The sequence below is a fragment of the Azohydromonas lata NBRC 102462 genome, assembly GCF_001571085.1.
Lineage (GTDB): Bacteria > Pseudomonadota > Gammaproteobacteria > Burkholderiales > Burkholderiaceae_C > Azohydromonas > Azohydromonas lata.
The window spans coordinates 1-45209 of record NZ_BCTC01000053.1 but is presented as its reverse complement, the minus strand read 5'-3'; the positions used below and the strand labels follow the sequence as shown (position 1 = coordinate 45209).

The window sequence follows — 45209 nt, the reverse complement described above, 5'->3', positions numbered from 1 at the left end:
CCAGGCGGCCCCACGCCAGAGCGAAGGGCAGAAAAACGCGGTTTTGGACCTTCTGACGCTGCCCCGTGGGCTGACGGCCAGCTTGGGGGCCGCCTGGATTCCCGCCTTCGCGGGAATGACGACTTCCGGGGGCGCTGCGCGTCTGTCTCCGGCTGGCGCTTGTCCACTTTTCCCGGACAGCACTGGCCTGCCCGGGGATGAAAAAGTAGTCAGCGCAACTCACTGGCTGCAGCTGACACCAAAAGGTTTTTTCGGGCGGCCTTGCAGCGTTCGTGGATCCTGACTCCATCCGCTGGCGCAGTTTGTCCCCGCTCGCACGGGAAATGCGCAGTGAGATTTTCCACTACGAACACTGGCGTCGGTTTATCCCCGCTCGCGCGGGAAATACTTCTACCAGCAGAAGTCGAACCGCTGGAACTGCGGTTTATCCCCGCTCGCGCGGGAAATACGTCCGGCGCGCCGGTGGAGACATGCTCGGAGACGGTTTATCCCCGCTCGCGCGGGAAATACCGCGAGTGGGGCGGCAACGGCCTGTGGCATCACGGTTTATCCCCGCTCGCGCGGGAAATACGAATCCCCACCGCCGTCATTGAAGTGGATTCCCGGTTTATCCCCGCTCGCGCGGGAAATACGATTCGCCGGCCGCGCCCCGCACGGACCAAGTCGGTTTATCCCCGCTCGCGCGGGAAATACGTTCGCCCGCGACAAAGCCGCACGGCGGCTGGCCGGTTTATCCCCGCTCGCGCGGGAAATACAGGTGGTCAGGAAACGAGGTGGGACTGACCGTTCGGTTTATCCCCGCTCGCGCGGGAAATACTTCCACCAGGTGGAGCGAATCGCCAAGGAGCCCGGTTTATCCCCGCTCGCGCGGGAAATACCGCTTCATACCGCGAGGCATCTGCTCCTGGATCGGTTTATCCCCGCTCGCGCGGGAAATACTGCGACAGATCCACGCCGATGGCCGCGGCCAACGGTTTATCCCCGCTCGCGCGGGAAATACGCCATAAGGTCGGCCACATTCACGAAGCCGTTCGGTTTATCCCCGCTCGCGCGGGAAATACGACTTAGCCATTTGCTTTCTCCTGGTTTGACGCGGTTTATCCCCGCTCGCGCGGGAAATACGAGACCGTGAGGAACAGCCCTTCCCACGTGTCCGTTTTATCCCCGCTCGCGCGGGAAATACAGGCACGGATCAGTGATCTACGTGTCCCGGTCCGGTTTATCCCCGCTCGCGCGGGAAATACGGCAATTCGCTGTTCCAGGGGGCGACGTTCGGCGGTTTATCCCCGCTCGCGCGGGAAATACTAAATCGGATATTTTGCCCAAACCGTATTTACCGGTTTATCCCCGCTCGCGCGGGAAATACGACACGGCCGACTCCCTTTTAGTCCTCGTCCACGGTTTATCCCCGCTCGCGCGGGAAATACATGTCGCCGTGGGCCTGTTCTCGCTGCGCGAACGGTTTATCCCCGCTCGCGCGGGAAATACCAGTACGCGCCGGGCCCGGTGCCGCCCATGGTCGGTTTATCCCCGCTCGCGCGGGAAATACCACCAGGTCAACGGCCAGGCCGTGGGCGCAGCCGGTTTATCCCCGCTCGCGCGGGAAATACTCCGTGGGGTGAACGTGGTCCTGCCGCGCAAACGGTTTATCCCCGCTCGCGCGGGAAATACGCGCCCGCAAAGCGCAGCTGGATGGCGTCGTGCGGTTTATCCCCGCTCGCGCGGGAAATACGTTGGTGAACGTGCCGCGGCTGGTCAAGGCGGCGGTTTATCCCCGCTCGCGCGGGAAATACGCCGGCCGAGTTGGCGGCTTCAAGGGCGGCGGCGGTTTATCCCCGCTCGCGCGGGAAATACGTGATCCGCGTGGCCGACGTCGTGGGCGTGGACGGTTTATCCCCGCTCGCGCGGGAAATACACTTCCAGTCAGTTCATTGAACCATTGGGCCGCGGTTTATCCCCGCTCGCGCGGGAAATACCTTGACGGCCTTGCCGACGCTGCCGGCCATGGCGGTTTATCCCCGCTCGCGCGGGAAATACATTCGCTGGTGACGGCCGAAACCCGCGAGCGCCGGTTTATCCCCGCTCGCGCGGGAAATACACGGGCTGGGGCGGCTGCTTGCACGCCTTCTGCGGTTTATCCCCGCTCGCGCGGGAAATACTCTACTTCTAACCCGTTGATTTCAAACGTGTTTTTCGGCCCCGTCCGATCTACCGAAAAACACGCCTGATGCTGATCAAGTTGTTAAGGAGCGTCGCTGCGGCGTGGAGGCGGTTCAGGGGAGGGGTTTACCGCGGCCGTGCGTGACGGCGGGCGATGGCGATCAAGGCTTTTAGTCGCCCCCCGCCACCACGTCCACCGTCTTCTCAATCACTTTCCCGGTAACGGAAACCCCGGTGCTCACCACGGCCCCGGTCACGGAGATCGCCGCACCCGCCGCGGCGCCGGCCACGGAAACGACGGCGCAGCCGGAACACAGCAGCGAGGCGGCCAGCAGGCCGGCAAAAAGGGAAAACTTTGATTTCATGGGGCGCAATTGTCGCGGCCGCCGTGTTGCAGCCTGTGGCTCCCATTTCACGAAATCGACACGGGCGCGACATGAGACCGTCATGCCGGGCGCCGACACTGCCGCCGTCGCTGCTGCACCTTGCGTGCAGCGCCCAACTCAGCAGTTCACCCCCGGAGCAGTTCCCATGGCTTACCTGAGCGAAAGCTTCCTGGCCGCGTCGCGGCTGGCGCTGGGCTTGCCGGCTGAGGCCGCGCCGCGCGGCCGTCGTGCATCCCAACAAAAAGACCGCCAGGCCCGCAAGGCCGAGGCGGTCAGTCCGCTGCGCTATCCGGCCCTGATGCCTGCAGCGCTGCTGCCGGCGTTCACGCCGCCCCGTTCGTCGGCGCCTGGTCGTTAGGCTGGTCCGTGCTGGCCGCAGTCGTCGTCCAGCCGAAGCTGTCGCTGAAGGTGAAGTACAGCGACACGTAGAAGGCGCAGCTGAACATCAGCCCCGCCGGCAGCGCCGCAATGCCCGCCATCTGCCGCGCCCCCAGCAGCGCGAACACGGTGCCCACCAGCAGCGTGAAGGCCACCACCAGCACCACCCAGGCCAGGCCGTAGACCAGCAGCGCGCCGCGGTTGCGCCAGCAGGCGATCCAGCTCGAAAAGAGCGACTGCGCCGTTCCCTGCTGCCCCCACCACACCAGCGCGGGCGCGTGCCAGAAGGGCAGCGCCAGCAGCGTGGTCAGCGCCACGCGCAGCAGCAATCCGAACTGCAGCCGTGCGTCCGTCAGCAGCACGCCGGGCTCGCCGCCCTCGACCATCATTTCCACGTGCAGTTGCTCGAAGCTGCCGCCGTCCACCCAGTCGCACAGGGCCGCGATGAAGGCCGTGGCCAGGCCGTACACCACGCACAGCTTGATCAGCTCGCGCCGCCGTGCCTTCTGCCGGCCGCCGACCAGCTCCACGTACTGGCCCGGATGCACCGGCTTGCCGCCCAACGCGCCGCGCGTGGCCACCATGAAGGCCAGCGACAGCAGCGGCAGCGCCATCATCACCACGATGGGTCCGACCACCGGCAGCGACATCACGAACAGCGCCACGAACAGGAAGGACAGGAACAGCAGCGTGAAGCCCATGGGCCTGCGCATGAACAGCGCAAAGCCGCGCCGCACCCACAACACGCCTTGCCTCGCCGGCAGGGTTTGCAGCAGCAGGGGCGGAGGGGGCAGCGGCAGGGAGCTCATTCGTCGCGTTGGCCTTGCGGGTGCCACGGAGTGGCGATGCGTGCACGCAGCACGCGCTCGAAATGCGTGGGGTCGTGCGGCTTGAGCATGCTGGCGTCGCGCGGCAGGTGCAGGTCCCACAGGCGGGAAACCCAGAAGCGCAGCGCGCCCGCGCGCAGCATGGCGGGCATCAGCCGCCGCTCGGTGCCGCTCAGGGGCCGCACGCGCTCGTAGGCGGCCACGAACGCCACCGCACGCTCGTCCACGCCGCGGCCGCTGTCCAGGTCCAGGCACCAGTCGTTCAGGCACACGGCGATGTCGAACAGGTAAGTGTCGACACCGGCGAAGTAGAAGTCGAAGAAGCCGGTGAGGCGCTCGCGGCCGGGCAGGCCCTCGAACATCACGTTGTCGCGGAAGAGGTCCGCATGTACCGGGCCGCGCGGCAAGCCGGCGTGGGCGGCGGAGGCGGCCAGCTCCGTCTGGAAAGCCAGCTCCTCGGTGATCAGCGCCTTCTGGTCGTCGGTGAGGAAGGGCAGCACCACCGGCACCGTCTCCTGCCACCAGGGCAGGCCGCGCAGGTTGGGCTGCGCCAGCGGGAAGTCGGCGCCGGCCAGGTGCATGCGGGCCAGCATCTCGCCGACCTGCTCGCAGTGGTGCAGGTCGGGGGCGAGCTGGTGGCCGCCGGGGAGCTTGTTGACCAGCGCGGCGGGCTTGCCGTTGAGCTGGTGCAGGATCTGGTCGTTGTCGTCCGAGCGCGGCTCAGGCACGGGGATGCCGCGCTGCGCCAGGTGGCGCATGAGGTGCAGGTAGAAGGGCAGTTGCTCGTAGGTCAGGCGCTCGAACAGCGTGAGCACCCATTCGCCCTGGGTCGTGGTGACGAAGTAGTTGGTGTTCTCAATGCCCGCGCCAATGCCGCGCAGCGCGGTGAGCTGGCCCACGTCCAGCGTGGAAACGAAGGCCGCGGCCTCCTCGAACGACACCTCGGTGAAGACGGCCATGGATCAGAAATTGAAAACGTTCCAAACGCGCTGCCCAACGGCGCCGCGGCTGCTGCTCGGCCCGGCGCTGGGGTCGCGCCCGCCGCTTTCGGGAATCACTTCGTAGGCCGCGCCCTTGCGCGGCTGCACGTGGATGCGCTGGGTCTGGCCGCGCACGCGCAGCTCCTCCACGCGCACGCCTTCGTCCTGGACGACCACGTGCTGCACGTTGGGCTCCGGCGGCAGTTGGCGCTCGGCGGGCGCCGCTTCGGGTTGGGCAGCCAGCGGCAGCGCCGCGCTCAGCGCGGCCAGCAGCACCGCGGCAGGGCGGAAGAAGGCGTTCATGCCGCCATTGTAGGAGCCGGCCTGCGCCCGCCCTGGCCGCATGGCACAGGCCGCGCGCTGATTGACAATCCAGCGGATGAGCGAGAACAAGACCCTGCTGCTGGTGGACGGCTCCAGCTACCTCTACCGCGCCTACCACGCGCTGCCGGACCTGCGCGGCCCCGCCGGCGTGCCCACCGGCGCGCTGCACGGCATGGTGGCCATGATGCAGCGCCTGCGCGAGCAGGTGCCCGCGGCGCACGCGGTGTGCGTGTTCGACGCCTCCGGCCCAACCTTCCGCGACGAGTGGTACCCCGACTACAAGGCGCAACGCGCACCCATGCCCGAGGCGCTGGCCGAGCAGATCGAGCCTATTCATGAAGTGGTGAAGCTGCTGGGCTGGCCGGTGCTGCAGGTCAGCGGCGTGGAGGCCGACGACGTCATCGGCACCCTGGCCCGCGTGGGCGAGGCCAGCGGCCATGAGGTGGTCGTCTCCACCGGCGACAAGGACTTGGCCCAACTGGTCACGCCCAAGGTCTCGCTCATCAACACCATGAGCAACGAGCGGCTGGACGAGGCCGGCGTGCTGGCCAAGTTCGGCGTGGCGCCGGACCGCATCGTGGACTACCTGACCCTCGTGGGCGACACGGTGGACAACATCCCCGGCGTCGAGAAAGTCGGCCCCAAGACCGCCGCCAAATGGCTGGCCGAGCACGGCTCGCTGGACGGCGTGATCGCCGCGGCCGACAAGATCAAGGGCGTGGCCGGCGAGAACCTGCGCAAGGCGCTGGAGTGGCTGCCGCAGGGCCGGCGCCTGGTGACGGTGCGCTGCGACTGCGACCTCGCCACCCACGTGCCCGGCTGGCCCTCGCTGGACGCGCTGGCGCTGCGCCCCGTGCAGCGCGACGACCTCCTGGCCTTCTACACGCGCTACGGCTTCAAGACCTGGAAGCGCGACCTGGAGGAGGCCATTGCCATGGAAGGCCGCGCCGACGCGCAGGGCGACCTGGTGACGCTCATGGAAACGGCCAGCGCCCCGGTTGAGAAGCGCTACGAGACCGTCCTCACCATGGAAGCGCTGCAGGCGTGGATTGAAAAGATCGACGCCGCGCCGCTGACCTCGCTGGATACCGAGACCGACTCCCTGGACGCGCTGCGCGCCAACATCGTGGGCCTGTCGCTGTCGGTGGAGCCGGGCGAGGCCTGCTACGTGCCGCTGCGCCACGACTACGCGGGCGCGCCCGACCAGCTTCCGCTGGACGTGGTGCTCGAAAAACTGCGCCCCTGGCTGGAGGACGGCAAGAAGCCCAAGCTGGGCCAGCACGCCAAGTACGACCTGCACGTGTTCGAGAACGTGGGCATCACGGTGCGCGGCTACGTGCACGACACGCTGCTGGAGAGCTACGTGCTGGAGGCGCACAAGCCGCACTCGCTGGAGAGCCTGGCCGAGCGCCACCTCAACCGCAGCGGCCTGAGCTACGAGGACTTGTGCGGCAAGGGCGCCAAGCAGATTCCGTTCGCGCAGGTGGACATCGAGCGCGCCTCCGAATACGCCTGCGAGGACGCCGACCTGTGCCTGCAGGTGCACCGCGCGCTGTGGCCGCGGGTGGAGGCCGACAGTGGGCTGCTGCACGTCTACCGCGAGATCGAGATGCCCATCTCCGCGCTGCTGGCGCGCATGGAGCGCACGGGGGTGCTGATCGACAGCGAGGTGCTTGCCAAGCAAAGCCACGCCCTGGGCCAGCGGCTGCTGGCGCTGGAGCAGGAGGTGCACGATCTCGCCGGCCAGCCCTTCAACCTGGGCAGCCCCAAGCAGCTCGGCGAAATCCTGTTCAACAAGCTGGGCCTGGCGCCGGTGAAGAAGACGGCCAGCGGCGCGCCGTCCACCGACGAGGAAGTGCTGGAAAAGCTGGCGCTGGACCACCCGCTGCCCGCGCGGCTGCTGGAGCACCGCGGCCTGGCCAAGCTCAAGAGCACCTACACCGACAAGCTGCCGGCGATGGTCAACCCGCAGACGGGCCGCGTGCACACGACCTACGCGCAGGCGGTGGCGGTAACGGGGCGCCTGTCCAGCAACGAGCCCAACCTGCAGAACATCCCCATCCGCACGCCGGAAGGGCGCCGGGTGCGCGAGGCCTTCATCGCGCCCAAGGGCTGCGTGATCGCCAGCGCCGACTACTCGCAGATCGAGTTGCGCATCATGGCCCACATCAGCGGCGACGAAGGTTTACTGCGCGCCTTCACCGAGGGCGACGACGTGCACCGCGCCACCGCCGCCGAGGTGTTCGGGGTGGCGGCGGCAGACGTCAACAGCGAGCAGCGCCGCTATGCCAAGACCATCAACTTCGGCCTGATCTACGGCATGAGCGAGTACGGCCTGGCGCGGCGCCTGGGCATAGAGAACAAGGCCGCGCGCACCTACATAGAGCGCTACTTCGCGCGCTACCCGGGCGTGAAGCGCTACATGGACGAGACGCGCGCCACGGCCTCCGAGCGCGGCTTCGTGGAGACGGTGTTCGGCCGCCGGCTGTACCTGCCGGAAATCCGCGGCGGCAACGGCCCGCGCCGGGCCGAGGCCGAGCGCCAGGCCGTCAACGCGCCCATGCAGGGCACGGCGGCGGACCTGATCAAGCTCGCCATGCTGGCCGTGCAGCGGGCGCTGGACGAGCAGGGCAAGCTCACGCGCATCGTCCTGCAGGTGCACGACGAGCTGGTGTTCGAGGTGCCGGAAGCGGAGCTGGACTGGGTCAAGGCCGAGGTGCCCAGGCTCATGGCGGGCGTGGCGCAGTTGAAAGTGCCGCTGCTGGCCGAGGTGGGGGTTGGGCGCAATTGGGACGAGGCGCATTGAGGGCGGCGGAGCGTCGCGCCCACTGACGCCAGGCTGACGCACCGGCCGTCGCCGCCGCGGGCGATTGTTAAGATGCGCGCCCCCCACCCGCCGCGCCTGCCGTGGCGCGGCCCGTCCTTACTGTTGACCGCGTGACGAACGCGGTCGCCCCCTGTTCCATGACGCTTGCGTACATCGTTGTCGCCACGCTGTTGGGCGGTCTGCTGTCGGTCCTGATCGCTGCGCAGCTCACGCTCAGCGTGCTTGGGCGGCTGGTCAAGAGCCTGGTGAGCCTGTCCGCGGGCGTGCTGCTGGGCACGGCGCTGATCAACGTGTTGCCCGAGGCTTTCGAGGGGGACGCGGACCCGCACAGCCTGTTCCTGGCGCTGCTGGCCGGCTTGCTGTTCTTCTTCCTGCTGGAAAAGGCCGAGCTCTACCGCCACGGCCACCACCACGAGGGCGACGACCCGCACCACCACCACCACCACGGCTTCGACGCCGAGCAGGCCGGCAAGGGCGGCTGGAGCGTGCTGCTGGGCGACAGCATCCACAACTTCTGCGACGGCATCATCATCGCCGCGGCCTTCCTGTCGGACACGCAGTTGGGCATCGCCACGGCGCTGGCGGTGATCCTGCACGAGATACCGCAGGAGGTCGGCGACTACATCGTGCTGCTCAACGCCGGCCTCTCCCGGCAGCGCGCCCTGGTCTACAACGCCATGTCGGGCCTGGCCTCCGTGGTCGGCGGCGTGGTGGGCTACCTGGTGGTGGAGCCCTGGAAGCCGCTGTTCCCCTACCTCCTGGTCGTGGCCTCCAGCAGCTTCATCTATGTCGCGGTGGCGGACCTGCTGCCGCAACTGCAGCGGCGCTTGAGCCTGCGCGACACCCTCGCGCAACTGGGCTGGCTCGCCACGGGCCTGGGCGTGGTGCTGGTGGCCACGCGCATGCTGCACCACTGACGTCCAGGCGCCCGGCGCGGCGGCGGTGCCCATGGCGGCCGTTGACGGCGCAAAGAAAAACGCCGGGGCGCGGTAATCCACGCTCCCGGCGCCAAGCCTCTGACGCCGCGCGCTGCAGCGGCTGCGCGCGGCTCTCCCTGTGAGTCCGTATCAGCGCACGACCAGCACGGGGATGGTGGCGTGCGTGAGCACCTTCTGCGTCTCGCTGCCCAGCAGCAGCGCCGCGACGCCGCGGCGGCCGTGCGAGGCCATGACGATGAGGTCGCACGCCTGCTCCTTGGCGTGCTCGCAAATGGCTTCCCAGGGGTGCAGCGCCTCGATGGTGTGGGCCTTGCACGCGACGCCGGCGGACTGCGCCGCCTCCAGCACGCTGTTGATGCGCTGGCTGGCGATGCGCTCCTGCGCGTCGAAGAACTCCTGCGGCGGCGTGGGCTGCATCTCCGAAATGGCGCCGTAGGGGAAGGGCTCCTTGGCGCTGAGCGCAAGCAGCTCCGCGCCGCACAGCTTGGCCAGCTCTATGGCCTGGCGCACGGCCTTGGCGGTGATTTCGGAACCGTCGGTGGGAACCAGGATGCGCTTGTACATAGATCGATCTCCTTTTTCTGTGCCCTCGTTCGAAAGGGCCGTGTAAGAAGTGTCGCGCCGCGGCGGGGCCTTGCCTTGACGGAGGTCAAGCCCTGGCCACGGGCCTTGCCGGGTCGGAGCACCACTCGCTCCAGGAACCGGGGTAGAGCGGGCTGCCGGCCCATCCGGCGTGCTCCAGCGCCAGCAGGTTGTGGCAGGCGGTCACGCCGGAGCCGCACTGCTGCACCAGGGCGGACGCCTCGCCGCCGGCCAGCAGCGGGGCGAATTCCTCGCGCAGCGCCTGTGCGCTCTTGAAGCGGCCGTCCGGGAGCAGGTTGAGCTTGAAGAAGCGGTTGAGCGCGCCGGGGATGTGGCCGGCCACGGCGTCCAGCGGCTCGGTGTCGCCGCGATAGCGCTCGGGGGCGCGGGCGTCCAGGATGCGCACGCGGTCCAGCTTCTCCAGCAGCTCGCCGGCCTGCAGCGTGGGCATGGTGGCCGGCCCCATCGCGTAGGGCGCCGCGGACGCGTCGCGCGCGGGCACGGCGCTGTCCAGCGGGGCGCCGGCCTCGGCCCAGGCCTGGCGGCCGCCGTCCAGCACCGCCACGGCCTCGTGGCCCAGCCAGCGCAGCAGCCACCAGGCGCGCGCGGCGAACATGCCGCCCTGCGCGTCGTAGGCCACGGCCTGCACGCCGGGCTTCAGCCCAAGCTGGCCCAGCAGCGCGGCCAGCGCCTCGCGCGAGGGCAGCGGGTGGCGGCCGGGGAAGCGGCCTTGGGCGTCGCGCACGGCCGGGGCGCTGAGGTCGCGCTCCAGGTGCGCGTAGTGGGCGCCGGGCAGGTGGCCCTGGGCGTAGGCGCGCTCGCCGGCGGCGGGGTCGGCCAGGTCGAAGCCGCAGTCCAGCAGCAGCAGGGGCTGGCCCTCGCGCTGCAGCGCCTGCAGCTCGGCCACGGTGATCAGGGTGCGGTAGGGCATGTTCGGGCGTCTTCGTCCACGGGAAGCCGGCATTGTGTGCGGCGCGGGCGGGGCTTTGCGCGCCGGCCGCGGCCGGGAGGGTTGTGCCGCTTGGGGTGTTGGAAGAGGCCGCGCCCCGCTTGTTCCAACGGGAATGGAATTTAGGCGGCCGGCGCCGCAAAGCGCGCTGCGCTTCAGCCGGCGACGGCGCCCCGGCTGCGCAGCCAGGTGGCGGCCAGCCCGGCGGCGACGATGAGGGCGATGCCCGCCAGCGCGGTGAGCGTGAGCGGATCGCCGAACACCAGCGTGCCCAGCACCACCGAGAACACGATGCCGCTGTATTGCAGGCTGGCGTTGCTCAGCGTGCGGCCGATGGCGTAGGCGCGGGTCATGAGCATCTGGCCCAGCGTGGCCAGCGTGCCCGTGGCCAGCAGCAGCACGAGGCCGCGTGCGTCATGGGCGTGCAGGCCCGTGAAGGCCATGCCCAGCGCGCCCGCGGCCATGCCGCCCAAGGAGAAATAGAAGACCACGCGGTACTCCGGCTCCCCGGCGCGGCCCAGCGCCTGCACCTGCAGGTAGGCCGAGGCGGCCAGCACGCCCGACACCAGCCCGGCCAGCCCGTAGCCGAGCTGCTCGCGCGTGATGGTGGGCTGCAGGACGAGCACCACGCCGGCAAAGCCGGCCAGCACGGCCGCCACCAGCCGGGCGTCCACGCGCCCCTTGGCGCCCGGCAGCAGCACGCCCAGCACCAGGAAGGCCGCCATCCACACCGAGGACATGTAGTTCAGCGTCATGGCCGTGGCCAGCGGCAGCCCGGCCAGGGCGTGGAACCACAGCGACAGCGCGCACACGCCGGTGAGGCTGCGCTTGCCGTGCTGGGCCAGCAGCCGCGTCCTCAGCGTGCCGCCGCGCAAAGGCGCCATCACGGCGATGGCCACCGCGCCGACGAGCCCCCGATAAAAGACGATTTCCGCCGTGGCGTACTGCGCCGAAGCCAGCTTGATGCACAGGCCCATGGTGGCGAAGCAAAGGGAGGCGCAGAGGATCAGCAGCGGAGCGGGCATCCCGCGATTGTCGGACGCCCGCCAAAAACAACGGCCGCCCGGGAGGCGGCCGCGAGTCAAGGAAACGGGAAAACGGAGAAAGCGGGCGTCGGGGGTGCGGCCGGCGCGTCAGGCGGCGGCGCGCAGGGGCAGCTCTTCGTGCTCGGGGCGGGCCTGCAGCCGGTCGAGCTGCGCGCGGGCGTGGGGCAGCAGCCGTTCGCGGCGGTCCACGTAGGCGTCCAGCAGCGCTTCCTCGTCGCGCGGCTGGTGCATGCGGCGCAGCAGCATCTCCTCCCAGCGCATGCCGGCCATCAGCCGCCTGCGCCCGTCGGCGAAGAACCCCCACCACGCCGTGCTGTCGGGCTCCATGCGCAGGCCCTGGAAGAGGGCGTGGCGGCAGGCCCGCCGGCGCGCCTGCAGCGCCTGCGCGGCATGTTCAGGGGCGCCGGCCAGAGGCAGCACTTCGGCCAGGGCCGCGTCGCGCGCGGCCACGAAGGCCAGCAGCTCGCGCAGCGCGGCGCAACGCAGTTGCGGGCGCTCGCGCCTGAGGCCATCGATCTTTTCAAGGTAGATGCGAATCGTCTGGTGATCGTCGCGCACCGTGTTCCACAACGCCTGCATGAGATAAGTACCTCCCTAATGGGGATTGTCAGCTCAAGGCAACCGGCGTGCCACACCTTCACATGCTGGGTGTGACCAGGGACAGCGCCAGCCCAAAACCCAGGAGCCACCCCGCCACCACGTCGGCCACGTGGTGCGCGCCCAACGCCACGCGCGAGCCGCCCACGGCCAGCGGCAGCAGCACGCCCAGGAGCCAGGCGCCGTTGCGCAGCGCGTCGGTGGGCATGAGCGGGGCGGTGAGGGCGGCGGCCGTGAGCCACCACGCGCTGGCCATGAGCGTGTGGTTGCTGGGGAAGGAGCTCCCAAAAGTGATGCTGCGCGAGCCGGCGGGCCGCACCAGTTGCGTGCGATGCTTGAGCCAGCGCCCAAGCGGACCGGGCAGCGCCGTGGCCAGCGCCAGGGCCAGCGCGGCGTCGGTGCCGCCGGCGGCCCACAGCGCGGGCACGGCCACCACGCCCAACAGGCCCACCAGCGTGGACGAGCCCAAGGCCGAGATGTCCATGGCCGCCGCCACCACGCGGGGATGCTTGCAGCGTCCGACCAGGGCTGCCACGCGCTGCTCCATGGCCTGCCAGTGCGCCCAGCCCTGCAGGCGCGGCGCCGCCCACAGCAGCAGCGCCACCACGGCCAGCGGCATCAGCAGGAGCAGCCAGCGCCCTGGCCACCACGGCATCAGGCGGCTCCGTCTGCGCTGGGGGCACCGTGCAGGCCGCGCGGCCCGCTGAAATGGGAACGGCGGCCGGACACGCCGCGTTCGCGTGTGCCCTGGGCCGCCGCAGGGGCTGCCGGCCCGCCGCGAGCGTGAGCCGGCCGCCTGCGCGTCACCGCGGCCCGGTGAGCGCGTCGCCCATGACGCGGCGGTACCACTCGTGGAAGTGCTGCATGCCGTCTTCCATGGGGCTCTGGTAGGGGCCGACCTCGTCCTCGCCGCGCTTGAGCAGGGCCAGGCGGCCGGCGTCCATGCGCTCGCCGATCTCGTCGTCCTCGATGCAGGTTTCCATGTAGGCGGCCTGCTGGGCCTCGACGAACTCGCGCTCGAAGGCGGCGATTTCCTCGGGGTAGTAGAACTCGACGAGGTTGGTCGTCTTGCCCAGGCTGGTCGGGAACAGCGTGGAGACCACCAGCACGTTGGGATACCACTCGACCATGATGTTCGGGTAGTAGGTCAGCCAGATGGCGCCCTGCATGGGCCGCTTGCCCTCGCCGTACTTGAGCACGGCCTCGTGCCAGAGCTTGTAGACGTCCGAGCCCGGCCTGAAGGCGTTGTTGACGCCCACGGTCTGCACCGAGTACTCCTTGGCGAACTCCCAGCGCAGGTCGTCACAGGTGACGAAGCCGCTCAGGCCCGGGTGGAAGGGGCCGACGTGGTAGTCCTCCAGGTAGACCTCGATGAAGGTCTTCCAGTTGTAGTTGCACTCGTGCACCTGGACCTTGTCGAGCACGTAGCCCTTGAAGTCCAGCGAGGCGCGCGGGCCCATGCCGGCGAGGTCCGCGGCGATGTCGCGGCCGTTGTCCTCGAACACCAGGCCGTTCCAGGTGCGGACCTTGTAGTTGTTGAGGTTCAGGCAGGGGTCGTGCGCGAAGTGCGGCGCGCCCAGCAGTTGGCCGTGCAGGTCGTAGGTCCAGCGGTGCAGCGGACACACCACGTTTTGCTTGGTGTTGCCGCGGCCGCGCAGCATCACGGCCTGGCGATGGCGGCAGACGTTGGAGATCAGCTCCAGCCCCTTGGGCGTGCGCACCAGGGCCCGGCCTTCGCCTTCATGCGGCAGCGCGTAGTAGTCGCCCACCTCAGGCACGGCCAACTCGTGCCCGAGGTAGCGCGGGCCAGGCTGGAAGATCAGTCGCTGTTCATTGCGGAACAACGCCTCATCAAAATAGGTGGAAACTGACAGTTGCGAGCGGCTGCGCTCAAGAGCTTCAAGGCTGATGCTCAGGTCGGACATGATCCCCAGGATCTCCAAAAACCAATGTCAACCCGCCCACCACAAGACTTGAGGGTGGGATGGAAATATGCCTTCCGGGCGGAAGGCAGGGGGCGGATTGTAGCCAGGGGGGGGAGGGGCGCCGGTGGGGGGTGCAAAGTCCTTCACGAAATCGGGCCGCACGTGTTGATTTGTAGGGTGTGGTGGGTTGCGCCGCGCACGCGTTCCATGGACAGCAGCCGCGCGCCAGGGTGCGGAAAGGCGGGCTGACTACAATCCCCCCTCGCTTTTTTCGCCTCACGAAATGCCGCGTTCGCCCGCCACCGACAAAAAATTGACCGAGCCCGCCAGCTACGAAGACGCGCTGGCCGAGCTGGAGCGCCTGGTGCAGGCGATGGAGGACGGCCAGTTGCCGCTGGACCGGCTGCTGGACAGCTACAAGCGCGGCGCGGAGCTGCTCACGCTGTGCCGTGGCCGCCTGCAGGCGGTGGAGGAGCAGGTGAAGCTGCTCGAAGACGGCCAGCTCAAGCCCTGGACGGGCGCATGAACGACATGACTCTGGAAGCCTGGATGCAGGCCGTGCTCGACGAGGTCGAGTGCGCGCTGCAGCAATGGGTGCCCGCCGACGCGCCCGCGGGCCTGGGCGAGGCCATGCGCTACGGCGTGCTCGACGGCGGCAAGCGGCTGCGCCCGCTGCTGGTGATGGCCGCCTGCGAGGCCGTGGGCGGCCAGCGCCCCGCGGCGCTGCGCGCGGCGGCCGCCGTGGAGCTCATCCACGCCTATTCCCTGGTGCACGACGACCTGCCCTGCATGGACAACGACGTGCTGCGCCGCGGCAAGCCCACCGTGCACGTGCGCTACGGCCAAGCGCAGGCCATGCTCGCCGGCGACGCCATGCAGGCCTTGGCCTTCGAGGTGCTCACGCCGCAGGACGACAGCATCGCCCCCGCGCTGCAGGCCCGGCTGTGCGCGCTGCTGGCGCGCGCCGCGGGCCACGCCGGCATGGCCGGCGGCCAGGCCATAGACCTGGCCAGTGTCGGCCGCCCGCTGGACGAGGCCGCGCTGCGTGACATGCACCGCCGCAAGACCGGCGCGCTGCTGCAGGGCAGCGTGCTCATGGGCGCGGCCTGCGGGCAGCTCGATGCCACCGCGCTGCAGGGGCTGTCCGACTACGGCGCCGCGCTGGGCCTGGCCTTCCAGGTCGTGGACGACATCCTGGACGTCACCCAGGAATCGCATACCCTGGGCAAGACCGCCGGCAAGGATCTCAACGACAACAAGCCGACCTACGTCTCGGTGCTGGGCCTGGAGGCCGCACGCCGTCACGCCGTCGAGCTGCGCGACCAGGCCCACGCGGCGCTGCACCGCTGCGGCCTTCCCGGCACCGCCCGCCTCGCGGCCCTGGCTGACAAGGTCGTGGACCGCGACAGCTGATTTACCGGCGCCGCGCGCCGCACCACCGCACCGATGAACGCTCATCCCTTGCTCGAAACGATCCACGGCCCGGCTGACCTGCGCCGGCTCTCGCGCGCCGAGCTCAAGCTGCTGGCGCACGAGCTGCGCGACTTCTTGCTGCACAGCGTCAGCCGCACCGGCGGCCACCTCTCCAGCAACCTGGGCACGGTGGAGCTGACCATCGCGCTGCACGCCGTGTTCGACACGCCGCACGATCGCCTGGTGTGGGACGTGGGCCACCAGACCTACCCGCACAAGATCCTCACCGGACGGCGCGAGCGCATGAACACGCTGCGCCAGTTGGGTGGCGTCAGCGGCTTCCCGCGCCGCGACGAGAGCGACTACGACACCTTCGGCACCGCGCACAGCTCCACGTCCATCTCCGCCGCGCTGGGCATGGCGCTGGCGGCGCAGCTCAAGGGCGAGAACCGCCACGCCGTGGCCATCATCGGCGACGGCGCCATGACCGCCGGCATGGCCTTCGAGGCCCTGAACAACGCCGGCGTGCCGCACGCGGGGCTGCCGGCCAACATGCTGGTGGTGCTCAACGACAACGACATGTCCATCAGCCCGCCCGTGGGCGCGCTCAACAAGTACCTGGCGCGGCTCATGAGCGGCAAGTTCTACGCCGCCGCGCGCGAGGGCGCCAAGAGCGTGCTCAAGAACGCGCCGCCGCTGCTGGAGCTGGCGCGCCGCTTCGAGGAGCACGCCAAGGGCATGGTCATCCCCGGCACCATCTTCGAGGAGTTCGGCTTCAACTACGTCGGCCCCATCGACGGCCACGACCTCGACGCCCTCATCCCCACGCTGGAGAACCTGCGCCACAAGAAGGGCCCGCAGTTCCTGCACGTGGTCACCAAGAAGGGCTACGGCTACAAGCTCGCCGAGGCCGACCCCATCGCCTACCACGGCCCCGGCAAGTTCGACCCGGCGCTGGGCCTGGTCAAGCCGGCCACGCCCCCGAAGCCCACCTTCACCCAGGTCTTCGGCCAGTGGCTGTGCGACATGGCCGAGGCCGACACCAAGCTCGTGGGCATCACCCCGGCCATGCGCGAGGGCTCCGGCATGGTGGAGTTCCACCAGCGCTTCCCGGGCCGCTACTTCGACGTGGGCATCGCCGAGCAGCACGCCGTCACCTTCGCCGCGGGCCTGGCCTGCGAAGGGCTCAAGCCGGTGGTGGCCATCTATTCCACCTTCCTGCAGCGCGCCTACGACCAGCTCATCCACGACGTGGCGCTGCAGAACCTGCCCGTGGTCTTCGCGCTGGACCGCGCCGGCCTGGTGGGCGCCGACGGCGCCACGCACGCCGGCGCCTACGACATCGCCTACCTGCGCTGCGTGCCCAACGTCAGCCTGCTCGCCCCGGCGGACGAGGACGAGTGCCGCACCGCGCTGTCCACCGCCTACGCGCAGCAGCACCCCGTGGCCGTGCGCTACCCGCGCGGCGCGGGCGTGGGCCGCGCCGTGCAGCCCGGCTTCGTGCAGTGGCCCTGGGGCAAGGGCGAGGTGCGCCGGCGCGGCCAGCGCATCGCCATCCTGGCCTTCGGCACGCTGCTGTACCCCGCCCTGGAAGCGGCGGACAAGCTCGACGCCACGGTGGCCAACATGCGCTTCGTCAAGCCGCTGGACACGGCCCTGGTGAAGGAGCTGGCGCGCACGCACGAGGCCATCGTGACGGTGGAGGAGGGCTGCGTGATGGGCGGCGCGGGTTCCGCGGTGCTGGAAGCGCTGCAGGCCGCCGGCCTGGACACGCCGGTGCTCACGCTGGGCCTGGCCGACGAGTTCATCGAGCACGGCGACCCGGCCAAACTGCTGGCCATGCAGGGGCTGGATGCCGCCGGCATCGAACAATCGGTGCTCAAGCGCTTCGGCCACAAGCCGGCGCTGGTCATCCCGCCGGCCGCCGCCAACGGCTGAACGCCGGCCGCGGGCGCCGCGGCCCGCGGCCCGGCCCAAACCGGTATTTGTTGCTGCAATGCAGCATGCCGGCGGGCCCGCCGCGGCGTCGCGCCCGCTTTTGATGACAAGCTTTCGCCGTGCGCCGCCGCCGGCCAGGGCGGCACAGCCGCCAAAAACAAACCCGCCATGACCCATCCTTCCCACGCGCTGCACATTCCCGATACCCAGAGCGAACGCGACGAGCGCCGCCTGGCGATACACCGGGTGGGCGTGAAGGACGTGCGCTACCCGCTGCTGCTGCGCGTGGCCGGCGCGCCGCTGCCCGTGGCGGCGCTGTGGGACCTGGACGTGAAGCTGCCCGCCGACCAGAAGGGCACGCACATGTCGCGCTTCGTGGCCTGGCTCAACGAGCTGGACGCCGCGCAGCAGCCGCTGGACGCGCCGCTGCTGCGCGCCCAACTGGCCGCCATGCTGGAGCGCCTTCACGCCACCGAGGGCCGCATCGAAGCCCGCTTCTCTTTTTTCCTCAAGAAGCGCGCGCCGGTATCGGGCGTTTGCAGCCTGCTGGATTACCAGGGCCGCTGGATCGCCGAAACCCGTGCCGGCGCCACCGCGGTGTGGGCCGAGGTCGGCGTGCCGGTGAAAAGCCTTTGCCCCTGCAGCAAGGAAATCTCGGATTACGGCGCGCACAACCAGCGCTCGCTGGTGACCATCCGCGCCGAGCTGCTGCAGCCCGTGCAATGGCATGAGCTGGTGCGATTCGCCGAGGAAAGCGCCTCCAGCGAAATCTGGCCGCTGCTCAAGCGCAGCGACGAAAAGTGGATCACGGAGCGTGCCTACGAAAACCCGCGCTTCGTCGAAGACCTGGTGCGCGAAGTCGCGCTGCGCCTGAATGCCGACCCGCGCCTGGGCCGCTATTCGGTGGACGTCGAGAATTTCGAAAGCATTCACAACCATTCGGCCTACGCACGCATAGAGCGCGACTGAACGCTCCGCGAAATGCTGCCGCAGCGCGGGGGCTCATGAAAAACAGTGCATGGTCGACCGCTGAATAAGCCGGCCGGCCAAATGCCTTGCCTTGTCAGGGTGAACTCCCCCAAGGTTCAGGAGCCTGGCGCTTCTCTTCGTTTGTTTTCTTCTTTTTTGCGAAATTGCGCTTTGATTTTGTTGCGCATAAAGAGATTCACTCGGTGAATTTAACTTTTTGGCACCACTCAAACGGTTATTGACGAGTTTGCTTGGAGGCGCGCACCGATGATTTCGCCAGTCCCTGGCGTCGATTCAAGAATTCCGGCTGTTTTGGAAATCTGCTGAAAATTGATTGTCGTACCCAGGTTTTTTTCGAGTGCGCATTGCAGCCGCTTGGGCTACTGCTTCCGCTCGCCAAAGGCGGGCTTTTCAGGAGAGGAAAATGGGTGCTGCCTGGTTCAGATTCATCAACGCGGACGGCAGTGACGCGGATTTGCATGAGCGTGGTTTCGTGTTCGAACTGAACGATCCGCTGAAGATAGACGACGCGCGCCGGATATTGGCGGGTCAGGAAAAAATCAGGATTCACGTGGCAGGGCGCGTCATTCCCCAGTCCATGCCCTACAACCCGGAGTGGAGTTTCCACCTCGACCCGGCCAGCATCAGGTTTTTCGCTGTCCAGGAGCATGCGGCCCTGGACGTGAATATGTACTACGTCGAAGACCACCTGGACCAGATCGGCAACTCCTTTTTGCCCGGCCGCTGCTGGAGCCCCGGCGATTCGCGGCTGGTCGCGGAAGTGTGGCCACCCATGGACTGATGCCTTTGGGGTGTATTCTCAGTGAATTTGACGGCTGAATTTGACTGTTGAATTTGATTTGCAGGTTTGATTTTGATTTTTATTTTGTGCTTGTTTTGAATTGATTGGGATGCAAAAAGGCGAATTGCCCAATATTTTGGCAATTCGCCTTTCCGTTTGCCGGGGCGGGGATATTTTGTTTACCGTGTGGTCGCCCTTTTGCGCACGCATTCCAAATAGGCCTGGCCGTCCGGGGGCAGGCCGGAGCGCTGCGAGGCCCAGATCATCTCGCCCAGGCATTCCATGACTTCGTGCTGTGCGTCGTGGGCCGAGCCCAGCTTGGCCGCCAGCAGCTCGAACGCCTGCTTGATGCCGCGGGGCTGGTCTATGGACACCTGCTCCGTGATGGACAGGTGCATGGACAGGTGCAGGAAGGGGTTTACCCGCCCGTTCTCCACCTTGTAGTCCGCCGCCAGCGCGGCCTGAAGGTCGGCGAGCTCGTCGTGGTACTCGGGGTGCTCGGCCACCCAGGGCGCGGCCACGGCCTCCATGGGCGTGAGCACGCCGCCCTCGCGGTGCTTGCGCCAGACCTCGCAGAAGAAGTGGCGTACGTCGTGTTGGGAAGGTTGGAACATCCCGCAATTGTCGCCGTCCGCCTTGCCCCGGCCCCGCGTGGGGCTCAGTGCCGCTGGTCGTCGTCGATGCGCCAGGCCGGCACGCGCCAGTCCAGCCCCAGGGTGATGAGGCGCAGGCTGCTGGCCACCAGCGCGCCCACGGCCAGGGCGGCCTCGTCCGACCCGCCCAGCGTCTGCACGCCCACCACCGTCCAGCCGCCGGCAAAGGCCAGTGCCGCGTAGGGGCGGTGGTCGCTGAAGGCCGACGGGATCTGGTTGCACACGATGTCGCGCAGCACGCCGCCGAAGGAGGCCGACACCACGCCCATGAGCACGGCGATGAGCGGCGGCATCTGCGCCTGCAGCGCGATCTGCGTGCCGCTGGCCGCGTACAGGCCCAGGCCCAGCGCGTCCGGCCAGAGCATGGCGCGCTCGGTGGGCTGCAGGTGGCGCGAGCGCATGAACAGCATGGCGACCATGGCCAGCCCAAGCAGTGCCCACACCCAGCCGGCGTGCTGCACCCAGAAGAAGGGCCGGCGGTCCAGCAGCACGTCGCGCAGCGTGCCGCCGCCAAACGCGGTGAGGCCGGCCACCACGCACACGCCCACGGCATCGAGCCGCTTGCGCGCGGCTTCCACCATGCCCGACAGCGCGAAGGACAGCGTGGCCACGACTTCGATGGCCAGTTGCGCCGTGGACAATGCGCCCCACAAATCCGGAAGTCTCCCCATGCCCTGCCTACCTCCCCGCAGCGGCGCGCATTGTCGCCGCGGCGTTGCCCCTGCTTTTGCCACGCCATGCTGCCTTCGGTGATCAGCGACCCCGGCTTCTACGCCGTGGCCATTCCCGCCGTGGTGCTCATGGGGCTGGCCAAGAGCGGCTTCGGCGCGGGCTTCGGCGCCCTGGCCGTGCCGCTGATGGCGCTGGCCGTGCCCGTGCCGCAGGCCGCGGCCATCATGCTGCCGCTGCTGGCGGTGATGGACGCGCTGGGCCTGGCCGTCTTCCTGCGCGAGTTCGACCGCAAGCTCATCCGGCTGCTGCTGCCCGCGGGCCTCCTGGGCACCGTGCTGGGCACGCTGCTGTTCAACCTGCTCTCGGCCAAGGTGGTGGCGGGCATGGTGGGCGGCATCACGCTGGCCTTCCTGGCCATACGCTGGTTCTTCCCGCCGCGCGCGGACGCACCGCCGCCGCCGCGCTGGCTGGGCTTCGCGCTCGGCGTGACCTCCGGCTTCACCAGCTTCGTGGCGCACGCCGGCGGGCCGCCGGCCGCGTTCTACCTGCTGCCGCTGCGCCTCACGCCCGTGCAGTTCACGGCCACGACGGCGGTGTTCTTCACGGCGGTGAACACGTCCAAGTGGATTCCGTATGCCTGGCTTGGGCTGATCGACCTGCGCAACCTCGCCACCTCGCTGGTGCTCATGCCGCTGGCGCCCGTGGGCGTGTGGGTGGGCGTGCACGTGGTGCGGCGCATCTCGCAGCGGGTGTTCTATGGGCTGTTCTCGCTGGGGATGCTGCTCACGGGGGTGAAGCTGGTTTGGGATGCGGTGAGGTGAGGGACCGCACCGCGCCCTGACTCATCCTGCCCCGGGTGGCTCCGTCCGCACCCGTGCCGCCACCGCGGGCGAGGGCAGCGCCGCCGCCTCCACCGTGGGCGCCTTGCGCGCCGCGGCCAGGGCGGCTTCGCGCTCGGCGCGCTCGCGGGCCCACAGGGCTTCCAACTGGTCGCGGCCCTGGCGCGCCATGGCGATCAGGCGCTGCTCGTCGCCGAAGTGCGGCGCCATCTGCTCCAGCAGCTCCACGCTGTGCTCGCGGAAGCGCTGCGCCTGCGTGTGCGCGTAGGCCTTGTCGTAGCCCATGAGCTCCAGCACGCTGCGCGCGCTGGCCAGCGCGGCGTCGAAGGTCTCGCGCTCTATCAGCGCCACGCCGCGCGAGCGCAGGCCGTAGTAGTGGGTCACGTTGCGCGCCCGCGCCACCACTTGCAGTTGCGGGAAGTGCTGCTTGACCACGTCCACCACCGCCAGGCTCTGCGCCACGTCGTCGATAGCCACCACCATCACCTTGGCCTGCTGGGCGCCGGCGGTGCGCAGCAGGTCCAGCCGCGTGGCGTCGCCGAAGAACACGCGCCAGCCGAAGCGCCGCACCGTCTCCACCTGGTCGGCGTCGTGCTCCAGCACCGTGGCCGACAGGCCCTGCGCCGCCAGCAGCCGGCCCACCACCTGGCCGTAGCGGCCGAAGCCCGCGATGATCACCGGCGCCTGCTGCGGCTCCTCCAGCACGGGCAGGTCGCCGTGGTCGCGCGCTCGCGCCAGGCGCGGGCACAGCCAGCGGTCGCTGGCCTTGAGCAGCAGCGGCGTCAGCGCCATGGACAGCGCCACCGCCCCCACCAGCAGCGAGGCCGTGCCCGCGTCCATCACCCCGCGCTGCGCCGCGGCCTGGAACACCACGAAGCCGAACTCGCCGCCCTGCGCCAGCAGCAGGACGAACACCGGCCGCTCGGCCGGCGGCAGCTTCATGGGAATGGTCATGGCCGTCAGCAGCAGCGCCTTGAGCGAGACGAAGACGATCACCACCACCGCCAGCGCCACGGGCCGCGCCATCACCACGGAGAAGTCCACGCCCATGCCCACGGCCATGAAGAACAGGCCCAGCAGCAGACCCTTGAACGGCTCCAGGTCCGTTTCGAGCTGGCGGCGGTACTCGCTGTCGGCCAGCAGCACGCCGGCCAGGAAGGCCCCCAGCGCCATGGACAGCCCCGCGGCCTGCATCAGCGCCGAGGTCGCCACCACCAGCAGCAGCGACGCGGCGGTGAACACCTCCGGCGTGCGGCTGCGCGCGCTCCAGCGCAGGGCCGGGCGCAGCAGCAGGCGTCCGCCCAACACCACCGCGCCGATGACCAGCGCCGCGCGCAGCGCCGCGGGCCAGGCGTCCCAGCCGTCACCGGCCACCGTCTCGTGCGGCACGCCGGCCAGGATGGGAATGAGCGCCAGGATGGGAATGGCCGCGATGTCCTGCAGCAGCGCCACGCCCAGCACGCCGCCGCCCGCGGCCGTGCCCTTGAGGTTGCGCTCGGCCAGCTCCGTCAGGCCGATGGCGGTGGAGGACAGCGCCAGCCCAAGCGCCGCGACCAGCGCCATGCGCCCGGGCGCGTGGTCCAGCCACATGGCCGCGCCGGCCACCAGCGCGGCCGAGCCCAGCAGTTGCACGCTGCCCCAGCCGAAGATGGGCCGGCGCAGCGCCCACAGCCGCCGCGGCTCCAGCTCCAGGCCGACCAGGAACAGCATCAGCACCACGCCGAACTCGGAGAAGTGCAGCATGGACTGCGCGTCGCCCGCGAGGTCCAGCCCCCAGGGGCCTATGGCGATGCCCGCGCCCAGGTAGCCCAGGATGGACCCCAGGCCCAGCCGCCGCGCCAGCGGCACGGCGATCACCGCGGCGCCCAGGTACACCAAGCTGGATACCAGCCAGCCGCTGGACGCCTCTTCCATCGCCGCGCCCGCCGCGGCCTGCAGCTCCGCCGCCATCACGCGCTCCCGGCGGTCAAGGGAAGCGCAAAAGGCAGTGTCGGCGCGAGCAAGTACATCGGTCTCAACCAGGGGTGCATGGGGAAAACGCCACGATAGCCCATGGAGTGGCGGTAACCGGTCGTGACTGTTACCCGCGCAACGTAGGGGTACGCTGCACACATATGAATGCACTGGAGAACCGGCAATGAAAGTGCTGCTCGTTGACGACCATCCGCTCATCCTTTCGGCCTTGCAGGGCGTGATTCGCGGCTTGGGCAGCGACGTGAGCGTGACCACCTCGGCCAGCGCGCGTGAGCTGCGCCAGAAGCTGGCCGAGGACGCGGACCACGACCTGTTGCTGCTGGACCTGCAACTCGGCGACGCCGACGGCTTCGACGTGCTGGCCGAGATGCGCCGCGATCATCCGGCGCTGCCCGTCGTCGTGGTGTCGGGCACCGACCGCGCCGCCGACGTGCTGCGCGCCATCGACCTGGGCGCCATGGGCTTCGTGCCCAAGCGCGCCTCCAACGAGCTGCTGTTCGAGGCGCTGCGGCTGGTGATGTCCGGCGGCATCTTCGTGCCGCCCATGCCCACGGGGCTGGCCAGCGCGCCGGAGGTGCGCGAGCCGTCGCCCGCGCCGCTGGTGCCGCCGCGCGCGCAGGCGCTGGCGGGGTTGCATGGCGGCGGGCATGGCGCCCAAGCGGGCGTGCCCCTGGTGCCCGGCGTGCCCAACGTCGCCGGGCTCACGCCGCGGCAAAACGAGGTGCTGGGCAAGCTGCTGCAGGGGCTGCCCAACAAGCTCATTGCGCGGGAGCTGAACCTGTCGGTGGAGACGGTCAAGGACCACGTGGCCGCCGTGCTGCGGGTGCTCAACGTCAGCACGCGCACGCAGGCCGTGCTGGCCGTGAGCCGCATGACGCAGCAGCAGGGTGGCGCGCCGGCCGTGGCCACCACCACGCCGCGCTGGTAAGTCCGCGATGCTGGGCAACGTGCTGCCGGCCGTCCACGCGTTCAAGCTCAAGCCCAGGGCCGAGGCGGACGCACCGCCCGCCGACGCCCGGCAGCTGGAGCATGCCCGCGCCCTCTACACCCAGACCCCGGCCACGCTGGCCGGCAACCTCGTGGGCGTGCTGCTGGTGGTGGCCTTCTACCGCAGCGTGGCCGAGCCCTGGCGGCTCTTCGGCTGGGTGGGCGTGGTGGCGGTGCTGTGGAGCGTGCGGCTGGCGCATTACCTGCGGTTCAGGCGCCAGCCCGACGCCGACCAGGCGACGCTGCTGGCCTGGCGCGGGAGCTGGCGGGTGCTGGCGCTGCTGCAGGGCACCTGCTGGGGCGTGGCAGCCTGGATGTTCTGGAGCCTGGGCACGCCCTCGCACCAGGTGGCGCTGCTGCTCATCATCTACAGCTACTGCGTGGGCTCGGTGCAGATGCTCGCCGGCCAGCCGCGGCTGTTCGTCGCCTTCCTGTGCCTGGTGCTGCTGCCCACGGTGGCGCGCGTGGCCAGCGACACCACGCACCCGTTTCACCTGCAGATCGCGCTCATCCTGTGCATCCTGTTCGGCGCCGTGTGGCTCATGGCGCGCACCTACCGCAGCTCGCTGGCGCTGGCCATAGACCTCAAGCTGCGCACCGACCAGCTCGCCGCGCAACTGCGCGTGGAAAAAGCCGCCGCCGAGGACGCGCGCCGCGCCGCCGAAGCCGCCAGCCGCGCCAAGACGCAATTCTTCGCCGCCGCCAGCCACGACTTGCGCCAGCCGCTGCACGCCATGGGCCTGTTCGCCGAGACGCTGCGCCAGCGCTGCCACGACCCGGACGTGGCCGCGCTGGTCAACAGCATCAACGAGAGCGTGGACGCGCTGGAGGGCCTGTTCGGCGAGCTGCTGGACATCACCCGCATCGACACGGGCGGCGTGGAATTGAAACCCCAGCCCGTGGTGCTGCGCGAGGTGTTCGCGCGGCTGCGGCTGCACTTCGAGCCCAGCGCGTTCGAGAAGGGGCTGGCGCTGAGCTTCCGGGGCGAGTCGCACGTGGTGCAGGCCGACCCGGTGGTGGTGGAGCGCATCCTGCGCAACCTGGTGAGCAACGCCATCCGCTACACCGAGGACGGCGGCGTGCTCGTCACCTGCCGCCGCCGCGGCGACGCGCTGCTGCTGCAGGTGTGGGACAGCGGCATAGGCATCAGCGACACGGCGCTGCCGCGCATCTTCGACGAGTTCTACCAGGTCAACAGCCAGCGCCCGCTGGAGCCGCACCAGCGCAAAGGCCTGGGCCTGGGGCTGGCCATCGTCAAGCGCCTGGCCGACCTGATGGACGCGCCGCTGACGGTGCGCTCCCGCGTGGGCCACGGCACCGTCTTCAGCCTGGAAGTGGCGCCGGGACGGCTGCAGGCGCCGCCGGCGCAGCCGCTGGCCCCGGGCGGCTCCAAGGCGGCGCTGGGCCTGAGCCTGGAGGGCCGGCGCATCGTGGTGGTGGAGGACGAGCCCGCGGTGCGCGAGGGCCTGGTGGTGCTGCTCAAGGCCTGGGGCGCGCAGGTGCTGGACTTCGACGCCGTCGCCCCGCTGGAGGCCTGGACCCGCGGCGGCGCCGAGCTGCCGCGGCCGGACCTGCTCATCGTGGACTACCGGCTGCCCGAGGCCCGCTCCGGGCTGGAGGCGCTGTCCCTGCTGCGCCAGCGCTGGGCGGGGCAGCGGCTGCCGGCCATCGTCATCACCGGCAGCACCCTCAGCGGGCTGGAGAACGAGGCTGCGGCGCACGACTTCCACCTGCTCATCAAGCCGGTGCTGCCCAACAAGCTGCGGGCGATGATCGGGTTCAAGCTGTCGCAGCGCTGAAAGCGCCGCAGGCCGCGCCGGGCACAAAAAAGCCGCCGGGTTGTCCGGCGGCTTGGGCGGGGGCGGGGGCGGGGGGTGCTGTGATCCGGCCGGCGCGTGCGTTCAGCGGCACAGCCCCAGGATGCGCTCCTGCTGCGGGCACTGCGAGTTGACCACGGGCTGTATGGGCCGCGGCGCGGGGGTGGCGCCGCTGCGGGCCTGCTGCGAATCGGCCAGGCAGGCGTTCATCTCGCGCGCCATGGGCGAGTAGTACGTCCAGCCCTTGCCCAGCGGCGGCAGGGCCAGGTTCACTTCCTTCCACTTCGGGTGGCCCTCGGCCTGCAGCGTGGCGAAGTTGTGGCACAGCGAGCGGGCAAAGCGGTTGAGGTACTTGCTGGTGTCGCTGCCGCCGTAGTTGTAGGTCACGAGGAAGGCCTTCACCGCCACGCCCGGCACGTCCTCCGCCAGCAGGTTGGGGTAGTTGCTGGCCTTGATGGTGGAGGGGAAGTAGGTCTGCAGCGCGGCCTTGCTGGCGGGGTTGTTCTGGTCGAACTTGAGCAGCCGAATGAGCTGCCGGGCCTCGGCCTTCATGTCCACCAGCAGCTTGGCCGGCTGCCCGGCCACGGCCACCACCACGTCGATGCTCTTGTCCACCGTGAGCTTGACCAGCGCGTCCTCGTTGCTGAGGTAGCTGGCCTGGCCGTCGGGCAGCGGCTTGCCGAACATCTGCTTGTAGAGCGTGGTGGCCGACAGCGCCGTGCCGCTGAGCAGCGGGCCGACGTTGATCCGGGCGTCCTTGATGTCGTGCACGTTCTGCAGCGACGAGTCGGCACGGGTGATGAAGTAGATCTCCTCGTTGTAGAGCGGCATGACCACGCGCAGCGGCTTGATGGTCTCGGCCGCCTGCGGGTTGCCGGCCGCGGCGCGGTCCAGGAAGGCCTGGTAGACGTCCGACTGCACCAGCGCCAGCTTCACGCCGGGCTCGCTGCGCAGGCGTTGCACGTTCTCGGCGGAGCCGGCGGAGGGCAGCGACTCCAGGTTGATGTCGGCCTCCGGCGCCACGAAGCGCGCCAGGTCGCGGCCGATCTGGATGTAGGTGCCGCGCTCGGAGGCGGTGACGATCTTGTAGTCCACGCTGCCGGCCTGCGCGGCGAAGGCGGCCAGGCCGCAGGCCAATGCGGCGGCGGTGCGGGCGGTTCTGGTGATGTCCATCTCGGTGTCCTCCCTCTGGGTGTTCAGGGTTCGCACAAGCCCAGCGCGGCCACGGTGGCGTTGCAGGGCGTGGCGGGTGCCGGGGCGCGGGCCGCGGCGGCGGCCGGGGCGACGGCCGCCGCGGGCGCGGTGCGGGTGGCGGGCGTGGCCTGGGCCGTCTGGTGCGCGGGCAGGGCCGGCGCCACGGGCGCCACGGTGGCGCCGGCGGCCGCATTGGCCTTCGACATGGCCAGCGCCTGCTGCGCCTGCGCCAGGCTGTCGGCCACGGCGTTGCCGCCGCCGGCCGCCGGCAGCGCGGCCGTCGCCATGCCCAGGGGCTGCGCCCCGGCCAGCGGCGCGGCGCCCTGCAGCGCGGGCGCGGCCGTCGCGGCGGTGGCTTGAGTGGCCAGTTGCATCGCGTCGTAGCCCGGCGTGGCCGTGGCCGTGGGCGCGGTGCCGCGGCCCAAGAGGTAGCTGCCCGTGCCCACCAGGGCCGTGAGGACCAGCATGGCGGCGGCCACGGTGGGGCCGGTCCACGTGGCGTTGGCGCGGGAGGCGGGCGCCGTAGCGGGCCCCTTGGGGGTGGGCGCGGGCAGGCTGAAGTGCATGCCGCCCAGCCGCGCCGCGGCGGCGTGGATGGTGGAGGAGGCCGTCCCCTCGCCGCCAGGCGCCGCGGCGGGGTTGGACGTCTCGGCCTCGCCGCCGGGGTCGGGCGACGTGTAGCGCGGCGCGATGGCCAGCGTGTTGTCGTCGTTGAAATGCAGCATGAAGCCCTTGGGCTCGGCCACGTCGGTCTCCGCTTGCGGGGCGGCGCTGGCGCTGGGGGCGTGCGCCGCGCGGGCGGCCGCGGCGGCCGGCGATTGCAGCGGGGCGCCGCAGACGTTGCAGAAGTGGGCGCGCGCCGGGTTGCTGTGGCGGCAGGCCGCGCATTCGGTGACCCAGGATGCGGATGGTGCAGAGGGCATGGCTTGTGATCCCGCCCGGCCGGCTCGTCTGGCTGCACGTCCGGGCTCGTCCCGCCGCCGGTCGGCGTCCCTTGCCATGCGCCTTGCCGCACGGCTTGGGAAGCGTATGCGTGCGAACAGGGGGTCAGGCGCGCCCCCCCTTACCTGCAGGGGAGTCGGATTCGCCTCTGCCCGGGAGGACAAGCCGCCCCCCGCCCGGCCGGTGCGCACCGGGCCCGCACGGCCCCCAGGGCAGGGCCGGGCAGCCCGGGAACGCCCCGGGACGGCCGGTCTCAGCCTTGGGCGTCCTCGTCCGCGGGCGCCTGGGCCGGCGAGGCCAGGCACACGTAGATGGGCGCGAAGGCCTCGGCCTGGGTGATCTCCAGCAGCCGCTCGCGCGCCAGCTCCAGCATGGCCACGAAGGTCACCACCAGCACGGGCAGGCCGCGGCGCACGTCGAAGAGGGCTTCGAACTCCACGTAGGGCCGCTCCTTGAGGCGGCGCAGCACGATGCTCATGTGCTCGCGCACCGAGAGCTGCTCGCGCGTGATGGTGTGGCTCTGGTTGAGCTTGGCGCGGCGGACGATGGCCAGCCACGCGTCGCGCAGGTCGTCGGGGCGCACCTCCGGCAGCGGCGGCTCCAGCGCCTGTTCGATGGCCACCTGCGCGGCCATGAAGTCGCGGCCCAGCGTGGGCAGCGAGTCGATGCGGGCCGCGGCGAGCTTCATCTGCTCGTACTCCAGCAGCCGGCGCACCAGCTCCGCGCGCGGGTCTTCCGGCTCGGCGCCGTCCTCGCTCTTGGGCGGGGGCAGCAGCAGCCGGCTCTTGATCTCGATGAGCATGGCCGCCATGAGCAGGTACTCGCTGGCCAGCTCCAGGTTGCGCTTGCGGATCTCCTCGACGTAGCCCAGGTACTGGCGCGTCACTTCGGCCAACGGGATGTCGAGGATATTGAAGTTCTGCCGCCGTATCAGGTAGAGCAGCAGGTCCAGCGGGCCTTCGAAGGCGTCGAGGATGACCTCCAGCGCGTCCGGCGGGATGTAGAGGTCCTGCGGCAGCTTGAACAGCGGCTCGCCGTAGAGGCGCGCGACGGCGGTTTCGACCGCGTCCATGGCCGCGTTCACCGTGGCGGCGGGCGGCGCCGTGTCGGCGGCTGGCGCCGCGTTCACCGCCTCGTTGGCGGCCACAGGGGCGTGCGCAGCCGCGGCGGCGTCCAGCTTGGGCGCGGCCGGCGTCACGGTATGGATGGGTTCAGACCCGTCCGCCAGGGCGTCGGCCTGGGCGGCGGGCAAGGGGAGCGAGGCGGAAACGGCCATCGAGGGTGCTGCGGGCGGCCGTCGCCGCCGGGATCACTCGGCCTTGGTCTGGTAGACGTAGGGCTGCTGGGGCACGCGGGCCTCGCGCCATTCGGCGGTGGCCTGGCGGTCCTGCGGGCGGTCCCACAGCAGGGCGCGGCCGGCACGCTGCTGCGCTTCCATTTCCGGGTTCTTGTTCTTCAGCTCGTCCAGGAACTGACCGAACTCCGACTTGTAGGGCTTCCAGAAGAGAGGCATGGCGCGCGGCGGGACAATGGTGGGAAAACGAGGATTTTAACTTTGGGCAGTCCCGAAACGCGGTGGTGGAAAGTGGCGTTGTTCGCGGCGCTGGGCTGGCTGTTGGCCGGCTGCGACGAGCAGCGCATCGGCAAGCTCGAAGAAGGCGTGGCCACCGAGGCCGACGTGCGCCGCCAGTTCGGCGAGCCCGACCGCGTGCGCGAGGAGCCGGACGGCTCCCGGACGCTGGAGTACCCGCGCCAGCCCGCCGGGCGGCAGAACTACCTTATCACCATCGGCCCGGACGGGCGCATGAGCGCGCTGCGCCAGGTGCTCTCCGCCCGCTACTTCGAGATGGTCCAGCCCGGCATGGCGCAGCAGGCGGTGCGCGACCTGCTCGGCCGCCCCGCCAAGCGCGTGCCCTACCGCCTGAGCCAGACCGAGGTCTGGGACTGGCGCTACCTCGACGGCCAGCAGGAAAAACTCTTCAGCGTCACCTTCGACGCCGAGGGCAAGGTGAAGTCCGTGGCCCGCATCGACGAAGTCCCCGGCGAGCGCTACTGAGCCCGGGCGAAAGCCCAAACCTGAGCGCGGTGCTTGCCCCGCACCCGTTGGCGCCGCCTCCGTTGGCCATGAATCCGATGGCGTTGCGGCCCGCCGCAGTTCACCGGCTCCCATTGCGAAAGCCCCATGAGCACCGAAACCGAACTGAAATTCCAGATCCCGAGCGCCGCCCGCGCCGCCGTGCGTGCCGAGGTGGACGCCGCAGGCGGCCAGCCGCTGCGGCTGCAGGCGCGCTACTTCGACACGGCCGACCGCGCCCTGGCCGCCGCCGGCATGGCGCTGCGCCTGCGCCGCGAGGGCGACGCCTGGGTGCAGACGCTCAAGGGACGCGGCGACGGCGTGATGCAGCGTCTGGAGCACGAAGTCCGCTTGGGTGCGGGCGAGGCGGTGCAGCTCGACATCGCCCGCCACGACGGCACCCCGGCCGGCGCCGCGCTGCGCCGGGCGCTGGCCGACCGCGAGCTGCGCCCCACCTTCGAGACCGACGTGCACCGCACCGTGCTGCGGCTGCGCCAGGCCGACGCCGAGATCGAGCTGGCGCTGGACGAAGGCGCGCTGCGCGCCGGAGCGGACGAGTCGCCCATGTCCGAGCTGGAGTACGAGCTGCTGAGCGGCCCGGTGGACGCGCTGCTGGCCCTGGCCGGCGAAGGCGTGCTGCGCCACGGCCTGTGGCTGGACGTGCGCAGCAAGGCCGAGCGCGGCGAGCGCCTGGCGCGCGGCATCCAGCACGTGCCCGCATTGCGGCTGGAGGCCGACACCCTGGCCACCGCGCTGCGCCAGCTCCTGGCCAACGCCGCTGAGCTGGCCGACGGTTTAGGCGGCCCTGACCACCTGCAAGCCGCCCTGGAAGCCGTGGAAGACGGCCTGCGCGCGGCGGCGCTGCGGCCGGAGGCGGCCTCGCTGCAGGCGTTCAAGGCGCAACTGGAGGCGGTGGCCGCCAGGCCGGACGCCGAGGCGCTGGCCGCCGCGGGCGAGCTGCTGCGCTCGCCGGGGTTCAACCGGCTGGTGCTGGAGTGGTTGGGGGCGGCGCTGGATGCGTGACGGCAAGGCGGCGGCGCGCAAGCCAGCGCCGCGGGACACCGCCATCGTTCACTTCCGTGCCCGCTGAGCCCCCATTGAATGGCCCCCATCGTTCAGATTCCTGAACGATGAGCCCGCCTGCTACGCCGTCCGCGCCTCGTCCTCCTGCGCCGCCTGCACCGCCAGCGCCTCCTGCAGCGTGCGGAACAGGCAGCGCGCGCCCAGGATGTCCTCTAGCCCCGCGCGCTGGAGCAGCGACAGCGGCTGCTCGTTGAGCTCTGCCAATATCAACCCCACGCCGCGGCGCTGCAGGTCGCGCGCCAGTTGCGTGAGGGCGTCCACGCCCGTCGTGTCCAGGGCCACCAGGCGGTGCATCTCCAGCACCAGCACGCGCGTGTGCGGCGGCAGTTGCGCCGCCAGCGGCTCCAGCTTGCCCACGGCGCCGAAGAACAGGGCGCCGTAGACCTGCATCACCCGCACGCCGGGCGGCGCCTTGGGCACCTCCAGCGGCTCGACGCGGAAGAGGTCGCTCATGCGCAGAATGAAGAAGCCGCAGGCCATCAGCAGCCCGGCTTCGACGGCCACGGTCAGGTCGAACACCACCGTCAGCACGAAGCTGCCCACCATCACCGTGCGGTAGGGCAGCTTGAACTGGCGCAGCCGCGCGAACTCGTGCCACTCGCCCATGTTCCAGGCCACGAACAGCAGGATGCCCGCCAGCGCCGACAGCGGCACGTGCGCCGCCAAGGGGGCCGCCACCAGCACGATGGCCAGCAGCACCAGCGCGTGCACCATGCCCGCCACGGGCGTGTGCGCGCCGCTGCGCACGTTGGTGGAGGTGCGGGCGATGGTGCCGGTGGCCGGCATGCCGCCGAACAGCGGCGCCACGAAATTGGCCACGCCCTGCGCCATCAGCTCCTGATTGGGATCGTGGCGGGGCAGGTCGCTCATGTTGTCGGCCACGCGCGCGCACAGCAGCGACTCGATGGCCCCCAGCAGCGCGATGGTCAGCGTGGGCATGAGCAGCTGCTTGACGCTCGTCCATTCAAAGGCTGGCAGCGCGAAGGCCGGCAGCGACTGCGGAATGCCGCCGAAGCGCGAGCCGATGGTCTCCACGTCCAGCCCCGCCACGCGCGCCGTGACCGTGGCCAGCACCAGCGCGATCACCGTGCCCGGCACCTGCGCCGCATGGCGTCGCAGCTTCTGCAGCAGCCCAATGGGCGCGGTGGGCATGGCATAGGACTTGGGCCACACCACCACCAGCGCGAGGCTGCCCAAGCCCATGGCCAGGGCGGCGGGGTTGAGGGTGTGGATGTGCGTCCACAGCGCGTGGATCTGCGCGAAGAAGTCGGCCGGCATCTTGGCTATGCGCAAGCCGAGTAAATCCTTGAGCTGCGACAGGCCGATGAGCACGGCGATGCCGTTGGTGAAGCCGATGACGATGCCCACCGGGATGTAGCGCACCAGCGCGCCCAGCCGCAGCAGCCCCAGCGCGAACAGAAGCACGCCGGCCAGCATGGTGGCGATGATCAGGTTGGCCAGGCCGTACTGCGCCTGGATGCCGTAGACGATGACGATGAAGGCGCCGGCCGGCCCGCCGATCTGGACGTTGGAGCCGCCCAGCGCCGCGATCAGGAAGCCGGCGATGACGGCGGTGAAGATGCCTTGTTCAGGCTTGAGCCCGCTGGCGATGGCAAAGGCCATGGCCAGGGGCAGGGCGACGATGCCGACGGTCAGGCCGGCGCCCAGGTCGCCTATGAGCTGGGCCTTGGTGTAGCCGCGCAGCGCCTGGATGAGGCGCGGCTGGAAGCGGTGCAGTGCGAGCATGAAACTCCCTCCTCGATGCTGTGCAAGCGGACACGTCCATGGGGCGTGTCTCGGGAGGGGGCCCGCAGTGGTGGCGCAGGGCGATGAAGCGGCGCCGGCGCGACGGACCCGCCGTGAGGCTGGTCGGTCGCGTCCGGCACCCGTTCATCAGCGCACCCGCATGCCGGGCTGTGCGCCGGGCCAGGGCTCCAGGATGTGGATGCCGGGGTGCGCCTTCTCGTCGTCGTGGCTGGCCGCCAGCACCATGCCTTCGCTCACGCCGAACTTCATCTTGCGCGGCGCCAGGTTGGCCACCATCACGGTGAGCTTGCCCACGAGCTGCTCCGGCGCGTAGGCCGACTGGATGCCGCTGAAGACGTTGCGCGTGCGGCCTTCGCCCACGTCCAGCGTGAGCTGCAGCAGCTTGGTGCTGCCCTCGACCTTGCGCGCCTCGACGATGCGGGCGATGCGCAGGTCGATCTTGGTGAAGTCCTCGATGCCGATGGTGGGCGCGATGGCCTCGCCGCCGGGCAGCTCCGGCGCGTCGGCCGCCGGCGCCGCGGGGGCGGCCGCGGCGGCGGGCGGCTCGAACAGCGCGTCCAGCAGCTTGGGGTCCACGCGCTGCATGAGGTGCTGGTATTGGCCGATGCGGTGCGCGCCCAGGGCGCGCGAGGCGTCGGCAAACGTCATGGGCTCCACCTGCAGGAATTTCTCCACTTGAGCCGCCACGGACGGCAGCACCGGCTTCAGGTAGATGGTGAGCAATCTGAAAGCTTCGATGCAGGTGCTGCACACGTCGTGCAGCGCGGCGGCAAGCTCCGGCTTCTTGGCCAGGTCCCAGGGCTTGTGCTGGTCCACGTAGGCGTTGACGCGGTCGGCCAGGGCCATGACCTCGCGCACGGCCTTGCCGAACTCGCGCTCCTCGTAGAGCTGTTCGACGCCTTCGCGCGCGGCGCGCAGGCCGTCCAGCAGGGCGCGGCCTTCCACGCCCAGGTCGGCGCTGAGCACGCCGTCGAAACGCTTGGCGATGAAGCCGGCGGCGCGGCTGGCGATGTTGACGTACTTGCCGACGAGGTCCGAGTTGACGCGGGCGACGAAGTCGTCGGGGTTGAAGTCCACGTCCTCGACCTTGGCGTTGAGCTTGGCGGCGATGTAGTAGCGCAGCCACTCGGCGTTCATGCCGATGTCCAGGTACTTCAGCGGGCTGATGCCCGTGCCGCGCGACTTGCTCATCTTCTCGCCGCTGACGGTGATGAAGCCGTGCACGAACACGTTGTCCGGCACCTTGCGGCCGCTGAAATGCAGCATCGCGGGCCAGAACAGGGTGTGGAAGTAGGTGATGTCCTTGCCGATGAAGTGGTACTGCTCCACCGCCGGGTCGGCCACGAACTGCTCGAACGTGCGCGTCTCGCCGTCGCGCCTGGCGGGGCCGCCCAGGTCGAACCAGGCCTTGAGCGAGGCGAGGTAGCCCACGGGGGCGTCAAGCCAGACGTAGAAGTACTTGCCCGGGGCGTCGGGGATCTCGATGCCGAAGTAAGGCGCGTCGCGGCTGATGTCCCAGTCGGACAGGCCCACGTGGCCCTCGTCGTCGGCGGCGAACCACTCCTTGATCTTGTTGAGCACTTCCGGCTGCAGCCGCCCGGAGGCCTGCGTCCACTGCTGCAGGAACTCCAGGCAGCGCGGCGAGGAGAGCTGGAAGAAGTGGTGCTCGGAGGTCTTCATCACCGGCGTGGCGCCGGTGAGGGTGGAGTAGGGGTTCTTCAGCTCGGTGGGCGCGTACACCGCGCCGCAGACCTCGCAGGAGTCGCCGTACTGGTCCTTGGCGCCGCACTTGGGGCATTCGCCCTTGATGTAGCGGTCCGGCAGGAACATGGACTTCACCGGGTCGAAGAACTGCTCGATGTTGCGGATGGCGATCAGGCCTTCCTTGCGCAGCGCCCGGTAGATGTCCTGGGCCAGCGCGTGGTTCTCGGGCGCGTCGGTGGAGTGCCAGTGGTCGAAGGCGATGTGGAAGCCGTCCAGGTACTGCTTGCGCCCGGCGGCGATCTCGGCCACGAACTGTTGTGGGGTTTTTCCGACCTTCTCGGCGGCAATCATGATGGGCGCGCCGTGGGCGTCATCGGCGCCCACGAAGTGCACCCGGTTGCCGCGCATGCGTTGGTAGCGAACCCAGATGTCGGCCTGGATGTACTCCATGATGTGGCCGATGTGGAACGCGCCATTGGCGTAGGGCAGGGCGGTGGTGACGAAAAGCTGGCGTGTCATCAAGGGTCTCTTGGGCGCGCGGGGCAAAGCCGGATTCTAGGCTCCGGGTCAAGGTCACCCCCCCTCGGATAGACTGCCCGGCGTCTCAAGAACCGCCTCACTACAAACCACATGGCCGTCACCGAAGCCGCGCTGCTGGATGCGCTCAAGACCGTCATCGACCCCAACACGGGCCGCGACTTCGTCTCCTCCCGCCAGCTCAAGAATTTGCGCATCGAGGGCGACGAAGTCAGCTTCGACGTCGTCCTGGGCTACCCGGCCAAGAGCCAGATCGCCGGCCTGCGCCGTGCCCTCATCGCCGCAGCGCGCACCGTGCCGGGCGTGGGCAACGTCAGCGCCAACCTGAGCGTGGACATCACGGCCCACGCCGTGCAGCGCGGCGTGCAGCTGCTGCCCAAGGTGAAGAACATCGTCGCCGTGTCCTCCGGCAAGGGCGGCGTGGGCAAGAGCACCACCACCGCCAACCTGGCGCTGGCGCTGGCCGCCGAGGGCGCGCGCGTGGGCATCCTGGACGCCGACATCTACGGCCCCAGCCAGCCCATGATGATGGGCATCGAGGGCCGCCCCGAGAGCGCCGACGGCCAGACCATGGAGCCGCTGGAGAACTACGGCGTGCAGGTCATGTCCATCGGCTTCCTCATCGAGGCCGACAACCCCATGGTGTGGCGCGGCCCCATGGCCACGCAGGCGCTGGAACAGCTGCTGCGCCAGACCAACTGGGGCGACCTGGACTACCTCATCGTCGACATGCCCCCGGGCACCGGCGACATCCAGCTCACGCTCAGCCAGAAGGTGCCGCTCACCGGCGCCATCATCGTGACGACCCCGCAGGACATCGCGCTGCTGGACGCGCGCAAGGGCCTGAAGATGTTCGAGAAGGTGGGCGTGCCCATCCTGGGCGTGGTGGAGAACATGGCCGTGCACGTGTGCACCAACTGCGGCCACGTCGAGCACATCTTCGGCGCCGAGGGCGGCAAGAAGATGGCCGCCGAATACAACGTGGACTACCTGGGCGCGCTGCCGCTGTCCCTGGGCATCCGCGAGCAGGCCGACAGCGGCCGGCCCACCGTGGTGAGCGACCCCGACGGCGAGATCGCCGGCATCTACAAGGCCGTGGCGCGCCAGGTGGCCATCAAGATCGCCGCCAAGGCCAAGGATTTTTCAAGCAAGTTCCCCACCATTTCCATCTCCAAGAACAGCTGAGGCCAAGTCGATGACCGCCAGCCGTCCCTCGGTGCGCGTCGCGGTCCTGATGGAGCGCGAGCACCAGCCCAACCGCTGGGAGGACTGGCGCCACCGCATCGCCGAGGTGCTGCCTGACGAGGGCGGCTTCGGCAGCGAGCCGCGGCTGCTGCGCGACGACGGCAAGACGGCCAGCTTCCTCTTCCCCGGCTTCGAGCTGGAGCTGTTCAAGGACGAGGCCGAGGGCTACTACCTCAACCTCTCCGCCGGCTCGCCGGTGTGGTTCGTGATGTGGCGCGTCGATGACGAAGACCCCTCCCGCGCCCGCCCCGAGATCGTGAGCCTCTCCTACAACGAGGCCGGCCGCTGGCTGGACGCGCAGGAGCGCGTGGACAACGTGCCGCTGCACGCGGGCGTGCGCGAGTGGCTGCAGGCCTTCGTGGACGAGCACTACCGCCCCGAGCCCAAGACGCGCCAACGCCCGGCCTCCTTCCAGCGCCCCGAGGACCGCGGGCGCGGCGGCTGACGAGACCGCTACTCTTTCCGCTCCCTTTTCGTCCACGCAGGAGTTTCACGGCATGGCCGACGACGGCTTCTTCTCCCGCTGGTCGCGGCGCAAGGCGCAGGTCACGCGCGGCGAGCCGCCCGCCGAGCCCGCGCCGCTGGCAGCGCCGCCCGTAGCGCCGGCGGCTACCGTCCCGGCGCAACCCGCGGCCGAGGTCCAGCCGCCGGCCGATGTAAAGCCCGCCGCGCCGCCGCCCACGCTGGAGGACGTTTCCAACCTCGGCCGCGAGTCGGACTACTCCCGCTTCGTCGCGCGCGACGTGGCGCCGGACGTGAAGAACGCCGCGCTGCGCAAGCTCTTCTCCGATCCACACTTCAACGTGATGGACGGTCTCGACATCTACATCGACGACTACAACAAGCCTGACCCGCTGCCCCCCGGCATGCTGCGCCAGTTGGCGCAATCCAAGATGCTGGGCCTCTTCGACGACGAGGAGGAGGACCAGGGCCAGGACCAGAAGCCCCCCCAGGACACGCCGGCCGGCACGGCTGCCGGGCTCGCCGAATCCGCCGCCGAACCCGCACCCGATGCGCCGGTGGCCGACGCCGCGCCCGCCGCCCCCGGCGCGCTGCCGGCCGACGACCCGGCGCCGCCGCCGCTCACGACGAACACCGCCACCGATGAAGACCCTGATCTGCAACTGCAACCGCACCATGCCGCTGGACGGCGCGGGCCTGGCCCGGGCCCTGCCGCAGGCTGAAGGGCTGCAGACGGTGCACACGCTGCTGTGCCGCCACGAGGCGGTGCAGTTCCAGCGTGCGGCCAAGTCGGCCGCCGCCGCGGGCGAGCAGCTGCTCGTGGCCTGCACGCAGGAAAAACGCCTCTTCCTGGAGCTCAACGCGCAGACCGAAGGGGCGCTGCCGGCCGAGGAACAACCCATCCGCTTCGTCAACCTGCGCGAGACGGGCGGCTGGTCCAAGGACGCGCGCGGCGCCACGCCCAAGCTCGCCGCGCTGATTGCCGCCGCGCAGTTGCCCGAAGCCGAGCCCGTGCCCACGGTGAGCTACCGCAGCGCCGGGCGGCTCCTGGTCATCGGCGCGGCCGAAGCCGCCGAGCGCGCCGCCGCCATGCTGGCCGACAAGCTGGACGTGACCCTGCTGCTCAGCGAGGCCGGCAGCGCGCTGCCCCAGGGGCGCGAGCGCGCCGTGTTCGCCGGGCGCGTCACGGCCGTCACCGGCTGGCTGGGCGCCTTCCAGGTGCGCTGGGACAGCGGCAACCCCATCGACCTGGACCTCTGCACCCGCTGCAACGCCTGCGTGGACGCCTGCCCCGAGGGCGCCATCGGCTTCGACTACCAGGTGGACCTCTCGCGCTGCGCCTCGCACCGCGCCTGCGTGAAGGCCTGCGGCGTGGCCGGCGCCATCGATTTCGGCCGCGCGCCGGAGTCCATGGCAGAGACGTTTGATCTCGTCCTGGACCTGCGCGCCGCACCCGCCTTCAGCCAGCACGCGCTGCCGCAGGGCTACTTCCACGTCGCCTCCGACAGCGCCCGCCTGTTCGACGCCGTGCTGAAGCTGCGCGAGCTGACCGGCGAGTTCGAGAAGCCCAAGTTCTTCCAATACAAGCAGAAGCTCTGCGCCCACAGCCGCAACGAGCGCGTGGGCTGCGACGCCTGCGTGCAGATCTGCTCGGCCCGCGCTATCGCCAGCGAGGCCACCACCACCGGCGGCATCCGCGTGGAGCCGCACCTGTGCGTGGGCTGCGGCGCCTGCACCACCGTGTGTCCGACCGGCGCGCTGGCCTACGCCTATCCGGACGCGCCCACCACCGGCAAACGGCTGCGCACGCTGCTCGCCACCTACGCCCGCGCCGGCGGCCGCGACGCGGCGCTGCTGCTGCACAGCGAAGGGGCCGGATCGCGCCTGCTGGGCGACCTGGGCCGGGCCGCGCGCACCGATGCCGACATCCACGGCCTGCCCGCGCGCGTGCTGCCCGTGGGCCTGTGGCACACGGCCAGCGTCGGCCTGGAGCTGTGGCTCACGGCCAAGGCGCAGGGCGCCTCTCAAATCTTCATCCTGCTGACCGAGGAAGAGGCTCCCGAGTACCGCGAGGCGTTGAGGGAGCAGGCCGCAGTGGCCAACGCGCTGCTGGCGGGCCTGGGCTACGCCGGCGCGCACGTGCAGGTTTTTGAGACCCGCGACGCACGCGACCTGGCCGCCCTGGACGCCGCGCTGCGCGGCGCCGCGCCCGCCGCCACCGTGCGCCTGCCTGCGGCCTTCGCGGCGCAAAGTGACAAGCGCGCGACGCTGGAGCTGGCGCTGGAGCACCTGATGGCGCAGGCGCCGCAGGCGCTGCCGGACGCCGTGGCGCTGCCCGAGGCCAGCCCCTTGGGTGCCGTGGTGGTGGACACCGGCCGCTGCACCCTGTGCCTGAGCTGCGTGGGCGCCTGCCCGGCCGCGGCGCTGGCCGACAACCCCGACAAGCCGCAGCTGCGCTTCATCGAGAAGAACTGCGTGCAGTGCGGCCTGTGCGCCAGCACCTGCCCCGAGGACGCGATCTCGCTCGTCCCGCGCCTGCTGCTGGCCGACGAGGGCAAGGCCCGCAAGCAGCCGCGCGTGCTGCACGAGGCACAGCCCTACGGCTGCATACGCTGCGGCAAGCCTTTCGGCACGCTGCAGGCGGTGGAGGCCATGCTGGGGCGCCTGGCCGGGCACCCGATGTTCCAGGGCGAGGCGCTGCAGCGGCTGAAGATGTGCGGCGACTGCCGCGTCATCGACATCTATTCCAACCCCAACGAGACGCGGATCACGGACCTGTGAGCAAGCAAGACGATGTGCAGGCCCTGAGCCTGGCCGCCATGGACGACGCCGAGGAACTGGCCCGCGCCGAAGCCTACGGGCTGCTGGCGCGGCTGTGGTGGGCGCCGCCGGACGCAGAGCTGTTCCGCCAGTTCACCGTGGCCGTGACGCAGGCGCCGCAGCCCGGCGCCTTCCTGGAGGCGCCCTGGCAGGCGCTGGTGGGCGCCATGCGCGAGAGCGACCCGGCGGCCGCGGCGGCCGAGTACGCCGCGCTGTTCGAGGGCCTGGGCAAGCCGGAGGTGTTCGTCTACGGCTCCTACTACCTGGCCGGCTTCCTCAACGAGCGCCCGCTGGCCGTGCTGCGCGCGGACCTGGCGCGGCTGGGCCTGGAGCGCGACCCCGCACGCGGCGAGACCGAGGACCACGTGGCCTGCGTGTTCGAGGTCATGCGCTGGCTCATCGCCGGGGACGACGTGGCCCTGTGCAACCTGGAGCAGCAGCGGCGCTTCTTCCGCGCCCACGTGCAGCCCTGGGTGGAGCGGCTGTGCGAGGCCGTGCAGGCCCATCCGCGCGCGCGGCTCTATGCCGCGCTGGCCGGCTTCACGGCGGCCTTCATGCAGGTTGAAACCCAGGGTTTTGATCTGATCGAGTGAAGCCCGCCGCGCGGGCGCCGGCGGCTCAGGCCTTGCCCGGCTTGCTGCCCTGGCCATCGTTGCCCGGGATGTGCTGCGGGCGTGCCATGCGGCCCCGGTGGGTCGTGTGCTTGAACTTCTCGTTCAGGTAGTCCGAGACGGCCTGGAGCCCGCCGGCGGGCAGGCTGGTGAAGCGCAGGCCGACCAGGAAGCCGTTCTCCCGGCCGCTGAACACGATGTTGGTCACCTGCGCCTGCGCCATCACCGTGTGCGTTCCCGACGGGATGCCGGGAATCACCAGCTTGACGCCGCACATCGTCTGCAGCGGCAGGTTCACCGGCGTCACCAGCCGCAGGCCGCCCACGCTGATGTCCATCGTGCGTGCCTCCAGGATGCGGCGGTCGGGCAACAGCAGGTGCACGGTGCAGGCCAGGCGTCCGCGCTCGTGGCGGCGGAACTCGGGGTGGGACGGCGTGTTGTCGGCGAAGCTGCGGAAGGCACACATGGCTTGAAGGCTGGGCCAGCGGGATAAGCCCGCATGCGTACTGCGTTCAGCCCGGCGCGGGCGGCTCTTGAGCTGGCGGCGCGGGTGCGACGGACAACCGTCCCCGGCTGGAGCGGGGACCTCTGCCCGGTTATATGGCGGCGTCACCCGCCAGAAGGCTGGAGAAAAGGCCCCCGGCGGGCCTTAATCCGCGGCGAAAGCCGCGCAAGCCTTGCTCAACTGGGCTTGCCGGCGCTGTCTTGTGCGAAGGGCAGGGCCAGGGGAACGGCGCTGCCCGCGGAGTCGGCCAGTTGCCGCGCGCGCACCCGGTACGCACGGTGCGCGCAGCGCTCGCGCAGGTAGGCCTGCAGCGCGGCGAGCGGCGCCTGCGTCAGCGTGGTGAAGCGCAGCCCGGCCAGGAAGCCGTTCTCGCGGCCGCTGAACACGATGCTGGCCACTTCCGCTTCCGCCACGAGGGTGCAGGCCCCGAAAGGCACCACCGGGATCACCAGGCGCAGCCCGCAGCGCGAGCCCATCGCCAGGTTGGCCGGCAGCACCAGCTTCAAGCCGCCCAAGCTGATGTCCAGCGTGCGCGCCTCCACGATGCGGCGCCCCGGCGTGAGCAACTGCACCGTGCTGGCGAAGTATTCGCGCTCGTGGCGGCGCAACCTGGCGCCGCGGCGGACGGCATCTTCGAAAGCGCTGGGGGTAGACATGGCGGCAGGTGGGCGCAGCGGTCAAGGTGATGACGCATTGTTTGGTCACCCTGGACACGCCTTGTTGCCGCTCCCGTCCAGCCCGGGGGCGCTGTCTCGTGGGGAGGAGCCGGGGTAGGGCTCTTCCCGTGCTCAGCTCATTTCGGCTTGCCTTTGCTGGTGGCGCAATTGCGAGGGCGGGACGCTCTCGACCTTGTTCCAGTTGGAACGGAAGGCCTGCATGCTGCTGAAGCCGCAGCGCTCGGCGATGCGCTCCAGCGTGAGCGTGGAGCCGGTGATCAGCCGCCGCGCCAGGTCCATGCGCAGCTCCATCTGGTAGCGCTTCATGGTGATGCCGGTCTCGGCCTTGAAGATGCGCGCCAGGTGGCGGCTGCTGAAGCCGGACTTGCGCGCCAGCGTCTCGCAGGTCCAGGCACGGGAGAGGTTGTTGGCAATTTCGTCCTGCATGGTGTGGACGAGCTGATTGCCGTGGGTGCGGTAGCGGAATTTGACGGCCAGGTCCGGGTCGTTGCCGAAACGCCGGAAATGGACCACGTTTTCACGCGCGACCTGAATGGCAATGTGGTCGCCGAAGGCATTGGCGATCAATTGCAGGGCCAGGTCGATACCCGACGCCACGCCGGCCGACGTCCATATTTTGCCGTCCTGGACACAAACCCTGTTGTCCACCACTTGCGCCAAGGGAAAATTGCGCCGCAGTTGCTGGACAAAATGATGGTGCGTGGTGCACAGCCGCCCGTCGAGCAGGCCGGCGTCGCCCAACAAGAAAGTGCCGGTGCAAATGGCCGCCACGTGGGCGGGAATACGGTATTCCAGGAATTGTTTTCTCAGCCACTGGACTGCGGTTTTCCAGGCCGGTGAGCTTTGCAGCGCGTCGTCGAGTTTGCTGCCGACAACAAAAAGCACGTCGTCGGCTTCCAGTTTTTCAGGCAGAGGAGCCACCTGGCCCAGCATGACTTTCTGGAAGGCACTGACCTGGGAATCCGGGCCGATGCACTGGATGCCCACCCCCGCAATGCCCAATTCGTCCAGCGTGGCCATGATTTGCAGCGGCCCTGCCAGGTCCAGCATGTGGACGCGTGGCAGCACCAGGAAAAATGCCCTGTTGATCATTGCTCGCTCTGCTGGCGGCCCGGGGTGCGATGGGGCCGCATGAAAGTGTTATTTACGGATGATTGTAATGAAAAGTAAATCATTTTCGCACAGTATCTAGGCTTTTCCAAGACACGGAAGGAAATGTCCGTTTTTTTGCTGCTGGCGACGACGGGATTGCTCGCGGTTATCCGAGGGCATGCCTACCATCTTAGGTTTATCGGGGCTGGAAATTGCAGTGGTTGGGATCGCCGGCTGGATTTTCAGCTGGAAGGGTCATTGAAAATTCGGCCCTGCGTACAGCCGGAATTTCCTTGCATGGGGCTTTCAGCCGTTTGCTTGCGTGAAGCGTCAGTTTGAAACTGCGCCGGCGTCTGGCGTGATTTTCAAGTTTTCATGAAAAACGAAAAGCGGTATCTCATTCACCGGCTGGTGGCGCTGGGATTCATGGTGATGTTTCTGGCCACTACGGTCAAAGGCGTCTACCAGGTTTATTTTGCGGAGTTGGCCGCGCATTTTGGCCAGGGGCGGACGGGGTTTGCGTGGTCGGGTTCGGTGTTCATGCTGGTGACGGGGCTGGTGTCGCCGCTGGTGGGGGCGTTGAGCGATCGCGTCGGCCCCTTGCGCACGGTGGTGCTGGGGGCGGTGGCGGGGGGCGTGTCGCTGTGGGGGGCCACGGTGTTCTCCGGCTCCTTGTGGGTTTTCGTTGCGGCTTACGGCCTGGGCGGGGCTTTCGCGCTGGCTGCCATGACCTACGTGCCCATGGGCGTACTGGTGGATCGGCTTTTTCAACAACGAAATAAGGGTTTTGCATTGGCGCTGGTCAGCAACGGCACGGCCATCGGCTTCATCGTGCTGTCGCCGCTGTGGATTGCGCTGCAGCCGCGCCTGCCGTGGACGCAGGCGTTTGCCGCCGTTGGGCTGCTGCTGGCGGGTCCGGTGGCGCTGGCCGCCGCCTGGGGAGCGCGCGCGCTGCGGCGCGCGGGGCTGGCGCAGCCGGCGGCCGAGCCCGGGCCGGCGGTGGCGGTGGCGGTGTGGCGCCAAGTGCGAAGCGACCCGGGCTTTTACGTGCTGGCGCTGGGCTTCATGGGCTGCGGCGCCACCATGGCCTTCGTGGACGTGCACCTGGTGGCCTTCTGGCAGGACGCGGGGGCCCCGCGCGAGCGCATGGGCTTGAGCCTGAGCCTGTTGGGCGTGCTGGAGCTGGTGAGCGGGCTGGCCACGGGCTGGCTGGCCATGCGCTGGCGCAAGCACGCGCTGCTGGCGGTGTTCTATGCGCTGCGCTCGCTGGCCATGGCGCTGCTGCTGGCGGGCGGGCCGGACGTGCAGACCCTGGGCTTTGCCGCGGTGTTCGGCGCGAGCTACCTGGGCACGGTGGTGCTGACCTCGATGTACTGCTTCGAGCGCTACGGCGCGGCCATCAAGGGCCGGGTGTTCGGCCTGCTGTTCCTCATGCACCAGTGCGGCGCCTTCGCCGCGGTGCAGTTGGGCGCCTGGAGCTTCGACCTCACGGGCAGCGGCCGCAGCCTGGCCGTGGCGCTGGCCGCGCTCACGGCGCTGGGCGGCGCGGCAAGCTTTTTCGGCTTGCGCGACGGGGAGCGCCCGTCCACGCCCGGGGCCGATCCGGCGCCCGCGCTTGCGCCGGCAGCCGGCCGGGCCACGGGCGCATCCTGAATTGCCGCACCGCCGTGCCGGAGCTGCCGTTTGAGCTGTTGTTGAAACTGCCGGTGGCCGCGGCGCTGGCCCTGCCTTTTCTGGGGGCCTTGCGGCGCAGCCGCACGCGGCGCGCGGCGCTGGCTTGGGGCCTGGCGCTGGTGCCGGCCGTGGCGCTGGGCCTGTGCGCCGACCCGCAGGCGCTGGCGCGGCTGCGGGTGGACGCGGTGCTGCTGGGGGCGGCCTGCGGGCCCTTGAGCTCTCGCCCGCGCCGCCCGCGCGGCGTGGCGGCGGGGAGGGCGTCAGTCCTCCTTCATCTGCGCCGCCTTGGCCAGCGGCGCCAGGCGGGCCTTCTCGGCGGCCAGGAACTTCCTGAAGTCCTCGCGGCTGCCGCCCGTGGGGTCTATGGCCATGGGGATGAGCTTGGCGCGCAGCTCGCTGCTCTTGAGCGCCACGTTCACCGCGGCGTTGAGCTTGTCGAGGATGGCGTCCGGCGTCCCCTTGGGCGCGAACACGCCGGACCAGTGGCCGATCACGATGTCCTTGAAGCCCTGTTCCTCGGCGGTGGGCAGGTCCGGCAGCGCGGCGATGCGGCGGTTCCAGGTCGAGGCCACGGGGATGAGCTTGCCGCCCTTGATCATGGGCAGCACCACGGGACTGGCCTCGGAGGTGGCGTCCACCTGCGCGCCGGCCACGGCGGCCATGCCCTCGGAGCCGCTCTTGAACGGGATGATCTGCAGCTTGGCGCCCGCCTTGAGCTTGAGCATCTCGGCCACGAAGTGCGGCGTGCTGCCGGTGCCGGCGGTGGAGAAGTTCAGGCCGGGGCCGTTCTTGGAGGCGGCGATCAGCCCCTTCAAGTCCTTGATGGGCGAACCGGCGGG

Annotated in this window: 42 protein-coding genes and 1 CRISPR repeat array; of the genes, 19 read left to right on the top strand and 23 right to left on the bottom strand. The window is 69.9% G+C overall.

Going from position 1 to position 45209, the window contains the following annotated elements; all coding sequences use genetic code 11:
- Nucleotides 1-298 precede the first annotated feature (298 nt).
- Nucleotides 299-2159: a CRISPR direct-repeat array (repeat unit 29 nt; unit sequence CGGTTTATCCCCGCTCGCGCGGGAAATAC).
- A 171-nt stretch (nt 2160-2330) separates the two neighbouring features.
- The gene (locus ALA01S_RS18285; protein ID WP_066339188.1) at nt 2331-2525 is read right to left on the bottom strand and encodes a hypothetical protein; all 195 of its coding nucleotides are present in this window, start codon (nt 2523-2525) and stop codon (nt 2331-2333) included.
- A gap of 166 nt (nt 2526-2691) precedes the next feature.
- On the opposite strand from ALA01S_RS18285, the gene ALA01S_RS18280 reads away from it, so the two are divergent.
- Nucleotides 2692-2904, top strand: coding sequence for a hypothetical protein (locus ALA01S_RS18280; RefSeq protein ID WP_066339187.1), 213 nt, complete (start codon nt 2692-2694; stop codon nt 2902-2904).
- On the opposite strand, the gene ALA01S_RS18275 is transcribed toward ALA01S_RS18280, so the two are convergent.
- From ALA01S_RS18275 to ALA01S_RS18265, 3 genes are read right to left on the bottom strand one after another with little or no spacing between them, the layout of a single operon-like run.
- Nucleotides 2870-3733: a BPSS1780 family membrane protein gene (locus ALA01S_RS18275; RefSeq protein WP_157119103.1), complete on the bottom strand. Its 864-nt coding sequence runs from the start codon at nt 3731-3733 to the stop codon at nt 2870-2872. The two genes, ALA01S_RS18280 and ALA01S_RS18275, sit on opposite strands and share 35 nt — an antisense overlap.
- A complete protein-coding gene (locus tag ALA01S_RS18270; protein WP_066339185.1) occupies nt 3730-4710 on the bottom strand; it encodes a homoserine kinase in 981 nt (326 codons plus the stop codon). The genes ALA01S_RS18275 and ALA01S_RS18270 overlap by 4 nt, the downstream gene beginning before the upstream one ends.
- A gap of 3 nt (nt 4711-4713) precedes the next feature.
- Complete coding sequence (locus ALA01S_RS18265; protein ID WP_084267699.1) at nt 4714-5034, bottom strand: DUF2782 domain-containing protein; 321 nt, start codon at nt 5032-5034, stop codon at nt 4714-4716.
- Nucleotides 5035-5110: 76 nt separating this feature from the next.
- Here ALA01S_RS18265 and polA point away from each other — a divergent pair, with 76 nt between their 5' ends.
- Nucleotides 5111-7861: a DNA polymerase I gene (gene polA / locus ALA01S_RS18260; RefSeq protein ID WP_066339181.1), complete on the top strand. Its 2751-nt coding sequence runs from the start codon at nt 5111-5113 to the stop codon at nt 7859-7861.
- Between the two features lie 158 nt (nt 7862-8019).
- Complete coding sequence (locus ALA01S_RS18255; RefSeq protein WP_066339179.1) at nt 8020-8799, top strand: ZIP family metal transporter; 780 nt, start codon at nt 8020-8022, stop codon at nt 8797-8799.
- A 150-nt stretch (nt 8800-8949) separates the two neighbouring features.
- Here ALA01S_RS18255 and ALA01S_RS18250 read toward each other — a convergent pair whose 3' ends face one another.
- From ALA01S_RS18250 to ALA01S_RS18225, 6 genes are all read right to left on the bottom strand, one after another.
- The gene (locus ALA01S_RS18250; RefSeq protein WP_066339177.1) at nt 8950-9384 is read right to left on the bottom strand and encodes a universal stress protein; all 435 of its coding nucleotides are present in this window, start codon (nt 9382-9384) and stop codon (nt 8950-8952) included.
- 85 nt (nt 9385-9469) lie between these two features.
- Nucleotides 9470-10333: a sulfurtransferase gene (locus ALA01S_RS18245; RefSeq protein WP_066339174.1), complete on the bottom strand. Its 864-nt coding sequence runs from the start codon at nt 10331-10333 to the stop codon at nt 9470-9472.
- 173 nt (nt 10334-10506) lie between these two features.
- The gene (locus ALA01S_RS18240; RefSeq protein WP_066339172.1) at nt 10507-11376 is read right to left on the bottom strand and encodes a DMT family transporter; all 870 of its coding nucleotides are present in this window, start codon (nt 11374-11376) and stop codon (nt 10507-10509) included.
- Nucleotides 11377-11484: 108 nt separating this feature from the next.
- Nucleotides 11485-11976, bottom strand: coding sequence for a hypothetical protein (locus tag ALA01S_RS18235; protein WP_066339169.1), 492 nt, complete (start codon nt 11974-11976; stop codon nt 11485-11487).
- Nucleotides 11977-12034: 58 nt separating this feature from the next.
- Nucleotides 12035-12649 carry a phosphatase PAP2 family protein gene (locus tag ALA01S_RS18230; protein ID WP_066339166.1) on the bottom strand — a complete coding sequence of 205 codons (615 nt, stop codon included), beginning with the start codon at nt 12647-12649 and terminating at the stop codon, nt 12035-12037.
- A gap of 148 nt (nt 12650-12797) precedes the next feature.
- The gene (locus ALA01S_RS18225) at nt 12798-13919 is read right to left on the bottom strand and encodes an aromatic ring-hydroxylating oxygenase subunit alpha (protein WP_066339204.1); all 1122 of its coding nucleotides are present in this window, start codon (nt 13917-13919) and stop codon (nt 12798-12800) included.
- A 283-nt stretch (nt 13920-14202) separates the two neighbouring features.
- Between ALA01S_RS18225 and xseB the strand changes: the two genes are divergently transcribed.
- From xseB to ALA01S_RS18200, 5 genes are all read left to right on the top strand, one after another.
- Complete coding sequence (gene xseB, locus ALA01S_RS18220) at nt 14203-14445, top strand: exodeoxyribonuclease VII small subunit (protein ID WP_066339163.1); 243 nt, start codon at nt 14203-14205, stop codon at nt 14443-14445.
- Complete coding sequence (locus tag ALA01S_RS18215) at nt 14442-15332, top strand: polyprenyl synthetase family protein (protein ID WP_066339160.1); 891 nt, start codon at nt 14442-14444, stop codon at nt 15330-15332. The genes xseB and ALA01S_RS18215 overlap by 4 nt, the downstream gene beginning before the upstream one ends.
- A gap of 33 nt (nt 15333-15365) precedes the next feature.
- A complete protein-coding gene (gene dxs / locus ALA01S_RS18210) occupies nt 15366-17270 on the top strand; it encodes a 1-deoxy-D-xylulose-5-phosphate synthase (protein ID WP_066339159.1) in 1905 nt (634 codons plus the stop codon).
- Nucleotides 17271-17438: 168 nt separating this feature from the next.
- On the top strand, nt 17439-18239 hold the full coding sequence (folE2, locus tag ALA01S_RS18205; protein ID WP_066339156.1) for a GTP cyclohydrolase FolE2: 801 nt from the start codon (nt 17439-17441) through the stop codon (nt 18237-18239).
- Nucleotides 18240-18663: 424 nt separating this feature from the next.
- Complete coding sequence (locus tag ALA01S_RS18200; protein WP_218011492.1) at nt 18664-19041, top strand: BP74-related protein; 378 nt, start codon at nt 18664-18666, stop codon at nt 19039-19041.
- A 179-nt stretch (nt 19042-19220) separates the two neighbouring features.
- Here ALA01S_RS18200 and ALA01S_RS18195 read toward each other — a convergent pair whose 3' ends face one another.
- Together ALA01S_RS18195 and ALA01S_RS18190 are read right to left on the bottom strand one after the other, a co-directional pair.
- On the bottom strand, nt 19221-19655 hold the full coding sequence (locus tag ALA01S_RS18195; protein WP_066339153.1) for a DUF1841 family protein: 435 nt from the start codon (nt 19653-19655) through the stop codon (nt 19221-19223).
- A gap of 44 nt (nt 19656-19699) precedes the next feature.
- Nucleotides 19700-20365 carry a trimeric intracellular cation channel family protein gene (locus tag ALA01S_RS18190; RefSeq protein ID WP_066339151.1) on the bottom strand — a complete coding sequence of 222 codons (666 nt, stop codon included), beginning with the start codon at nt 20363-20365 and terminating at the stop codon, nt 19700-19702.
- A 66-nt stretch (nt 20366-20431) separates the two neighbouring features.
- On the opposite strand from ALA01S_RS18190, the gene ALA01S_RS18185 reads away from it, so the two are divergent.
- Nucleotides 20432-21187, top strand: coding sequence for a sulfite exporter TauE/SafE family protein (locus tag ALA01S_RS18185; RefSeq protein ID WP_066339147.1), 756 nt, complete (start codon nt 20432-20434; stop codon nt 21185-21187).
- 21 nt (nt 21188-21208) lie between these two features.
- Here ALA01S_RS18185 and kefC read toward each other — a convergent pair whose 3' ends face one another.
- Nucleotides 21209-23155 carry a glutathione-regulated potassium-efflux system protein KefC gene (kefC, locus tag ALA01S_RS18180; RefSeq protein WP_373863002.1) on the bottom strand — a complete coding sequence of 649 codons (1947 nt, stop codon included), beginning with the start codon at nt 23153-23155 and terminating at the stop codon, nt 21209-21211.
- A 187-nt stretch (nt 23156-23342) separates the two neighbouring features.
- Between kefC and ALA01S_RS18175 the strand changes: the two genes are divergently transcribed.
- Together ALA01S_RS18175 and ALA01S_RS18170 are read left to right on the top strand one after the other, a co-directional pair.
- Nucleotides 23343-24107 (top strand): response regulator, encoded by a 765-nt coding sequence (locus ALA01S_RS18175; protein ID WP_066339146.1) that lies wholly within the window; start codon nt 23343-23345, stop codon nt 24105-24107.
- Between the two features lie 7 nt (nt 24108-24114).
- Nucleotides 24115-25965, top strand: coding sequence for an ATP-binding protein (locus ALA01S_RS18170; protein ID WP_084267696.1), 1851 nt, complete (start codon nt 24115-24117; stop codon nt 25963-25965).
- Nucleotides 25966-26067: 102 nt separating this feature from the next.
- Here the strand turns inward: ALA01S_RS18170 and ALA01S_RS18165 are convergent, their stop codons facing one another.
- From ALA01S_RS18165 to ALA01S_RS18150, 4 genes are all read right to left on the bottom strand, one after another.
- Nucleotides 26068-27156 (bottom strand): TAXI family TRAP transporter solute-binding subunit, encoded by a 1089-nt coding sequence (locus ALA01S_RS18165; protein ID WP_066339145.1) that lies wholly within the window; start codon nt 27154-27156, stop codon nt 26068-26070.
- 23 nt (nt 27157-27179) lie between these two features.
- Nucleotides 27180-28100: a zinc ribbon domain-containing protein gene (locus ALA01S_RS18160; RefSeq protein ID WP_066339144.1), complete on the bottom strand. Its 921-nt coding sequence runs from the start codon at nt 28098-28100 to the stop codon at nt 27180-27182.
- A 272-nt stretch (nt 28101-28372) separates the two neighbouring features.
- Nucleotides 28373-29296: a segregation and condensation protein A gene (locus tag ALA01S_RS18155; protein WP_066339193.1), complete on the bottom strand. Its 924-nt coding sequence runs from the start codon at nt 29294-29296 to the stop codon at nt 28373-28375.
- Nucleotides 29297-29428: 132 nt separating this feature from the next.
- Nucleotides 29429-29632 (bottom strand): DUF3460 family protein, encoded by a 204-nt coding sequence (locus ALA01S_RS18150; RefSeq protein ID WP_066339141.1) that lies wholly within the window; start codon nt 29630-29632, stop codon nt 29429-29431.
- 42 nt (nt 29633-29674) lie between these two features.
- Between ALA01S_RS18150 and bamE the strand changes: the two genes are divergently transcribed.
- Both bamE and ALA01S_RS18140 read left to right on the top strand, forming a co-directional pair.
- On the top strand, nt 29675-30175 hold the full coding sequence (bamE, locus tag ALA01S_RS18145) for an outer membrane protein assembly factor BamE domain-containing protein (protein ID WP_066339139.1): 501 nt from the start codon (nt 29675-29677) through the stop codon (nt 30173-30175).
- A gap of 126 nt (nt 30176-30301) precedes the next feature.
- The gene (locus tag ALA01S_RS18140) at nt 30302-31216 is read left to right on the top strand and encodes a CYTH domain-containing protein (protein WP_066339135.1); all 915 of its coding nucleotides are present in this window, start codon (nt 30302-30304) and stop codon (nt 31214-31216) included.
- 120 nt (nt 31217-31336) lie between these two features.
- Here ALA01S_RS18140 and ALA01S_RS18135 read toward each other — a convergent pair whose 3' ends face one another.
- Entirely contained in the window at nt 31337-33022 is a 1686-nt protein-coding gene (locus tag ALA01S_RS18135; protein WP_066339131.1) for a SulP family inorganic anion transporter, read from the bottom strand.
- A gap of 147 nt (nt 33023-33169) precedes the next feature.
- A complete protein-coding gene (gene metG, locus ALA01S_RS18130) occupies nt 33170-35266 on the bottom strand; it encodes a methionine--tRNA ligase (RefSeq protein WP_066339128.1) in 2097 nt (698 codons plus the stop codon).
- A 111-nt stretch (nt 35267-35377) separates the two neighbouring features.
- On the opposite strand from metG, the gene apbC reads away from it, so the two are divergent.
- Genes apbC through ALA01S_RS18105 form a run of 5 tightly spaced genes read left to right on the top strand, consistent with a single transcriptional unit; the run spans nt 35378 to nt 40404 of the window.
- A complete protein-coding gene (gene apbC / locus ALA01S_RS18125; protein ID WP_066339125.1) occupies nt 35378-36469 on the top strand; it encodes an iron-sulfur cluster carrier protein ApbC in 1092 nt (363 codons plus the stop codon).
- 10 nt (nt 36470-36479) lie between these two features.
- Nucleotides 36480-36974: a DUF3305 domain-containing protein gene (locus tag ALA01S_RS18120; protein ID WP_066339120.1), complete on the top strand. Its 495-nt coding sequence runs from the start codon at nt 36480-36482 to the stop codon at nt 36972-36974.
- A 52-nt stretch (nt 36975-37026) separates the two neighbouring features.
- Nucleotides 37027-37713: a DUF3306 domain-containing protein gene (locus ALA01S_RS18115; RefSeq protein WP_066339111.1), complete on the top strand. Its 687-nt coding sequence runs from the start codon at nt 37027-37029 to the stop codon at nt 37711-37713.
- The gene (locus ALA01S_RS18110) at nt 37634-39772 is read left to right on the top strand and encodes a 4Fe-4S binding protein (protein WP_066339108.1); all 2139 of its coding nucleotides are present in this window, start codon (nt 37634-37636) and stop codon (nt 39770-39772) included. The genes ALA01S_RS18115 and ALA01S_RS18110 overlap by 80 nt, the downstream gene beginning before the upstream one ends.
- A 38-nt stretch (nt 39773-39810) precedes the next feature.
- Nucleotides 39811-40404 carry a TorD/DmsD family molecular chaperone gene (locus ALA01S_RS18105; RefSeq protein ID WP_066339191.1) on the top strand — a complete coding sequence of 198 codons (594 nt, stop codon included), beginning with the start codon at nt 39811-39813 and terminating at the stop codon, nt 40402-40404.
- A 25-nt stretch (nt 40405-40429) separates the two neighbouring features.
- Here ALA01S_RS18105 and ALA01S_RS18100 read toward each other — a convergent pair whose 3' ends face one another.
- The 3 genes from ALA01S_RS18100 to ALA01S_RS18090 form a co-directional block, all read right to left on the bottom strand.
- The gene (locus ALA01S_RS18100; RefSeq protein ID WP_066339105.1) at nt 40430-40888 is read right to left on the bottom strand and encodes a PilZ domain-containing protein; all 459 of its coding nucleotides are present in this window, start codon (nt 40886-40888) and stop codon (nt 40430-40432) included.
- Nucleotides 40889-41103: 215 nt separating this feature from the next.
- Entirely contained in the window at nt 41104-41583 is a 480-nt protein-coding gene (locus ALA01S_RS18095) for a PilZ domain-containing protein (protein WP_066339098.1), read from the bottom strand.
- Nucleotides 41584-41715: 132 nt separating this feature from the next.
- Nucleotides 41716-42696: a GlxA family transcriptional regulator gene (locus ALA01S_RS18090; RefSeq protein ID WP_066339096.1), complete on the bottom strand. Its 981-nt coding sequence runs from the start codon at nt 42694-42696 to the stop codon at nt 41716-41718.
- 375 nt (nt 42697-43071) lie between these two features.
- Here ALA01S_RS18090 and ALA01S_RS18085 point away from each other — a divergent pair, with 375 nt between their 5' ends.
- Nucleotides 43072-44349, top strand: coding sequence for an MFS transporter (locus tag ALA01S_RS18085; RefSeq protein ID WP_066339094.1), 1278 nt, complete (start codon nt 43072-43074; stop codon nt 44347-44349).
- 281 nt (nt 44350-44630) lie between these two features.
- Here ALA01S_RS18085 and ALA01S_RS18080 read toward each other — a convergent pair.
- Nucleotides 44631-45209 (bottom strand): tripartite tricarboxylate transporter substrate binding protein (locus ALA01S_RS18080; RefSeq protein WP_169805956.1); only part of this gene is annotated, 579 nt, incomplete at its 5' end.

What these genes read in the sequence shown, in the direction of transcription:
- ALA01S_RS18285 (WP_066339188.1), bottom strand. Translation starts at nt 2,525, where the DNA reads ATGAAATCAAAGTTTTCCCTTTTTGCCGGCCTGCTGGCCGCCTCGCTG.
- ALA01S_RS18280 (WP_066339187.1), top strand. Translation starts at nt 2,692, where the DNA reads ATGGCTTACCTGAGCGAAAGCTTCCTGGCCGCGTCGCGGCTGGCGCTG.
- ALA01S_RS18275 (WP_157119103.1), bottom strand. Translation starts at nt 3,733, where the DNA reads ATGAGCTCCCTGCCGCTGCCCCCTCCGCCCCTGCTGCTGCAAACCCTG.
- ALA01S_RS18270 (WP_066339185.1), bottom strand. Translation starts at nt 4,710, where the DNA reads ATGGCCGTCTTCACCGAGGTGTCGTTCGAGGAGGCCGCGGCCTTCGTT.
- ALA01S_RS18265 (WP_084267699.1), bottom strand. Translation starts at nt 5,034, where the DNA reads ATGAACGCCTTCTTCCGCCCTGCCGCGGTGCTGCTGGCCGCGCTGAGC.
- polA (WP_066339181.1), top strand. Translation starts at nt 5,111, where the DNA reads ATGAGCGAGAACAAGACCCTGCTGCTGGTGGACGGCTCCAGCTACCTC.
- ALA01S_RS18255 (WP_066339179.1), top strand. Translation starts at nt 8,020, where the DNA reads ATGACGCTTGCGTACATCGTTGTCGCCACGCTGTTGGGCGGTCTGCTG.
- ALA01S_RS18250 (WP_066339177.1), bottom strand. Translation starts at nt 9,384, where the DNA reads ATGTACAAGCGCATCCTGGTTCCCACCGACGGTTCCGAAATCACCGCC.
- ALA01S_RS18245 (WP_066339174.1), bottom strand. Translation starts at nt 10,333, where the DNA reads ATGCCCTACCGCACCCTGATCACCGTGGCCGAGCTGCAGGCGCTGCAG.
- ALA01S_RS18240 (WP_066339172.1), bottom strand. Translation starts at nt 11,376, where the DNA reads ATGCCCGCTCCGCTGCTGATCCTCTGCGCCTCCCTTTGCTTCGCCACC.
- ALA01S_RS18235 (WP_066339169.1), bottom strand. Translation starts at nt 11,976, where the DNA reads ATGCAGGCGTTGTGGAACACGGTGCGCGACGATCACCAGACGATTCGC.
- ALA01S_RS18230 (WP_066339166.1), bottom strand. Translation starts at nt 12,649, where the DNA reads ATGCCGTGGTGGCCAGGGCGCTGGCTGCTCCTGCTGATGCCGCTGGCC.
- ALA01S_RS18225 (WP_066339204.1), bottom strand. Translation starts at nt 13,919, where the DNA reads ATGTCCGACCTGAGCATCAGCCTTGAAGCTCTTGAGCGCAGCCGCTCG.
- xseB (WP_066339163.1), top strand. Translation starts at nt 14,203, where the DNA reads ATGCCGCGTTCGCCCGCCACCGACAAAAAATTGACCGAGCCCGCCAGC.
- ALA01S_RS18215 (WP_066339160.1), top strand. Translation starts at nt 14,442, where the DNA reads ATGAACGACATGACTCTGGAAGCCTGGATGCAGGCCGTGCTCGACGAG.
- dxs (WP_066339159.1), top strand. Translation starts at nt 15,366, where the DNA reads ATGAACGCTCATCCCTTGCTCGAAACGATCCACGGCCCGGCTGACCTG.
- folE2 (WP_066339156.1), top strand. Translation starts at nt 17,439, where the DNA reads ATGACCCATCCTTCCCACGCGCTGCACATTCCCGATACCCAGAGCGAA.
- ALA01S_RS18200 (WP_218011492.1), top strand. Translation starts at nt 18,664, where the DNA reads ATGGGTGCTGCCTGGTTCAGATTCATCAACGCGGACGGCAGTGACGCG.
- ALA01S_RS18195 (WP_066339153.1), bottom strand. Translation starts at nt 19,655, where the DNA reads ATGTTCCAACCTTCCCAACACGACGTACGCCACTTCTTCTGCGAGGTC.
- ALA01S_RS18190 (WP_066339151.1), bottom strand. Translation starts at nt 20,365, where the DNA reads ATGGGGAGACTTCCGGATTTGTGGGGCGCATTGTCCACGGCGCAACTG.
- ALA01S_RS18185 (WP_066339147.1), top strand. Translation starts at nt 20,432, where the DNA reads ATGCTGCCTTCGGTGATCAGCGACCCCGGCTTCTACGCCGTGGCCATT.
- kefC (WP_373863002.1), bottom strand. Translation starts at nt 23,155, where the DNA reads ATGGCGGCGGAGCTGCAGGCCGCGGCGGGCGCGGCGATGGAAGAGGCG.
- ALA01S_RS18175 (WP_066339146.1), top strand. Translation starts at nt 23,343, where the DNA reads ATGAAAGTGCTGCTCGTTGACGACCATCCGCTCATCCTTTCGGCCTTG.
- ALA01S_RS18170 (WP_084267696.1), top strand. Translation starts at nt 24,115, where the DNA reads ATGCTGGGCAACGTGCTGCCGGCCGTCCACGCGTTCAAGCTCAAGCCC.
- ALA01S_RS18165 (WP_066339145.1), bottom strand. Translation starts at nt 27,156, where the DNA reads ATGGACATCACCAGAACCGCCCGCACCGCCGCCGCATTGGCCTGCGGC.
- ALA01S_RS18160 (WP_066339144.1), bottom strand. Translation starts at nt 28,100, where the DNA reads ATGCCCTCTGCACCATCCGCATCCTGGGTCACCGAATGCGCGGCCTGC.
- ALA01S_RS18150 (WP_066339141.1), bottom strand. Translation starts at nt 29,632, where the DNA reads ATGCCTCTCTTCTGGAAGCCCTACAAGTCGGAGTTCGGTCAGTTCCTG.
- ALA01S_RS18140 (WP_066339135.1), top strand. Translation starts at nt 30,302, where the DNA reads ATGAGCACCGAAACCGAACTGAAATTCCAGATCCCGAGCGCCGCCCGC.
- ALA01S_RS18135 (WP_066339131.1), bottom strand. Translation starts at nt 33,022, where the DNA reads ATGCTCGCACTGCACCGCTTCCAGCCGCGCCTCATCCAGGCGCTGCGC.
- metG (WP_066339128.1), bottom strand. Translation starts at nt 35,266, where the DNA reads ATGACACGCCAGCTTTTCGTCACCACCGCCCTGCCCTACGCCAATGGC.
- apbC (WP_066339125.1), top strand. Translation starts at nt 35,378, where the DNA reads ATGGCCGTCACCGAAGCCGCGCTGCTGGATGCGCTCAAGACCGTCATC.
- ALA01S_RS18120 (WP_066339120.1), top strand. Translation starts at nt 36,480, where the DNA reads ATGACCGCCAGCCGTCCCTCGGTGCGCGTCGCGGTCCTGATGGAGCGC.
- ALA01S_RS18115 (WP_066339111.1), top strand. Translation starts at nt 37,027, where the DNA reads ATGGCCGACGACGGCTTCTTCTCCCGCTGGTCGCGGCGCAAGGCGCAG.
- ALA01S_RS18110 (WP_066339108.1), top strand. Translation starts at nt 37,634, where the DNA reads ATGAAGACCCTGATCTGCAACTGCAACCGCACCATGCCGCTGGACGGC.
- ALA01S_RS18105 (WP_066339191.1), top strand. Translation starts at nt 39,811, where the DNA reads ATGGACGACGCCGAGGAACTGGCCCGCGCCGAAGCCTACGGGCTGCTG.
- ALA01S_RS18100 (WP_066339105.1), bottom strand. Translation starts at nt 40,888, where the DNA reads ATGTGTGCCTTCCGCAGCTTCGCCGACAACACGCCGTCCCACCCCGAG.
- ALA01S_RS18095 (WP_066339098.1), bottom strand. Translation starts at nt 41,583, where the DNA reads ATGTCTACCCCCAGCGCTTTCGAAGATGCCGTCCGCCGCGGCGCCAGG.
- ALA01S_RS18090 (WP_066339096.1), bottom strand. Translation starts at nt 42,696, where the DNA reads ATGATCAACAGGGCATTTTTCCTGGTGCTGCCACGCGTCCACATGCTG.
- ALA01S_RS18085 (WP_066339094.1), top strand. Translation starts at nt 43,072, where the DNA reads ATGAAAAACGAAAAGCGGTATCTCATTCACCGGCTGGTGGCGCTGGGA.